We start from the raw sequence: 57671 nt of genomic DNA, 5'->3' as shown, positions 1-57671 counted from the left end.
AACATTCACAACTCACCTTGCAACTGATTTCATCTATACCCTTCATTTAGTTCGTTTTTTACCGAACCATTTAGTAATTTTGTGGGATAAGCCCGAGCTGATGCCTAAAACACTGAAGATAGACCAGCAGATTTTTCAGAATCTGGTCACCTTTTACAGCGAAACCTTTCATCTTCCGCCTCTTGCGGCCAAGATTTATGCCTACCTTCTTTTCGACTTCGAAAAGAAGGGAATCAGTTTTGATGAGTTCGTTGAAATTTTCTGTGCCAGCAAAAGTTCGGTGTCCTCCAATATCAGTATCCTCCTCACGATGCAGCTTATTCAGGATTTCAATAAAATCAACGAAAGAAAGCGCTATTTTGTGGTGAACGACAACTTCCTGAAAATGCGCTACACCCAGATTATTGAGCGCCTGAGTAAGGAGCTTGAAATCCTGGATAGTATTCAGGAGTTCCGCGGCGAGACCGACGAAAAATACAGGGTGTACAAGGAACTGATGACTACCAACATCAACAATATCAAGAATTCACTAAGCAAACTATAAGATGCAGAATAAGATTATACTTTTCAGTCTGGCCGCTCTGGCTGTGACTGCGTGCAAGAAAACCGACGACAAACCGCCACAGGGACCCAAGGCCGTTAACACCGTGCAGGTAGAGACGCGTAATGTAACCGCCTATTCGGAATATCCGGCCTCCATACAGGGTAGGGTGAACAACGAGGTAAGGGCCAAGATCCAGGGATACATCACCCAGGTTCTTGTAGATGAAGGGCAATATGTGACCAAGGGTCAGCCCCTCTTCCGCCTCGAGACCAATTCCTTAAGTCAGACTGCCGCGGCTGCTAATGCCGGAATCGGCGCGGCGCGTTCCAATGTTGCCGCCGCTGAGGCGAGTGTGACAGCTGCACAGGCAGGTGTAAACGCCGCAAAAGTAGAGGTGGACAAGCTTCGTCCGCTGGTGGAGAAGAATATTATCAGTTCCGTACAGCTGCAGACCGCGCAGGCCAATCTGGCCAGGGCACAAGCCCAGCTTCAGCAGGCTGTTGCTGCCAAACAGCAGGCAGGCGCGGGTGTTTCGCAGGCGCAGGCTACCTATCAGGGTGTTAGGGAAAATATTAACTATTCCGTGATCCGTTCACCCATCTCGGGTGTACTGGGGAAAATCAATATGAGGAACGGAAGCCTGGTGGGGCCTTCCGATCCCATGCCCATCTCCACCGTGTCGGATACAAGCGGCCTCTATGCTTATTTCTCCATGAACGAAAGGGAATATCTTGATTTCCTGAAAAATTCCTACGGATCCACGCTGGCGGAAAAACTCAAAAACATGCCCATGGTGGAGCTGGTACTTGCCAACGGTGAGGTTTATAAAGAAAAAGGCCGGATTGAAGCCGTAACCGGTGCCATTGATCCTGCTACTGGAAGCATACAGTTCCGTGTATCGCTGCCTAACCCGGATAAACTGCTGAGCAATGGCAACAGCGGTACCATACGTGTTCCGCGTATGTATGACGGTGTATTGGTGGTTCCTGAAAGCGCCACTTACGAGCAGCAGGGTCTGGTGTATGTTTATAAGGTGGAAAAGGATACAGCGAAATCCGCTGTCATCGATGTGACCGACCGTGCCGGAAATATGGTGATCATTAAAAGCGGTGCCAAAAAAGGCGAGACCGTGGTGGCAGAAGGAACTGGCGGTCTTAAATCGGGAACACCTGTAAAGCCTACGCCGGTGAAGTTTGATGATATTGTAAATGCGATAAAGCCCATATTCTAAGCAACTGGTATGATTAAAAAATTTATAAACAGACCGGTACTTTCAACGGTTATATCGATTCTGATCGTCATCCTGGGTATCCTGGGTCTGGTGGCCCTGCCGGTGACTCAGTATCCGGATATCGCGCCGCCTACGGTCCGGATTTCGGCCAATTACACGGGTGCCAATGCGCAAACAGTGATGAACAGTGTGATCATTCCGATAGAAGAGCAGGTGAACGGGGTGGAAGGCATGGATTATATTTCGTCCTCGGCCGGTAATAACGGTTCAGCCTCTATCCAGGTGTTTTTTAAGCAGGGTATCAATCCCGATATCGCCGCGGTGAACGTGCAGAACCAGGTTCAGCGTGCGCTTCCCCTGCTGCCCTCCGAAGTGACGCGGTCCGGCGTTCAGGTAAATAAGCAGCAGACGAGTGCCCTGATGTTCCTTTCCTTTTATACGTCGAATCCGGATCTTGATGAAGTTTGGCTTCAGAACTATATGAACATCAACATTATTCCGGCCATTAAAAGGGTGAATGGTGTGGGTGATGCTTCCGCTTTTGGCGGAAAAACCTATTCCATGAGAATCTGGCTGGACCCCGCGAAAATGGCGGCCTATGGCCTGGAACCTTCTGAAGTTTCGCAAGTCATCAGCGAACAGTCGCGCGAGGCGGCGGCGGGACAGTTGGGTGAGAACAGCGGAAGTTCCTTTCAGTATGTAATTACGTACAAGGGAAAGCATGACGAGGTGGAAGAATATGAAAATATTGTGGTACGCGCGCTTGGCAACGGTGAATATCTGCGGCTGAAAGATGTGGCCGATATTAAACTCGATGCTTTGTCCTACGGGGGTATCGGTGAAAATAACGGGCGCCGTTCGGTAAGTATGGGTATTTTCCAGACACCGGGTTCCAACGCGCAGAATATCATCAAAGATATTAAAGCTTTACTGGAAGAAACCGAAAAGACCCTTCCTGAGGGAATAGGCTACAGCATTAACTTTGATACCAATGACTTCCTGGAAGCCTCCATCAGTAAAGTGATTGTAACTTTAATCGAAGCGTTCGTCCTGGTGTTCCTTGTGGTGTTCCTGTTCCTTCAGGATTTCCGTTCCACGCTGATTCCCGCCATTGCGGTACCAGTATCCATTATCGGTACATTATTTTTTCTGAATTTGCTTGGTTATTCCCTGAACCTGCTTACTCTTTTCGCGCTTGTTCTGGCAATTGGTATTGTGGTAGATGATGCCATTGTGGTGGTAGAAGCTGTACATGCCAAGCTGGAACAGGGCTTTACGGATGCCAAGAAAGCGACGGTCTCTGCCATGGACGAAATCACAGGGGCCATTATCTCTATTACCCTTGTTATGGCGGCGGTATTTATTCCGGTGACCTTCCTGCAGGGACCCACGGGGGTTTTCTATCAGCAGTTCGGTATTACGCTGATCATTGCGATCCTGATCTCTGCGGTGAATGCCCTTACCTTAAGTCCAGTCCTTTGTTCTCTTTTCCTGAAACCGTCTGCTCATCATCATAAAGCGTATTCAGAGATGAATTTCGGCCAGAAATTCTTCGCCAAATTCAATATCGGTTTCCGTGCGGTCACTAATAAATACGGTCGTTCGTTTGTTTACCTGCTACGGCACAAGTGGATTACCCTGCTGATTTTTGCGGCGGGTGCCTTAACCTTCTGGTGGGCCAATTCCACCATGCCTACAGGATTTATTCCGAAGGAAGACCGTGGGATTATCTTTACCGATGTTCAGCTGCCGCCGGGCTCATCCATGGAACGAACCTATAATGTGCTGAAAGACCTTCAGGAAGAAGCCCGTAAGATTCCGGGGGTACAGAATGTCACCTTTACTGCCAGCCGTGGATTTATGTCGGGTCAGGGTTCCAATGTAGGTCAGGCTTTCGTAAGGCTGAAACCATTTGACGAAAGAGGAAAGGAAGACGGTCAGGATGTGGAAACCATCACCAAAAAACTGTTTGGTCTCACGGGAAAGTATCCCGACGCGAAAATTGTATTCTTTTCGCCGCCAAGTGTTCCAGGTTTCGGGCAGAGTGACGGTTTCTCGGCAGTTCTGCTGGATAAATCAGGCGGTGAACTTACCGAGCTCAACAGTGTAACCCAGGAATTTATAGGTTCGCTGATGCAGCGACCTGAAATTCAGTTTGCATCCACGAGTTTCAATACGAATTATCCTCAGTACGAAATGGTCATCAACGTACCGCGTGCCAAGGAAAGTGGAGTTTCGGTAAACAATATCCTGAGTACGATGCAGGGTTATATTGGCGGGATCTATTCCTCCGACTTTACCAAATACGGAAAACAGTTCCGGGTAATGATACAGGCCCTGCCGGACAACAGGAAATCTCCGGAAAGCCTGAATGGACTCTATGTGAAGACCAATTCAGGAGCCATGGCGCCTATTTCCCAGTTCCTGACGCTGGAACGTTCCTTCGGGCCGCAGTCCATTGAACGCTATAACCTTTTTACCTCCGTGAGTATCAGCGGATCGACTAACCCCGGATTTTCGACAGGTGATGCCATTAAGGCTGTACAGGAAACAGCTGCCAACCTTCCGGGCGATTATGATGTGGAATTCACCGGTCTTACCAAAGAGGAAATGAGCGCCGGATCCCAAACCTATATTATCTTCCTGCTGAGTTTTATCTTCGTGTACTTCATCCTTGCGGCGCAGTACGAGAGTTATATACTTCCGTTTGCGGTGATTCTCTCGCTGCCGCTGGGTGTAATCGGTGCCTATTTCGGACAAAGGGTCTTTGGCCTGGAGAACAATATCTATTTCCAGATTGCCATCATCATGCTGATCGGGCTTTTGGCCAAAAATGCAATTCTTATTGTTGAATTTGCACTGCAGCGCCGGCATCACGGAGAAACCCTTGCCATGTCGGCAATCAATGCCGCGAAAGCCCGACTGAGGCCTATACTGATGACGTCCTTCGCCTTTATATTCGGTATGTTGCCGCTGGTATTTGCAAGCGGAATTGGCTCTGTGGGTAATAAATCCATTGGTACAGGGGCAGCTATGGGACTTCTGATCGGTACTTTCTTCGGACTGCTGGCCATTCCTGTGCTGTACGTTATTTTTCAGGCACTGCACGAAAAGATAGTTCCGATAAAAAAGGAGAAGGTCAATTTGAGCGAATAGCAACCCATTTCTTCTTAACAGCAATAAATTATTACTGATGACATTTATTTTTAATTTTAAATATACCGTACTCACCCTATCAACTGCTCTGATGCTTACCTCATGTGTGGCCAGGCAGCCCTATGACCGCGAAGTTTTGGGTGTGAACGAAAATGTTTTCCGCACCGACCGGATTCCCCGCGACAGTGCCAGCATCGCCACAGTTTCCTGGCGTGAAATATTTACCGATCCGGTACTGCAGAACCACATCCAGAAAGGCTTGGATAATAACCTGGACATCAGGATTGCCCTGCAAAATATATCCATTGCCGAATCCTATCTGAAACAGCGCAAGGCTGCTTACCAGCCCACTTTGGCAGTGGGACCCAGCTATACCTTCCAAACCCAGTCCCTGAATACACAACTGGGCCGGATCGTGGGCGGCAGCCGGCGGTATATCAATATTCTGGGTCTGGAGGGCGATATTTCCTGGGAGGCAGATATCTGGGGGAAACTGAAAGCAGAGCAGAAAGCACAGTGGGCGGCCTACCTCGGAACCGTTGCTGCACACCGTGAAGTGAAAACCGACCTGGTGGCGGCTATTGCCTCTGCCTATTACCAGCTGCTGACTTTTGATGAGCAGAAAAGGGTCATTAACGAGACCATAACCCTGCGCAATAAAAATCTGGAAACTACCCGGGCGCTTAAAGAATCCGGTATCCTTACCGAAGTTGCGGTGCAGCAAAGTGAAGCACTGGTTTACAATGCCCAGGCCCTTTTGCTGGATATTGATGTCCAGATTTCCATGCTGGAAAATACCATCAGCTTACTGAAGGGTGAGACTCCCCAAAGTATTGCACGCTCCACTATCAGTCAGCAGGAAATGCCTGCCAGTTTCCCGCTCGGGTATTCGGCTAACCTGCTCTCGAATCGGGGCGATGTTATGGAGGCAGAGGCAAGACTGATTCAGGCCTACGAACTGACAGACGCTGCCCGAGCGCAGTTTTATCCGAGTTTAAGAATCAGCGGAAGTACTGGGCTGCAGAGTATAGAGCTCGATAAGTTTTTCAGCGTTAATTCCATTTTCGCTACCGTTATGGGAAGTTTGGTGCAGCCCATCCTGAACAAGAGGCAGATCCGCACCAATTACGAGGTAAGTCTTTATAACAGACAGATCGCCTATCTGAACTTTCGGAAAACGCTGCTGAATGCCGGTAAGGAAGTTTCAGACGCCCTGAAGATGTATGAAACACAGGATCAGTTTATTGCCCTCAAAGAAAAGGAAGTGGCCGCTTACCGGAATTCCGTGGACTACTCCCAGGAATTGGTGAACTACGGTATGGCCAATTATCTGGAAGTACTGAACTCCAGCGTAAACGCGCTCAGTGCAGAACTGAACATTGCCAATGCCCAATACACAAAGCTGAGGTCGGCGGTTGAACTTTATCAGGCGCTGGGCGGCGGATGGCGTTAATTCCTTATATTTGGTTAAAATTACATCATGGACAATATAGAACATTATCTTTCGGAAGTACTGGAGATTCCTGTAGCTGATGTTTCCATGTGTGGCTCACATTATACCGTTAAAAATTTCCAGAAGGGGGAATTGCTGTTAAGTGCGGGTGAAGTCTGCAAATCAACTTATTTTGTGGAAGAAGGACTGCTGCGCATGTTCTCCACCGATCGGAACGGAAAGGAACACATCATTCAGTTTGCACCCGAAAAATGGCTGATTTCCGACAGGAGTTCACTTTACTTCAATGAAAAGTCCAATTATTATATTGAAGCGGTTGAGAATTCAAAGGTACTGCTGCTGACACCCGATTTTTTCCGCAACCTGAACCTTCAGTTTCCCGGCACCATTGCGAATAATGACCTACTGCTCCAAAAACATATACGTAACCTTCAGAACCGTGTGAATTCCCTGCTTTCTGATACCGCGCAGGAGCGTTATCTCGATTTCATCAAGATGTATCCGGATCTTATGCAGCGCGTACCTCAATGGATGGTGGCCTCCTATCTTGGGATTACACCTGAAAGTCTGAGCAGGGTGCGAAAGGATCTGGTGAAGAAGAATGTTTGACACAAAAAAAAGGAACCTTTTGAGGTTCCTTTGAAGCTATAATCGGTTATGTTATTTGCCCAGATAAGATTTCAGGATCTTACTTCTGGTATTGTGCTTAAGTCTCTTGATGGCTTTTTCCTTGATCTGACGCACTCTCTCTCTGGTAAGGTCGAAGGTTTCGCCAATTTCTTCCAGAGTCATCGGGTGTTTGCCGTTCAGGCCAAAATAAAGACGTACAAGGTCTGCTTCCCTTGGGGTAAGTGTTTGCAGGGCTCTTTCGATCTCAATCTGCAGGGATTCCAGCATCAGGTCTTTGTCGGGACTTGGGGATTCACCGGAGCGAAGTACATCGTAAAGGTTGGAATCTTCACCTTCTACAAGCGGTGCATCCATAGAGAGGTGTCTTCCGCTGTTTTTCATGGATTCCTTGATGTCTTCCTCGCTCATATCCAGTACTTCAGCCAGTTCTTCCGGGGATGGAGGTCTTTCGTTTTCCTGCTCCAGGTGGGCGTAAGCCTTGTTGATTTTGTTGATGGAGCCAATCTTGTTCAGTGGTAGCCTCACAATCCTGGACTGCTCAGCCAGCGCCTGCAGGATGGACTGTCTGATCCACCATACCGCGTACGAAATAAATTTAAAACCTCTGGTTTCATCGTACCTTTTGGCGGCCTTCATCAGTCCCAAATTACCTTCATTGATAAGGTCGGGAAGGGACAGTCCCTGATTTTGGTACTGCTTGGATACAGAAACCACGAAACGAAGGTTGGCTTTAATGAGTTTTTCCAGTGCGGCGCGGTCGCCGGCGCGGATCTTTTGTGCTAAATCAACCTCTTCGTCGGCGGTAATCAGTTCCACTTTTCCGATTTCCTGAAGATACTTGTCCAGTGACGCGGTTTCCCTGTTGGTAACCTGCTTGGTAATTTTTAACTGTCTCATGTACAATAAACGCCCGTTTAACGTCGGGCTCTAAGTATATGTACGCTATGCAACCCGTAAAGGTTACAGGAATTTAAATTATTGTTTAATTATTTTGGTCAGCGCTGTCCCTCCGCTGGAGAAGGATTGCTTCATTGATAATTGATAACTGTAAATTGCTGAGATATCTTAATGTTTAATTTAAATCACTGTGTAAAATATGGTGCTTTGGGACAAAACTATGAATCCGCTTTTTTGCTGTTTCACCAAATCTTAGTACCTTTAAGCGCATATGAAAACAGAAAACATGGTAAAAGCAGAAAAGGATTACGGCATTGCGCAGTCCTTGAAGAATTTAGGAATTTCAAATGAAAATACAGGCGTTTCCACAGGATTGGAAAGCTTTTCCAACGGAGACGTTATTGAAAGTTATTCGCCTACCGACGGCCAGCTAATCGCCAAAATAAAAACAGGTTCTGCAGAAGATTACGAAACGGTAATGTCTGCCGCTAAAGCCGCCTTTCCGGAATTCCGGTTAATGCCCGCACCGAAAAGGGGAGAACTTGTAAGACAGTTCGGTAACAAATTAAGAGAGAAAAAAGACGACCTGGGTAAACTTGTGTCCTATGAAATGGGTAAATCCCTTCAGGAAGGCTTGGGAGAAGTTCAGGAGATGATCGATATCTGCGATTTCGCGGTAGGTCTTTCCCGTCAGCTTCACGGATTTACCATGCATTCCGAGAGACCGCTGCACCGTATGTACGAACAGTACCATCCGCTGGGAATTGTGGGGGTGATTTCGGCCTTCAACTTTCCCGTAGCTGTGTGGAGCTGGAATACTGCCCTGAGCTGGATCTGCGGTAATGTAACCGTTTGGAAACCGTCTGAAAAAGTTGGACTGTGCGCCATAGCCTGCCAAAACATCATTGCTGAGGTTTTGAGGGAAAATGACATGCCTGAAGGCATCTCCGGAATGATCGTTGGAGATCATACCATCGGGGAGAAATTGGTGGCAGACAAAAGAACTGCGCTGGTTTCCTTCACAGGTTCTACACGTGTGGGCAGAATGGTAGGAACAAAGGTAGCTGAGCGTTTCGGAAAATCAATCCTGGAACTGGGCGGAAACAATGCCATCATTATTTCAGAACATGCAGACCTGGATATGTCCATCATTGGAGGGGTATTCGGCGCTGTAGGAACGGCCGGACAGAGGTGTACCTCTACCAGAAGGCTTATTATTCACTCGTCTGTTTATGATGAAGTTAAAAACCGGTTGGTTAAAGCCTACGGACAGCTAAAGATCGGAAATCCGCTGGATGAGAATAACCATGTAGGTCCGCTGATCGATACCGATGCAGTTTCGCAGTACCTTGATTCTATTGAAAAGTGTAAAAAAGAAGGCGGAAAGTTCATCGTGGAAGGCGGTGTGCTGGAAGGCGCTGACTACAGCTCCGGCTGTTATGTGAAACCCTGCATCGCTGAAGTTGAAAACAGCTTTGAAATCGTGCAGCACGAAACCTTTGCCCCCATCCTTTATATCATGAAATACGAAAACCTGGACGAGGCGATTGAAATGCAGAACGACGTACCACAGGGTCTGAGTTCGGCGATCATGACCCAAAACCTTCGCGAGGCTGAGCTGTTCCTGTCTCATGCAGGATCGGACTGCGGTATTGCCAATGTAAACATCGGTACTTCCGGTGCGGAAATCGGAGGAGCCTTCGGGGGCGAAAAAGAGACCGGTGGCGGCCGCGAATCAGGTTCGGATGTCTGGAAGTATTATATGAGAAGACAGACCAATACCATTAATTACAGTACAACATTGCCGCTGGCTCAGGGTATTAAGTTCGATATCTAAGAACGGCAGTTCACCAAATCACAGAATATTATTTCACCAAGGCTATTGCAGCTTTTAAAACAATCATAAAAAATATGAATAACACCATCGCTCAACAACCAGAGACTACCAATAAAGTAAAAAACACCCTGGCCCGACATATCCTTGCCGACGGTTTCGACTTCGTTATGGATATCGAGAAATCCCACGGTTCCTATATCGCCGACAAATTAAGCGGCACTGAATTTCTGGATATGTTCTCCATGTTTGCGTCTGCCTCCATCGGCTATAATCATCCTTATGTAGTACAGCATTCCGACTGGCTGGGCCGCATGGCCGTTAACAAACCCACACTGGCTGATGTTTATTCCGAGGAGTATGCGGAATTTATGGAAGTTTTCGAACGTGTTGCTATTCCGCAGGAACTGCAGTACTGCTTCTTTATTGAAGGCGGAACTTTGGCGGTAGAGAATGCCATGAAGGCCTGCTTTGACTGGAAAACGCGTAAGAACTTTGAAAAGGACCTCACGGTTGAAGGTGATATCTGCATACATTTCCGTCAGTCCTTCCATGGCCGCAGCGGTTATACTCTGAGTTTAACCAACACCTCAGACCCGCGGAAGCACCAGTATTTCCCGAAATTCGACTGGCCACGGATCATTAACCCCTACTTGACTTTTCCGGTAACGGAGGAAAATCTGGAGACGACGATCAAGAATGAGCAGTTGGCACTTCTGAATATTGAAGAAGCGATATTGGCAAATCCAAACAGGGTAGCCTGCATCATTATCGAACCTATTCAGGCAGAAGGCGGCGACAACCATTTCCGCGATGAGTTCTTTACCGGCTTAAGAAAGCTGTGTGATGAAAACGAAGTCTTACTGATTTTCGATGAAGTGCAGACCGGCATCGGGATTACAGGGAAAATGTGGGCGTTCCAGCATTTTACATCGAAGCCGGATATCATTTCCTTTGGAAAGAAAACCCAGGTTTGCGGGGTTCTGGCCAATAAAGAAAAGTTTGATGAAATACCGAACAATGTTTTCCGCGAGAGTTCCAGGATTAACTCCACATTTGGTGGTAACTTCATCGATATGATGCGTTTCAAACTGGTTCTTGAAGTGATTGAAAAAGAAAACCTCTGCGAAAATGCCAAAGTGGTAGGAGAGTACCTGCTTTCAGGATTGCAGAATCTGGCTGCAAAATATCCTCAGCATCTTTCAAATGCACGAGGAAGAGGCCTGATGTGTGCCATAGACCTTACCGATGGTGCACAGCGTGACGCCGTACGTGACGAGCTGTACCGCCGTAACCTGATTATCCTGGGTTGTGGTGACCAGTCACTGCGTTTCCGCCCGCACCTGAACGTAACTAAAGAGGAAATTCAGCTGGCGCTGGATAAAATTGAAGATGTCATCAGTCAAATAGCGTAATACACGAAGCCGGAATTTTTTTCCGGCTTTTTTTATAGAAGGTTGCGCAGAAGTTCTGCGGCCTTATCCATGGTCTCTTCTTTTTTGGTAAAGCAAAACCTGACTTTCCCGGTATTCTGCCCTTTATGATAAAACGCCGAAACGGGTACGGTGCAGACCTTTTTCTCCCTGGTAAGCCAGACAGCGAAGTCCTTATCATTCAGATCTGAAAAGTTACGGTAGTCCATGGTTTGGAAATAGCCGCCCTGGGCTTTTGAACTAATTTCAAAAGGTAAACCGGCGAAAGCATCAATCAGGTAATCTCTTTTTTCCTGCATCATTTGCGCATTGGCTTTGGCATCAAAGACTTCCAGATATCCGGCCAGGGCATACTGCGCCGGAACATTCACGCAAAAACTTAAGTATTGGTGCACGCGCCGGAAAGCGTGATTAAGTTCTTCACTTGCCAGCACATATCCTACCTTCCAGCCGGTAGCGTGGAACATTTTGCCGAAAGAAAACACCGCATAGCTCCGCTTCCGAAGCTGAGTGTGGTGCATCACACTTGTAAAGGTTTGATTGTCGTAGCAAAGTACATCGTAAACTTCATCAGAAATAATAACGATGTCTGTATCCTTTACAATCTGCCACAACTGTTCCCAGTCATTTTCTGTCCAGATATTTCCCGAGGGATTGTGTGGCGAATTTATAATGATTGCCCGGGTTTGCATCGTAACCGCATTTCTTATCTTTTCAAAATCAGGTCTGAAATCTGTATCCAGACCAACGAATACCGGTTTGCCACCGTTTATCTCGATGGCCGGCACATAACTGTCGTAGCTGGGTTCCAAAACAATTACCTCGCCGCCGGGATTCAGGATAGTGGCCAGCGCGCAGTAGATTCCGTACGTGGCACCGGGCGTAATTATTATTTCAGACGGGTGAGTGCGAAGAGGTTTAGGACGGGCAGCATTGAAGGTTGCCAGATTTTCAGTAAGCAGCGGAACGCCTGTGAGCGGCGCATATTGGTTGTGATTATCTGCCGTTGCTTTGGCCAGAAGTTCTTTAAGTTTTGGGTCTGTTTCAAAGTCGGGAAAGCCCTGTGACAGGTTTACGGCGCCGTTTTGCTGTGCCAGTAAAGTCATTTCCGAAAATATGCTGATGTCTTTGCCGCTGTGCTTCCGCTCAATTCTCATATTGGGATCTTTTAACCAAATGTACATTTTTTTTTAGCTAATCTTTCCTGTTTTTTATTAGAGAATCAATACTTTGATTTTAGGTGGAGAGGGTTGTGATTGGCCGCATTTCTTTATTTTGTGAGCCCGCGAAATGATTTCATTATCAATACATTAACGGTGGATAAATCTTTTAAATATATTGTTTCTACTCTCAAATAAAAAAACTACTTTTGCACCGTCAAAAAATATTTATGCAAAACATTAGAAATATCGCAATCATTGCGCACGTTGACCACGGTAAGACCACTTTGGTTGACAAAATTATTCACGCAACCAGCATTTTCAGAGAAAATCAGGAATCCGGCGATTTAATCATGGATAATAACGATCTTGAAAGAGAGCGTGGTATTACCATTTTATCCAAAAACATATCGGTATCTTATAAAGATACCAAGATTAACGTAATTGATACTCCCGGTCACGCCGACTTTGGTGGTGAAGTGGAGCGGGTTCTGAAAATGGCCGACGGTGTTTTGCTTTTAGTAGATGCCTTTGAAGGACCCATGCCACAGACGCGTTTCGTATTGCAGAAAGCACTGGAACTGGGTCTTAGACCCGTAGTGGTAATTAACAAAGTAGATAAACCGAACTGCCGCCCGGATGAAGTTCATGACCAGGTGTTCGACCTGTTCTTTAACCTGGACGCAACAGAGGAGCAGCTTGACTTCCCAACTTTTTACGGATCGTCCAAGCAGGGCTGGTTCAATACTTCCCTGGAGCCAACCGACAATATTTTCCCGCTTCTGGACGGTATCCTTCAATATGTTCCTGCACCGGAAGCCAAAGAAGGTCCGCTCAGAATGCAGATCACTTCCCTTGACTTCTCTTCATTTCTTGGCAGAATTGCCATCGGTAAGATTACTCAGGGTTCTGTAAAGGAATCCGAGTGGATCGGTCTTGCACAGGAAGACGGTAATATCATTAAAGGAAAAGTAAAGGAATTATACGTTTTTGAAGGTCTGGGCAAGAAGAAAGTTCAGGAAGTAAAAGCGGGTGATATCTGTGCCATTGTTGGTTTTGACAAATTCCAGATCGGTGATTCCTTCGTGGACCTGGAAAATCCGGATCCGATGCCGCGTACGGCGATTGATGAGCCTACACTTAATATGACCTTCTCCATCAACAACTCGCCTTTTTTCGGAAAAGACGGGAAGTATGTAACCTCCAATCACCTTAAAGAAAGGCTGATGAAGGAGCTGGAGAAAAACCTGGCCCTGCGTGTGGAGTTAACTGAAGATGCCAACACCTTCCTTGTGTTCGGCCGCGGTATCCTGCACCTTTCAGTCCTTATCGAGACGATGAGAAGGGAAGGTTATGAAATGACCATCGGTCAGCCCCAGGTGATCCTGAAGGAGATTGACGGTGTAAAATGTGAGCCTTATGAATCTTTAGTAGTTGACGTACCTGAGGAGTACGCATCACGTGTCATTGACCTTGCCACGCAAAGAAAAGGTGACCTTCATATTATGGAAACCAAAGGTGAGATGCAGCACCTGGAGATCGAGATTCCTTCCAGAGGACTGATCGGTCTGAGATCTCAGATGCTTACGGCTACAGCCGGTGAAGCCATTATGGCGCACCGTTTCACGGAGTACAAGCCTTACAAAGGTACTATACCGGGCAGATTGGTAGGCGTATTGGTAAGCAAATCTCAGGGGCCGGCTACCGAATATTCCATCGCAAAACTTCAGGACAGAGGTAAATTCTTTGTTGATCCGGGTGAGGAAATCTACGCAGGTATGATCGTGGGTGAGCAGAACAAGCCGGGTGACCTGGTGGTAAACATTGTGGAAGCCAAGCAGCTGAACAATATGCGTGCATCAGGAAAGGACAAGGACGGAAACATCGCTCCAAAAACCCTTTTCTCACTGGAAGAGTGTATGGAATACATCCAGGCTGATGAGGCCATTGAGGTAACTCCAAACTTCATCCGTATGCGTAAGAAAGTCCTTTCCGAAGAAGAAAGAAAGAGAATTGAAAGAAACGCGAAAGCATAATTCCTCCTTATAAGTAATATTTGCCCCGGTTTACCGGGGCATTTTTGTTGCTGCCGGCTAAATCCGGCGCAGAGGGATCGATGTTGATCTCCAGGATACACATGATGAGCCAATAAGTTTAATTAAGTGGCTCAGGGGTTTTCCTGATGCGAAGTAGCATAGTTGTAAGTCATTATTTGTAGTCAGCACGAAGTGAGGACACTTCGCACAGCTGAATGTAGTGATTCATAATTCTAATAAGATCTGAATCAACGACCTCTTCTGTCTTTATCAAAAAATACTTTTGTTTAATTGAATTTAAGAATAAGACCTTATGCCACAAATTGTTTCGATGGGAATCAGACTCATCAGAATTTCAAAGATGAATCCTTCTCTGATCATCATATCCGATAATGCCGGAATTTCCTGGCAAATAAGGTTTCCCGGTTCAGATGAAGTTGGTGAGTTTCTGGATATTTTCAGGAGGGGTGAAACTATTTTCGCGACCACGACTAAAGGCAGATTCAGATCTGTGGATTCGGGTGCTTACTGGATGCAGATTTAATAAGGCCATGTTCCTTCGCCCCAAATCAGTTCATGGCATTTTTTGTGAAAGGAATGAATTGTTTCTTCCCCTTCTACGGTCGGCACGAAAGGAATTTTTTTTCCTTCTGAATCTGCGACAAAGCAAAGTTCTTCTGAATCGCTATTTTCATGTTCCCAATAATTGAGGGAAATTTTAGCACACCCAGTAGCCGGATTAAATTCGCGTATGACCGAATCGGAGACAAATGGATAGATCACCTTTTGATTAATGTCGATAACTCCGAATACGATCTTCTGAAATTCTTCAGTAAAATGTTTATAATACTCCGAATAATAAACATCGGTTTCCGCTAATTTGTTCTTGTCGAAAAAGACATCGACTGTTTTCCCCGCTGCAAAATTTTCCTCGATAATTTCCAAATGTGCCCAGGTAAAATCAATGACGGTTTCCTGCTGATAATTAATTGCGCCATACTTTCCATTGAGGCGAACTGTTATATATTGACCGTTGAAACCTGTAATCGCCTCATACTGAAAAGGAATCAAAAGGTTTTGGTTCAAATCCATTATTCCGCATTTTCCATTCAGAGAGGCCGCAAAAGTAGGGTTCTCCTCAAGAAGATTTCCACAGAGGCCATCATTAATAATTGGGATCACAGCGTTATTGTTCCTGTCGATGAGTCCATATTTGCCGTTTTTTCGCACTCTGCATACTCCATTCTGAAAATGCGGGTAATAGATACAGTCATATTCGTCGGGGATAACCAAAAAGCCGTCCCGGTTCACAAAACCCATACCATCCGCTGTTACCACCCATCCGTAACCTTCTTCATCGAAATCAGTCACTTCTTCCCAGTTGGTGGGGTGGAAACCTCTTTCTTCGTAATCGTCGGCAAGGTCGTTTGCCTGCCAGGGGTTGAGTTTTTTCATTATTAAATTTTTAGAGGAACTTCTGAAAGGACAAATATATCTGCCGGCCTTTGAATTTTTTTAGATACACGTGCAAATATTCGGCGCATATATGCATAGTCACCGTAGTTTGCGTTATAACGGCAAATTTAATCTGATACACAGCCAAAATAAGTCGTGCACAGAAGATTTAAGAAATTAGTTGTAGTGCATCATTTGGAAGTTGTTCGGCGGCAAGTAAGGTATAGATGGAAGGAGGGCATGGTATTTACCCCGGGGAGGATACGGGTTATCCGTGAAGTAGCCGGCGGGTATGTATACTGCAACTACGGTGCAAGGTGTGGGAAGTCTTTAGGGAAAGGGGCTGGAGAGGTATTAATGGGTAAAAACAGGCAAATTTCCTAAGGAGAGAATATATCGGTCCATTAAAATCTGCAGCAGGAATAAATGTAGTACATATTTGGCATTCAAGTCAATACTTTCTGTAAATTTATGCTGTTTGTATTAATACGTCTTAGCTATGGGAAAGTTTCATACCCTGTTTACTATTAGCGGAAAGGTGGGCGGTTATGTATATTATTTGCTAAACGGCAAGCAGGTAGTAAGGAAAGCCGCGGGAAAAAGGAAAGGTCCGAAGACCCAAGGGGAAGAAGAAAGGGTTCTTTACAATACTGAGTTCGGCAGGGCTTCAGCCGCAGGAAAGGTCCTGAGGCAGGCTCTGGCGGAAGAGCTTCTGAAACTCAATGACCGGTATCTGTACCAGCGGGTAAACAGGCTGATACTGCAGCTGCGCAGTTTTGACCCATGGGCGCCGGGTGAAAGGACGGCAGCCGGCGGACTGGATACTGAAGATGGACAGGCGCTGTTGGCCGGTTTTCATTTCCATAAAAAATACGCTGCATTCCCAAAAATCCTTAGGGCAACGCGAAAAGGTACGCAACTGAGGGTTGAGGTTTCGGAGGTAAGTCCCAGGCCCACCGAAATGCTGGAAGTTCAGATCAATTTTAACAAAGGTATTTTCAGAAAGCATTCTCATTCGTATCCGGACGGGATTGCAGTGCGCGAAGTAATTGTTAAAAGACAGTTCAGAAGCAGAAAAGGATTTACGGATCTTGTTATGATTTCCGGCGATGCTTTTTTGCAGGGGGTTGTAATCTCAGAATCATATTAATTAAGAGCAGTTATTTATAAAGAAAATAACAGCTTACAGATAAAGAAATAAAAACATAATTCCGGCAAACCTATGTCCCTCCCGTTTAGGCTGCACCGGCAATTTCTTTAAAATGTAAAAGTCGACAGGCAGATCGTCCGGAAAGGCACGTGCGGTCAATGAAACGCTTTCAGTGAAATTTGCTTTTGGATCCTATTCTTACATATACAAAATATTAGTCCGAACCAATCCCAAATTATGACCAAAGTGGATTTTGTATATATTTGCTTTTGATTAAGGCAGACGATTGCTGCTGTGGGGAGCAAATAACAATCCTCTTTTACAAAAACAGAATTTTAATAAACAGCATCTGTGACCCTGATAAAAACAGTTCAATTGTATCCATGGGACGAAACAAATAAAAATACAGAAAAACTTATGAAGGAAATTGAAACTGCGGGCCAAAAACGAACTTAAGCGTAGGACATATCTTATATTTACAAAGACTTATAATAATACCCCCTGCAGACTGAAATCATAAGCAGGGACTCAATAAAAAAAAATTATGAAGCATTTATTTGCGTTACTATTCATCTGTACAGTTCAGGTTTTCCCTGCACAAAGCAATAATAAAGAGTTTCAGTTTTATGCTTTTTATGAGGATTATTTAACCGGTAATGCAATGCAGCCAGGCATTGCCGGGGAAATAAAAGAAATCAGTGATCAATACATACATTTTTCAGATTACAGATACATTGAGAATAATAAGAAAGCAAAAGCTGCAGCATCTGCCTGGGCATTATCAGACGGCAAAAATCTATATTTTAATATGATGAACGCAGGTGTTATTTACAGGAACAATGTTTTTGCTAAATTCGACTTCATCAATGACAGATATATGGTCGTATTGCTGGATGAAACGAAAGAGAGCAAAGCAATCGGATATAATAATCCGTATGGCGGAGGTTTACTTGGCGCGGCATTAAATATAAAACCCAAAAGTACATGGAAGGATACTAAAGGTAATTCTTATAAAATACTTTTAGTTGATAAAAAGAATCCGTACCCACTAAAAGGTAATATGGCTCACAGAATGATTGTTCCAATTGTAGATACCGGGAAGATACTTGAATTATCTAATAATGAACCTGCCATTATTGAAAAACTTAAAAAGAACTCCTTTTTAACAGAGGACTTCATTGAGTTAATCAGCCGTTAGTCCGGCTTAAGGTTCTCACTTTCAGCTTCAAAACAGAAGACAACAGCCGCAGCAGTTTCAGTCTTATTCAAGGTTTTTTTACTTTAATGATGCTGTCCAGCTTATCCGAAAGGCAGGTCAGAATCTCATCCATCACCGTAAGTTCATCCGGTCTTAGCCTGCCCACCAGGTCATTGTACCGCAAATGGGAGTCAATATGTTTGTGGAAGGCCCGGCCAATCCTGCCGTAAAGATACTCCAGCTCCTTCAGAGAGGGGACTGCAAAAAGACAGAGTTGCCACGTATCCCAGGCGGAGGTCCATTTGGGCAGGTAGGCACATAATGAACTGTAGATAATGAGCCGAAGCAACCGCAGATAGCCCTGTGAAAAGAGGGTAAACAGGCCTTCACTGTTATCACCCCGCATATGCGACCGCAGGTTAAAGTACTGTTCCAGGTGTTCTTTAACTCCCCTGTGATACAGGCTCAGATCACCATATGTAGGTTCATAAGAAACTTCCCAGTGCAGTGCAGGATGCATGTCCGATGAGGAAAAAATTCTGTTGGCAGGCGACATGATCTGCTGTATAAACTGCTGATGGAAACAAAGGTTTTCCTGAACGGTGATGCGGCGGTGCGCCAGAATAATCACAGAAACTTTATTCTGAGTACGTGCCGCCACGGCCTGCTGTATACTCTGAATGTTTGTATTTCCGACGCTCTGCCCTATGACAAAAAGATAATAAACGGTGGTGGGAACGTGCGCGTTTATCTGAAAGGTTTCCGCTTTGTGAAAAAGAAAGACTTCTTCGGGTGCCGCCATTTTTATCAGGATATCTCTCACAGTGATAAGCTGCGGATCGTCCGGCTGTTCTTCAGGGGCTGCGCAAATCACGTCTGTCGGTCCGGGTTGTTTGCCAATGGCAGATTTGAGTTCTTTAAACCGGGCAGCTACCAGGTGAGACAGTTGGCGCTCTACCTTTTTAATGGACTCATATAGGGCAGTGTTGATGTAGCTTTCGTCATTATGCGCTGCTTCTATGGCGTCCTCCAGCTTGTTGATCAGATAGTAGTTGGTTCCGTTCTGGCGAACAAAGAGTTTCTGCAGCTCCGGTATATAAGGAATCAGGTTGGTGATCCTCCTGTGCAGGCTTTCATCCGGAAAGAAATCACCCGCATAAAGCTGTTCCAGATACCGCAGGTCATGCTCAAAGATGGTAATATAGGTCAGATAGGTACTGATGGGGGAATTGAGGCTATAAAACCGCCCAGCTTCCGAGAGAAGGATATCGTGGTCGTGATAATAGCATTCCTTAAAGGAAGTGAACTTCTTTTTGAAAGGTTTGCCGCCGGCGTAATTGCGGAAGAGCCCCGCGAACCCCTCCTTACACCAAACAAGGAACGACGGTCGGTAATAACAGTATACAAAAGGATTTCCAACTTCAAAAAACCGTTCAGCACGGTGGAGGCTGCTGATGCTAACAGGCATCTGGTCGCCCGTCTTCAGCACCCATTTGGCAGCGCGCAGTGCGTCGGTGGCGGCTTCTGTCTCTGTAATTAAAAGCAGGCGTTCGCTGCCCGGTATACCATGAGGAACCCGGTAAACTGCTAATAAAGAACCGTCGCGTGCCGCCTGCTTTAACCGGTTAATCAGAACTTCATCATGGAGTCCTGCAAAATTTGAGTGAGCTGATTTTTCCATCATCATTTGTTTTAAGATGAGTAAACAAATTTGTGACGGAGCGTGCAGGTATTCAAGTTAGTGGCGGAATAAAATATCCCCTGGCGCGCAAAGATTCGTAATTCGATGGTGAGATTAATCGGAACGGAGCAACGACTATCCTGTAAATTTCGATAAAAGCGGGGATGGGATCTGCAAAAGGAGTGGTCGAAAGCGGCTGGCAGACCGGCGGGTCCCTAAAAGTTAGAGTCCAGGCTTATTTTTTTTCTTTTTCATAACTCAGTTTTTAATGAAGTACGAAGCAAAAGAAGTTCAGCAGGATAATCTAGCCGAAAACTGGATAAAATATGCTCAGAGGAGTATAATTCCCGGATCATTTTTAAATTTGTATTTAGACTTTAAAGGTAATAACCTTATCTTTATAGCTGCTTATAAACAACTACCATGGAACAGAAAATACATCAGGGACGCAACGTAAAACGCTTCAGAGAAATGCTGGGCATCAAGCAGGAGGCACTGGCCTTTGACCTGGGTGAGGATTGGAACCAAAAGAAAATCTCTTTGCTGGAACAAAAGGATGTCATCGAAGATCCGTTACTGAAGAAAATATCAGAAGTACTGAAAATTCCCGTGGAGGCTTTTCAGAATTTTGATGAGGAGCAGGCGGTCAATATTATTTCGAATACGTTTGACAACGGTGCTTTCTTAAATACAGGTAATTCCGCCACATTTAATGTCAATCCAATAGAGAAACTTATCCAACTTCATGAAGAAAAGATCGCGCTGTACGAAAGGATGTTGAAGGAGAAAGATGAGATGATGGCAAGGCTGGAAAGGATTGTAGGAAGTCGCTAATAATTATAGTCACTACTGATCATAATTATCCAAAAAAGAATGTACGTCTAAGGTAGACCAATTGCCCAGTAGATTATCGTAAACTTTTCTGTTTTCACACAACCGATAAAAGTTTAATTGATCTCGCATATTGTATATAAAATCTGGATTCCATTCTATCGATTCGTTTGATGATAGCCACAGGAAATCAATTTTTTCAATATTCTCCCGAACAATTTCCAAAGTGATGTTCAATTTATAAAAATGAGATTGCTTCAGGTCAAATTTTTCAATGTTTTTATGAATAAATTCCGGACTAAAATATTTCCCGTTTTTATTTAAGAATCCGTAACCGAAAGTTTTAAATTTTGAAAGGTTATCCAAGACAAAACCTTCAGGCATCTCTGCATTAGTTTCTGAAATAAAATGCCAAATGTAATTTTCTTTGAATCTATCGCTATAAAGGTAATCAGTGCCTGTCCGTCTGAATTTAATCAAATTAGAAATTACATTGCTTCTTGCAACCCGTTTAGTAATTTCCATAGGTTTATTTATTAATAACGGTATCGATTGAATTTCTTTCGCATGGTATCTTATAAGGATATCTAAATTTTCATCATTGATTTCTATACCTTCATTTTTTAGTACAGAATACCAATGCCATCGCGAGGATTTAGGATATTTAAGAATTATTTGAGCAGCAGCAGGATTCGAAGAGAGGTTTCTAAAATTAAATTTTCCCTGATATTTTTCAAGAAGTTCCATATCCAATTTTAGATTGGAGTTGTGAGACAACTTTTCCCAATTAATATAATCAGCAAATTCATCCAAAAAAGCTTTATCTATGGAATATTTTAATGAACCTGATAACTTATCCCAATTAAGGTAATCTTTATTTTTTCGAATATTTTCAATGGTGTTAAAGCCATCGCGATTAATTAAAAAAGTTGTCCAATCAAGTTTTGAATGGAAATCCTTTATAATATCTTCGGAGTAAATTAGATTCTTAAAATAAGGCAGGGCAGAAAAATAAAAATAATTTTCGAATCTTTTTAAAAATTTATAGTCAATGACTAAATCCTTAGCACGATATAAAGTGGAAAAATCAATGCTGTCTTTTACACTATCAATTAAATCTGCATTCCAAGGAATTTGTGAGTTTTTGATTAAGCGACTTTCCCGAAAATCCAAAACAGTTTGATACTTGACTAATTCCTCATTAGTAAAAGGATAAAATGATTCCAACAGACCTAGTGTCAGGTCTGTAAAATACTCCGAATATTTTAAATTGGATGGATGCATTTTAGAATTATTATAATCTAGAGGAAATTTATCTCAATCTTGATTCGGGAATTCCTAAAAAATCATTCCTGTACTTGCAAACTGTTCTGCGAGCGATATTATATCCTTTGTCCAAAAGGAGTGATCTTATCAACTCATCAGCATAAGGTTTTCTTTTATTTTCATTCTCAATAATTTCAGAAATAGCGTCAAAAAATTCAGCCTGCGCAATTTCTCTTCCATTTTTGTCTTTCAGTACCCCTTCTTTGAACAAATGTTTATAATAGTGAGTGCTTCCATTCATCCTATACGTCCGATCTTCAACTGCTCTTGCAATTGTAGAGATATCTTTACTTAGTAATCCGGCGATATCTCTGTAAACCATTGGAATAAGGTTTTTAGATTCTCCGGTAACAAAATAATGCGACTGGAATAATACAATGCAATCCAACGTCTCATTTCCAGTTCTAAGATGTTTTCTACAATCATACTGAAAGCCATCCGGATAACCTTTCGAAATTTGCATTTCAATAATTTTTGATCTTAATGTTTCATCTATTCTCATTGTTTTACTGAAGAAAAATATTACTTAAGATTCTTATACTTCCACTGAAGCTGTTACCACATCAAAATTTACATTTAATGCTTCGAAATGTTTTCTACCGCATCTTATTTTCTCGGCTTCGGAATTTCGTAGTTTTTCGTAATTCTTAGTGCTTTTAGTCTCTCTCATCAAGTATAGGGTCTCGTCATCATGCTTTACAATAGCCCAATCCGGATTATAAGTGCCGATTGGAGTTTCGATTTTGAAAAAGCCAGGGAGCTTGACAAATAGTTTAATATCTTCCCTTTTATCTAAAGCTTCCGCAAATTTTCTTTCCGTGTCGCTATCATAAATAATTTGGTCATAAACTGAGTGTTGAACTGGCAAAGAATCCTCAAAAAACTGCTTTAGTTCTTCCTCTTTGAAAAGTTCCATCACCCATTCCGTTTCGCCGACTGTTAATTTTTCGTATTTAATCCCATCAATCATTAGTTTATGAAGTTCTACTTTTATTAAAGCAGTAACCTGGTCCATAAATTTTTGAGGATTAACGGTAAACTCTTCCAAACGATCTATTGAAGTCAGGATTCTCACAATTGATGCCCTTGTAAGTTCAGTTTCCTTCTGAATATAAGCTACAATATCTGGCAACAAACCATTATATTCAAGTTTAATTTCATTGTTCCTAGTGTTTGTCGTAGTAATCCCTTTTCTCTCTATTCCTATCACATCTTCACGATATGAAACTTTCACTGGTTGAATTTTATCCATCCCATTAATAGCTTTCACAGAATTTATAATCAACTCTTCACTTGAATAATCTACCTTATAAGTGGTTTTAAATTTTATCTTATCCCATAATTTTTCAAAATCAGGATGCAGATAAATCTGTTTATTAAGTTTTAGCTTTTTAGGTTCTTTGTCTTTCTTGATATGTCTTTCAATTTGATACGACTGTAACACTGTAATAATATTACTTTCTTGGTCTTTCAGATCATCAGGTAGAGCTAATGTGAAATTTTCATTTTCAGGTTGAAAGGTGTTTTGGATTCTGCCATCTTTATCAATAAAACCACTATTATAAAGCGAGTCCCATATTTTTTGACTTTTGTTTTTGCCAAATAACACTTCTTCATTATTTTCCACTGTAATCATTTTGGAGAATGCCAATTTTGGAATCCTGCCAAAAACAATTCCACATTCCTTCTCGTATTCACTTTGTAATCCCGAAGCGAATTCAGCGTAAGTTTCTCTTGCTATAACTGTCAGCTTATTTATGTTCTCATCGTGAATTCTTTCTCCCTGCTGGTTTACGGGAAGTCGCAGACCACGGCCAAGAGTTTGCCTTCGCTCTTTAATGCCACCAACTTCACGAAGAACGCATATTTGAAAAACATTTGGATTGTCCCAGCCTTCCCGCAATGCTGAGTGTGAGAAAATGTATTTTAACGGTTCATCCAATGATAAAAGCTGTTCTTTATTTCGCATAATTTTAGCATAAGTATCATCATCTGCCTGCGTGGAACCATTGGTATCTTTAAAAACACCTTTCTTGTCAGTCGAAAAATAACCGTCATGTATATCACCTACGGAAAATGTATTCAATTTCTGATATTGGGGGAGTTGTATCAACTCATTGTAATGCTTTTCAAACCACAATGCAAATGGGCCCTTAACCTGTTTACCTTCTGCATCATATTGCCGATAATTTGCTACTTTGTCTACAAAGAAAAGGCTTAAGACTTTTATACCCTTAGATTGAAGCTGGAGTTCTTTATCCAGGTGTTTTTTAATGGTATTTCTGATTTGAATTTCAACTAATTCATCTTTTATACCCCCACGTTCATCGCCGAGATACAATCTACCGGAAGTAAAATCTATAAACTCGTTCCCAGGTTCACAATTGATATCCAATACTTCAAAACCATTTCGATATACTTCGCGTTCGTCTGAAACCGTAAATAAATCTGCGGACTGTTTAATCCAAATATCCTTTGCCTTTATACCATCGGCTGTTTTCATGTGGATTTTCAGTTTCGCTTTGATCCCTTTCGAATTATCAACCGCTAACAATTTGACATAAGCATCATTATTATCATTGTCGCCTACAACAGATGCTACCACAATCTGCTTTACCAATTTCTTTTCGAAAGCTTTAATAGGGTCTAATTTGTACACTAAATTGTAAGGGTTGTTGTGTGTTGCGGAAAATCTGAACACACACATAGGGTTCAGCGATTTTATCGCTTCTTTGGCCTTTTCGGTGTTGTCTACACTTTGCGGTTCATCAATGATAAGAATTGGATTTACCGAACTGATGAATTCGCGAGGACTATAACCACTCAGCTGGTTTCTTTCCGTATTGAAAATATTGGTTTCTTTGTTGAACGCATCAATGTTGATAATCATTATCTGCAATTGATTGCTGGAAGCAAACTGCCGGATTCTGTTTGTCTTTTTGCTGTCATACACAAAGTACTCGAACTCCAGATTATTATAAAGTGCCTTGAAGTGCTCTGACGTTATTTCAAGATTCTTTAAAGCCCCTTCGCGAATAGCGACACTTGGAACTACAATAATAAATTTCTTGAAGCCATATTTCTCAGAAAGTTCGAAAACAGTACGTAGGTAGACATAGGTTTTGCCTGTACCAGTTTCCATTTCCGTAGAAAAATTACGACCATTGCTGATGAATTCATTTTTTGAAGTTTCGTCTATATCATTACGTTCCTGGATTGCATGAAGATTTTTCAAAATTGTTTCATCATCTATTAGCAAATTATTTCCAAGACCTAATTCGGATTGGAATAAGCTTGTCTGGCCTGCATGTATTTCTTTATTTAATTCAATGGAAAAATCGCCTTTTTCTAAAGGTTGACCATCGAAGAGCTCTACAAAACTTTGAATGGCTTCTAGCTGATAATCCTGGTTACTGTCAAATTTTATCTTCATTATTTACTAATCACTATCAAGGTTTAAAAAAATAACTATCATGTTTATGATTGGAACTATCATGGTTTGAAACCTAAGTATCAAGGTTTTACCAGAAAGTATCATGGTTTTGTAATGGTTATTCTACTATTAATTCTATTTATACCGTTCTAAAATTGAGCACGCCTTTAGACTTCATGATCTGTACGGCGTTTGTTTTCAATGCATCTGCATTTTCGCCTTCAAAAGCTTCATCGAGACAAATGACGCGGGTTGGCTGCATTTCTGCCATAGCTTTCAGACACTCTAAGGTCATGTTTTTTTCGAGACAAATGAGCAAAAGGCCATCAGCAATGCTAAAGACTTTTTTGCCTGCAATATCCGTGGTTTCGATGGGTGTGGTGAGTTCAAAACCAGATTTAAGCAAGAGTTCGTAGAGAATGGCTTCCTGATTTTCTTCGTTGGGAATGTGGTCGATATGGTCGAAGAGTTTTGCCTGTATTGCTTCGGGTTTTTTCTCAAGTGTAGAATCCCATATTTTGAAATTGGAGGGTTGAAGTTTAAATACTTTGAATCCCAGGTCAAGAGCGGAAATATTTTTTACGAAAAGTTCATTTGACTTTTCACTGTCATCAATAATTTTCGCGAGTGATCGCCTAATCCTTTCTTTGCTGATTTCCGCAATATTCGCGAAGCCCTCTTTAAATGCATCATCCTTTTCTTCAGTCTTTTCAGGTAATTGTACGCTTATGAATTTTACCTTACTATCAGTTTCTTTGTTAAATTCTAATACGGCGTGGGCAGTTGAACCGGAACCCGCAAAGAAGTCTAAGATAATTGCATCATTTTCTTCCTGTTTAACTGTAAATTCTAATATCTTCTTAATAAGGCCAATTGGTTTTGGTTTTGGAAAAACCTCTTTCTTGAAGCCAAGCTCAATAAACTGTTCTGAACCTCTTTCACTGTTGAAAACCTTATCTGTCCATGCGCTTGTAGGCTTCACTTTTTTATCATCTGTTAAGAAATCTTTTACAAAAACAGACCAAATTTTTCTTGTTGGCATAAGTTTAGGTAAAAGCAGTTTTATATCCCTTTCCGCAGTAGATAGACTCCATCTCCAATTTCCTTCTTCTCCATTCTCTTTAAGTGGTAGAATTTGAACATATCCTTCGGGAATTTCCTTATCATATGTCGGATAAAAATGCCCAGTTATATCATTATACAAAAAATAGTAAAATAGATTTGGACGATCCACACGACGGTCGTTATCACCCGTCTTTCTTAAGTCTATTTCTCTATAAATTTCACCTTTATCATCCTTTTTATTATATCTCCGTAAAACTTTTTCATCTGGTTTCCAACCAGCAAAAGAGATTTCAATTTTCTTGTATACTAATAAATACTCGTGAGCAGTTGCAATATGTTTGTCGTCTGAACGGCCTTTGGGGTTATTAACATTTGTAATACAATTAATAAAATTTTCCGGACCAAAAATTTCATCACAAATCTTTTTAAGATTGTCAAATTCGTGATTATCAATGCTAATAAAAATCACACCGTCATTTTTTAGAAGGTTTCTTGCTAAAAAAAGCCGTGGATACATCATGTTCATCCACTTACTATGGTAGCGGCCGTCTGTCTCTGAATTAGCTTGGTATTTTTCCCATCGTCGCTTATTTGGCCCGTATAATCTAAGTATGTTTCTAAATTTTCAGAATAATTATCAGGATATACAAAATCACTACCTGTATTATAAGGGGGATCAATATAGATAATTTTGATTTTGCCCAAATAAGATTTCTGCAATAGTTTTAAGACTTCCAGATTATCACCTTCAATAAAAAGATTTTCGGTAGTATCGAAATCAATGCTTTCTTCACGGGCGGGAACCAATGTTGCCCGGCTTGGCTGCTGTATGGTTTTGAAGCAGTCGGCTTTTCCGGGCCAGTTCATTCCGTAGCGTTCTTTACCGACTTCTACATTTTCGCCAAGAGTGAGCTTGAGTTTTTCCCAATCCACATTAAGACCTTCAGTAAAAACTTCAGGAAAGATCTGCTTTAAGTTTTCGAGCTGCTGCTCTTTTATGTTTAAGGAAGTAAGTTCCTGTTTTTGGATTTCTGACATTTTAAATTTTTGAAAAATTAAGGTGTTGCGTATGGATACAGTTTTATTGTTCCTTTTTTTGTTTTCCAGTAAGAACCGGAACCGCCATCAGTTGGAAGATTGCCATTTTCGGGACAAATAAGAAGCTCTGCAAATTCTATAGTTTTTCTACCAAATTCAAGAACATCATCATCGCTTACCAAAGCGCCGTCAAAATTGTAATGAGCTCCCACTTGATTTCTAACCGCATTCAACTGCTTCAGTTCAGTAATTTTATCTCTTAAAAGAACTGTTTTGTTTAGAACCGAAAAGGTATTGTTCTCAGCTTGCGAAAAATGTTCTACTTTTAGCAAAGGCAATATTGTTGTAGAAAAACCATTAAGCAAATCGGCAAGCGTATATTCATTTTTTGGATTTCTCGGCATTTTACAACGAAATTTTAAGGAAAGGAAATCCAGAATATTCTCCAACATTCTTCCGGAAGCCGAAGCAATGTTTTCCCGGTTGAAATCTTCTTCATTATCCACATAAGCTTTCAATTCCTGCAAAGCCAGTTTGCCGTTATAAACGCGAATTCCATTTTCTAAAGACCAGTTGCGAAGTTCAAGAAAATGAACATTTCCGTTAGGTGCGCGGTTATTTCTGTAGCGGTCTCGCCAAGGACGGTAATGTGTCGTCATAATGATTTGGCCGAAAGAATCAGCTTCGGAATGCAGTAATTCAATAAAACGGTCCAAATGCTTTTCATCAACGGACATTACTACATCGTCTAAAACTAAAATGGTATCCCTGTTTCCATATTTCTTCGCCAATGCTAAAAAAATACAAATACCTAAAGTGTCCAAATGAGATTCGCTATAAACGGACTGTGGCGGAATGCCTTCTTCTGTATGAAATTTACCTTCTAAAACCAATGAGCTTAATGCGTTGTCCTTCAAGGAAAGCGTAACAGCTCCAATTTCTTCGTTCGGGTGAATCAGATTATACATTCGATCTACTTCGCCAGAAATTTCATTCAATTCGTTTTCAATAAATTCTTTTCTGCTTGATTCGACAATTTCTAAAGCTTCTGCTGCTGCAGTAAGCAAACTTTGAAGTTTTTCAGCTTTCGCTTCATTTTCTTTGATTGCATTAAACTGCGACTTAATTAGGTTGTGCTGTTTTAACGCAGTTGTTTTACTATCGTAATTACGAATAATTAACGACGCCAGATTATCCAAATGCAGTTTTTCATTTTCGAACAGCAGCAAATTACTTGTGGAGTCTTCTGAAATGTTTTCCACGAACGTTGTTATGGCGGGTTCTTCATCGGTGAAATTTACAATTGCATCCTTGTATGCTAGTAATAACCGATTCAGGGCAGTACTTTCACTATTTAAGGCAGTGTTTTTCGCATCTAATGTTCGTTTAGCCGTTGTCACTGCTTCGTTAGCCACCTTGAGCGCATTCATTGCTGTAATTCGCGAAGACAAAGAAGATACGACGTCTTCTCTCTGCATATCATTTGAGCAAACCGGACACTGATCAACTTCTGGTTTTGATTCGATATAGGATTTTGCCTTTTCCAGTAAGTCCAATAAAGAGACTTCACTGTCAGGATTTTGGTTTTCAACGTCTTCTAATTCTGACACCTTTGTATCATAAATCTGCTGCGATTCCTGCCAATTATTTTTAGCCAATGTATAAGAAGAGTTTCTTGCAGAAATTCCATCCCACTGTGCTTGTAAAGTTTGATATTTTTGCGCTTCCCGTTCAAGATTTGAAACATCTTTCGCTGATTGCTGTTCAGCCCAGGTCATAAAATCAGATTCAGGTTGTCCTTCATCATCCCAAGCTTTTTGCAGTGTTTCACTTGCGCTGGAAATTACTCTTACTGTGGTTGCGAGTTCTCTCTCCGCTGAAAGTTTTGTTTTCCTAAGTTCTGATTCGCATTTGAAAACTTCATCCACGTCAATAAAGTTTTTCAATTCTTTATATCTTTCAGCAGCCTTGGCTTCAATAAGATTTATAATTTGTTTGCGTCTTAAAGTTTTAAGAAGCGGTAAACCAGTTGAAGGGTTTTTTGAAATGTTTCGACCATTTCCAGAAATAGTTGCTGAAAATGCACCAGAACTTGTATTGAGTGTTATTTTTGCAGGATCCTTACCAACTGATTTTAAGTATTTAAAGTCAGTTTCAGATTTATCACCAATAGAACCCACTTCATCTGTTAGTAAACAAGATAAAGCATCGGAAATAGTAGATTTACCATTTCCATTTTCAGCGAAAATCATAGTGATTTTCTTTTCTGGATTGAAATGAATCGTTACAGGAACTGTAGCTCCTCTGAAAGCATCTAATGCTAAATTATTCAGTCGCATTTTCTTCAGTTGTTTCGTTAGCTTCTTCTCCATTCGAATTAAGGACTTCTTCTAATGCGATTTTCCACGCTGTTTCTTTCAGTTTACCCTTTGCCAATTCCGATTCTACTGAAGTATCATCAGATTTTATGAGTCCTTTTTCTTTTAATTTTTCTGCAATAATAGCAGCGAGTCTTTCATTGTTATTATTCATATCAGTTTTATTTTAAGTGCCATCTTATTAAAAACAAATCGTTTTGAATTACTTCCTGCTCAAGTTTTTTCTCGATGTCTTCAATTAGGTTATCTTTACTTTTTTCGATTTCTTTAGCCGCTTGATCGAAGTCCCGCCAAGCGGAATCCCTCTCAGAATCTAATTTTCTTCGTTCTCGCTCTAATTTTAATTTCTCTGGAAGATTTGGCGCAGACTTCGCAGCTTTCTTTATTTCTTTTATTTGCATATCCAAGTCTTTCAAGGTGAATTTGAGAGAACTCCGTTTGTCTTCACCCCAATTATCAAGTTTGTCCAATTCTACCTGAAAATATTCCATATTTCTGGTACTAATCAACTCTAACAAAGTGCTTTTATTCTGGGCAAGAATATTTTGCATGGAAGAAATAATTTCGGTTTGAGATGCCGTACTTTCTCCCCGTACTTCTGCGCTAAGCGAGAACAATCTTTCTGCAACGTCATTTTCCATAACTTCACCATCGTCTGTAACCGCACACATTTGTAAATACTCTTCAGTTTCAAAAGAAGTGACCGAAAAACTTCTGCATAATAAATAACCTGAAAGGTTTTTGTAATCATTCAGTGCCGAAATCATGGTTGGATTATTAGTAAGATCAAAGTATACCTCGGAAAAAGCCATTTCAAGATTCTTACAGGATTCGATGATCTGCTGCGCTAAAGGATGGCCTATTCGATAAATATTAGCATCCTTTGTGTTTTTGCCTATTTTATAAGGCCCAGGATAAATTACTAAATCACCAAAAGGATTGTGTAAAAGTTTAAAAGAATGTTCGTCAGTGGCATATTCTGCATTATCTTTCAAATAGAATTTTGTGATATTCCATAGTAACGCTTCATATTTAGAAAGATATTCTTTACTTTCTTTGAGATTGATCCGTAACTTTTCGTGAACCTCTTCATCGAAGTTTTCTAATAAATTATGACGCGTCCTTTTGAATTCATCTGCAATGTCATCTTTATATTCATCTTTCAGTTTGTCGAAAGCATTATTTATCTCATCATTTGTTCTACAATTCTGATAAATCTCTGCAATTCTTTTCTCAAAATCGACACCGTTTTCTATACTCCCAAGCACTTCATCACTAGCGCCGAATACGCCGTCAAAAAGTTTGAATTTTTCTTCGAGCAAATCATAAACGCGAACATCAGCAGCATTTGCTTTATTCAAAAAGTTTACAACCACCACGTCATACTTCTGACCGTATCTGTGGCATCTGCCGATTCTTTGTTCTATTCTTTGGGGATTCCAAGGCATATCGAAATTGATAAGCATTGAGCAAAACTGCAAGTTTATACCTTCCGCAGCTGCTTCTGTTGCAATCATTATGGTAGATTCATTTTTAAAATTATCTACTAATGCCGCCCTCATGTCTGCAGACCGTGAACCAGTTAAAATATCTGTGTTCTTATGCTTTTCGATCCAATCCTTGTAAATTTCTTTGGATTTCTCATCTGTATTATTCCCATTAAATAATACTACCTTATTGGCGTAACCACGAGCTTCCAGAATATTACGAAGGTATTCCTGGGTACGCGTACTCTCAGTAAAAATTATTGCTTTTTGCGGAGCATCCAGCCTTTTCATTTCTGAGAAACCGCGTTCCAAAGCGGTAAAAAGTTTCTCCCCTTTAGAATTTATTCTAATTGATTTCGCTAAGCGTTCAAATTCTTTTAGTGATGCTATTTCTCTCTTAATATTTGCAATGTCGTCAGCTGACAAATCATTATTTGACTTGCTATCTATATCATCATTGTCATCCCATTCATCCTTAAGTTCATCAAAAGTTTCAAAATTTTCAGCAATTTCATTATCGGAATTCTGCGTGCCAGAGTGAGATAAAGTATTTTCCAGTTTTTTTGCAAGTCCTTCTAATGTTGAGGAAATAGCATAGGTAGAAGATGCCAAAAGCCTTCTAAGAATCAAGGTCATTAATTTTCGTTGTCCGGAAGGCAATGCATAAAGATTTTCTTCCTGCAAATAATCAGTTACCAAATCATAAAGGCGCTGCTCATCGTCAGAAGGATAAAACTCTTCAACAAGCGCAATTCGATTTGTGTATTTAATGTAGTTTGTAACCTGACGCCGAAGTGTTCTTTTACATATTGGTTTCAATCTTTCTTTAAGTTCATCAAAGACAGTATCATCAGCTGTAGATCCGGCTCTACTGTATTGGTTTCTAAAGCTTTTTAGATCACCGAAAGAATAGTCGTCAATTATACTCACCAATCCGTAAAGTTCTTGCAGGGAATTTTGTAAAGGCGTTGCAGTCAGCAGAATTTTAGGACTGTGCTCTAAAGCGTTTTTTATTGCCTTTGCAATTTTATTACTAGGTTTATAAACGTTGCGCAAGCGATGAGCTTCGTCAATTACAGCCAAATCCCAGTTAACAGCCCTGATATATGCATCTTTAGATCTGGCAAACTGATATGAACAAATCATCACATTAGGCTGAATAAAAGGATTTAGATTACCTTTTTTGATCTGTTCATTAAAAGACTTTGCTTCAAGGATTACAGATGGAATAAAAAATTTATCCTGAAGCTCCTGCGACCATTGTTTCCGCAAATTCGAAGGTGCAATTATCAAAATCTTTCTTTTTCTCTCTGCCCATTTTTGAGATATTACAAGACCTGCCTCTATGGTTTTTCCTAAACCCACTTCATCAGCAAGTATTGCCCCTTTGGAAAGTGGGGATTTAAATGCAAACAACGCAGCTTCAACCTGATGGGGATTAAGGTCTACTTGAGCATCCACTAATGTTGATGCCAATTTCTCCATGCTGTCAGCAGAATTTTTCTTGGTTAGTTCAAAAGCGAAATATTTGGCGTGGTAGGGTGTTAATTTCATAAATTTTTTTCGAAATATTGTGTTTTTTGAAAGTGAAATTTAAGGAAAATTAACGAAGTAAAAAAGGTAGTAAGTAAGGGAATTTGGGCAAAAGATTTTTTTTATTTTTTAGTTTTGAAAAAATGTATTTAAACAAGTTCCTCAACGCAAAATAGTAGACACTAGGTTGTGTTCAGGCAAGGTCACTTAAATAATATGTTTTTTTTGAAAGTTAATCTTGTACTTCGAAAATTTATTTGCTATGCCATCAAAAACTTCATTTATCCATTTAAGAAAGATTTCCTAATTTTCTGTGGCTTAATAATATTTTGTAAACCTTCGCAAAAGTTATCTGCCCAACCTAACAGTCCTTTAGGAATGTTGATAATTTCACCATTGCTGTGAGCTTTTGTGGTAATCATCCCAGGACAACTGACCGCTCCGTACTTCACCTTTACTCAGCCCTTCGGCTAAATTTTTGCTTTAAAGCCGGCATGTACAGACTGAAACCCGCAATTTTTCTGCTGATTATTCTGATGACCGTCACCTCCTGTGAAGGACTGAAGGAGTCGGTGAGCAGGCTTTTTGAGAGCTCGGCGCGTGCAAAGTATGAAAGGCAGTTTGCCGGCCCGGACAGTTTAATGACGCAGTGGAAAGGAGAATACACCCTGGCAGGTGCAAACAGCCTTGAAGTCGCAGACGGTTTTACCTTTACAGCATTTCCAGCTGCTAATCACCTGTACGCCTATGGATATTCACTGCCGCTCACTCAGGGCGATGATTTAAGGATAACTGTGAGCAGTCACAATCCCACAACTAAATTTTTTATTGATGTGTACAGTCTGGATAATTCCGACAAAACTTCGGAAAGTGAGCTCCTGAAAAACGGGCTGTTTGCTAAGGTTATAGAACGAACAGGGGTTTACAGGGTAATTATTCAGCCTGAAATTATGCATCAGGGTGATTTCACGGTGAGTATTTACACACAGCCTTCACTGGGTTTTCCGGTGGCCGGGAAGGGTAATAAAGATGCGCAAAGCTTTTGGGGTGCCGCACGCGACAGCGGCGCACGGAGACATGAGGGAATCGATATCTTTGCTGCGCGCGGTACACCTGTTGTGGCGGTGACCGACGGTTATATTACCCGCACCGGAAATTCAGGCCTGGGCGGTAAGCAGGTCTGGCAGCGCGACGGTATATTTGGTTATTCTTACTATTATGCTCATCTGGACAGCATTATCGCAACTGACGGAAGGCAGGTGAAAGCCGGTGACACTCTCGGCCTCGTGGGCAGTACCGGCAATGCAGAAGGCGGGGCGCCGCATCTGCATTTCGGTATTTACGGCAGTGGTGGAGCGGTAGATCCGTATCCCTTCATCCGGAAAAGAGCTGTGCCGCCCAAAAGTGAAGCCGCCATGCCTCCGGGAAATTCTTTGGAAGGCGGGACCAATATCCGGCTTGGACCGGGAACAGAATACGGTATTGCTAAAACTACTTCGGAAACCTCAGCCGTGCAGGTATTGGCCGGAAACGGAAAATGGTACCATATCAGGTTAAAGGACCGCAGCGAAGGTTTCGTTACTGTTTCCGGATTCAGATGATTCCGCTGAATATTTGCAGGATAGAACGGTTTTTGATGCACAGGAAGGGATTACAGGCATCCTGTTTAATAAATTTATTACTTTAGCATAAAACATTTGAGTATGGTTAATGATTTCAGCTGGGATTTATTCCTCATTCAGTCCTTCACAATCATCATCGGACTCTTTTTGCTTTACTTTATTGGCAAATTTTCGTTGCGCCTGTATTCGTATTTTAAAAGAAGATGACTATTGGAGTTAAACAGGGAGAAATACGATTTATACGCTGTAAATCAGATTACGCGCGGGTTTTAGCGCGGGAATCTTTTCTTTTAATACTATTACTTTTGTAAGATGAACATCCGACATATTAAACTTTCTCTTATCTGCGCTTTCGCCGCGGTATCTTCGTGTGCAACGCAGCAAACTGAAATAAGTGCACATTCACCTGCAGCTGCCACCACGGGAACTGTGAGAAATATTCCGGTGAGGACGGTACCTCAGACAGCTCCGGCGCCCGTAGTTCTGCCGGAAGTCAAACGCGAGTTCCGCGGTGCCTGGATTGCCACGGTGGCCAACATCAACTGGCCCACACGGAACAACCTGAGTGACGAACAGCAGAAAGCGGAAGCCATCCGCCTGCTTGATTTGCTGCACGACCTGAACTTCAACGCGGTTATCTTTCAGGCGAGGCCTTCGGCAGATGCGCTGTACAAAAGTTCTTATGAACCGTGGTCCTACTTCCTTACCGGGCAAACCGGAAAAGCTCCCGGCTATGATCCCCTGGAATTCTGGATCTCCGAATCGCATAAAAGAGGTATGGAACTGCATGTCTGGCTGAATCCCTACCGGGCCTTCCACACTACGGGCGGTGCCGTGACCTCCGAGTCGATGGTGAAGAAAATGCCGTCCGAGATTGTAAAACTCAGAAACGGAACCTACTGGTTTGATCCTTCCAACCCGAAAACGCAGGACCATGTTTCCAATGTGGTAAAAGACATTGTAAGGAGATACGATATAGACGGACTGCATTTCGACGATTATTTTTATCCTTACCGCGAGTATAACGGTGGCAAAGATTTTCCCGATGACAAGTCCTGGAATGGTTATCTTGCTTCAGGCGGTACACTTTCACGTGCCGACTGGCGGCGCGGAAATGTCAATAAGTTTATCAAGCGGATCTATGATGAGATTAAGGCCGAAAAAAACCATGTGAAATTCGGGATTTCGCCCTTCGGCATCTGGAAACCTGGTTACCCGGCAGGTATCACAGGCTCCTCACAGTATGATGAGCTTTATGCTGATGCAAAACTGTGGCTTAACGAGGGTTGGATAGACTATTTTTCGCCGCAGCTGTACTGGAAAGAAGAGGGGCCACAGCGTTTCAGTTCACTGTTGAAATGGTGGGATTCCGAAAACTTACGGAAGCGCCATCTTTGGCCGGGCCTTAATACGGTCGGAATTAAGGGTGTAACCGATAAGTCGGCTGAAATTGTGAGCCAGATAAAAACCTCGCGGACCATCCTGAAGGAAAGCGACGGAGAGATACATTACAGTGTAGCCGGTTTGCTGCAGAATCCGCAGATGGTCAGTGCGCTGAAAAACGGTCCTTACCGTGACAAAGCGCTGGTTCCGCGCACGCCGTGGCTGAAAACAAACCTCCTGGAGAAGCCCAGGCTTACCTACTCAAACGGAGGTAATACCGCCAGGGTGGAGTGGTCTGCCAGTGACCTGCAAAAAGTTAAACGTTGGGTACTGTATGCACGGTACGGTGATCAGTGGGAGACAGAGATCCTGGATGTCGCAGACCGTTCAAAAACTTTGGCAGTAAGCAAGTCCGGAAAGAAGCTGCGGGCGGTCACTGTCCGGGCTGTAGACCGCCTGGGTAATGAAAGTGCTTACGAAATAAAAACAGTAAATTAATAAGCAGCTGCTGTGAAATTGCGCAGGCGAAAGGGCAGTACCCAACTGCCTTTTACAAACTCAGTATGAAATTAAGTGAACTTAAGGATTTTCTGGACCGGAAAGCCGACCGGTATAACCATCCGGACTTTATAGAGAATGATCCCATACAGATTCCTCACCGGTTTTCGCTGAAACAGGATATTGAAATTGCGGGATTTCTGACGGCCACCATTTCATGGGGCAACCGTAAATCCATTCTTAATTCTGCTGAAAAAATCCTATCCTACATGGATGGTTCTCCCTATGATTTTGTGATCAATCATACCGAGGAAGACCTTCGGCATTTTATGTCAAAAAGTGTTCACCGTACTTTCAACGGCGATGATCTTGCGCAGTTTATCCGCAACCTTGCGCGGCTTTACCGCAAATCGGACACTCTGGAAAATCATTTTCTGCTGCACACCGGCGAATCCGACTTTTATCACAGTCTGGAACGCTTTCGTAATGAATTCCTGGGAAACGGGGTGCACCGTGCTTCCAAGCACGTAAGTTCCACCTATAAAAATTCGTCAGCAAAGCGCCTTATGATGTACCTTCGCTGGATGGTAAGGCAGGATAACCGGAAGGTGGATTTTGGTCTGTGGACGCGCCTTAATCCCGCGCATCTGTCTGTTCCCCTGGATGTGCATACCGGGAATACAGGCAGGCAGCTTCAACTGATTTCGCGGAAGCAGAATGACTGGAAAGCGGTGGCAGAAATGGATATCACGCTGCGAAAGCTGGACAGTGAAGATCCGGCGCGTTATGATTTCGCCCTTTTCGGCATGGGCGTAAACGGTGAATTTTAATTAAAGGAATTACAAATGAAAGTTAAGGAAAGAGCTGCTGAGAAAATCACGGTATTGGAAGGTATTGCAAACGGAGTGATGTGGTGGATCGGGTCCATACCCTCGCTCATTGTTCATACTTTACTTTTTATCACGGCCTTCCTTTTGCCAATCTTTGGAGTGGTGGAGTTTGACAAAATGCTGCTTGTTCTCACCACTGTACTTTCACTGGAGGCCATCTATCTGGCTATCTTTATCCAGATGTCTGTAAATAAGAGTTCAGAACATATTGAGGTGCTCCGTGACGACGTAATGGAAATCCAGGAGGATATTGAGGATATCCAGGAAGATATTGAAGAAATTTCGGAAGATATTGAGGAGATAAGCGACGATATTGAGGACATTCAGGAGGACATTGAAGATATAGCCGAGGATGAAGATGAGGAGGACCCACTGGAACGTGCAAAAAATGTAATGCTGAAAAGCCATGTTACCACCAACAAGACGGCTATAAAAACGCTGCGCGATAAGATCAGGGAGTTGGAAGAGCAGATTGAAAGCTTAAAGAACGAGCCATAGAGCCTTATTTAGTGCATAATATATTTGTGTTTCCTATAATAAGGATTAAATACATGTTTATTTGGGAAAATTTATAACTTAGGGCAGGTGAAAATCAAAATATATGTTATATTTGTTTAAAACTTGTCAAAATGCTAAATTATCGATTAAAAAACTACTTTAGTATTTCCTTCATTGCGCTAAGCCTCCTGTCCACTACCTCAGTGTTTGGTCAGAAAACCCGGCCGCCGGCCATGAAAGAAATAAATACCTTAGCCAAAGCAGGGGATTACATTGATGTGAACGTGGCCCCATATCCGGAGTCGAACTTTACTCCTGCACAACTCGTCACCGATGTTTTGGTGGGCGCATCTCCCACCTGCGGTACCCCGAATATCTCGAACGTAACCATTTCGCCTAACCAACCGGTAACGGATAACAACCGGTTCTGGGGGTATTTTAACAAGGGGACTTCACAGTTTCCCTTTGATGAAGGTATAGTACTGACTACAGGATATGCTCGTAAAGCCGGTAATCTTGCCGAAAATTTCACACTTGGCGACGTTACAGGAACAAACAGTGATCCGGACCTGGTAGCGGCAACAAACCCGTCCGCGGCTTTACACAATGCCGTAGTTCTGGAATTTGATTTTGTGCCGGCCAGCACACAAATGAAATTTAACTACATTTTTGCATCGGAAGAATATGATGGCGGGTTCCCATGTCTGGGTTATGATGATGCGTTTGCCTTATTGCTGAAACCAAATACACCAGGGGCAACTTATACTAATATTGCAGTACTTCCGGGAGGAGCGGGCCCTGTAACAGCTACCAATATCGTTCCTGCAAGTTTCAGTTGCGGACCGATTAATGCGCAGTATTTCGGCTCTGTGCCGCCAAACCAGACCAACTATTACGGCCGTACCATTCCACTGGAAGCCACGGCAACCGTTATTCCGGGACAGTCCTACCATATCAAGATGGTAATTGCTGATGCCAGGGATTCCGGTTATGATTCCGCTGTATTCCTGGAGGCCGGCTCATTCGATATCGGTGTTCAGATTCTTAACCCAAATGGCGTTGCCCTGCCGGCAGAAGTGGAAATGTGTGACAATACACCACAGTCATTAACAGCTTCTGTGCAGGTAGCAGGTTCAACTTACCAATGGTCTCTGAACGGCAATCCTATCTCAGGCGCTACCAACCCTACCTATGTAGCTACTGCGCCGGGAGTGTATTCCGTTGAGGTTTTTGTGCCTGGCAACCAGTGTCCGGGCGAAGCTTCCGTAACCATCCTCGGCGGCACTTCTCCGGTGGTTAATGACATTACTTTTACACAGTGTTATGGACCCGGCAACGTTAATTTTAACCTGAATCTTACAACGACCGCCATAAGCAATACGCCCGGCGTTACGTATGCCTTCTATGAGAATCTGGCAGATGCCCAGGCTCAGAATGCGAACGTGATTGCCAATCCCGGGGCATTTTCAAGTCCGGGTAACGTAACGGTGTATGCTTTGGTGAAATCCGGTTTCTGTCCTAAGATAGCCGAAATAGAGTTGGTGAAAGCACCACAGATCACCGTGGATATTGCACCGCCACCGGCCATCAACTGTACGAATCCGCAGGTTACCCTGATAGCGAGCGGCTCTACCTATCCCGCAGGCTCCGTATTCAGCTGGGTAGCTACAAACGGCGGTTACATCTTCTCCGGTGCCAATACACTTACTCCTGTGGTGGCCGCCGGTGGAAATTACACATTGACCATCACCAAGGCTTACCAACCCGGAGATATAGTTTGTTCTGCATCAGGAACCGTAACCGTTCAGGAAAATTTCACGCCACCTGCAGTAACCGTATCCGCAAGCGATATGAAGGTATGTGCAGGCTATCCTGTGGTGCTGACTGCCACTGGGGGCGCCACTTATGTTTGGAACACCAACGCCTCGCCTCTCAATACAATCACTGTGGCTCCCACGCAAACTACCACCTATACGGTGTATTCTGTAGGAGCTAACGGATGTCAGTCCACCAACCCCGCTACCGTCACTATTGAGGTGATCCCTGCGATTTCCACAACGCTGCAGCCTGTTGCCGGACAGATATGTGTGGGCGACAGCATCACGCTGGATGCCGGTGCAGGACCCGGGTATACTTACCAGTGGAAGGATGTAGATGATAATGTAATCGGAAACTCGCAGACAGTAACTGTAGACCAAACAGGTATTTATACGGTGACCATCGGAAACGGAGAATGTACAGCCACTTTCACCACACAGGTGGTTGAGGCACAGATACCGCAGATTATTAATGCCGATTTCCAGACCAATACTTTAACCCTGACGGCAAACAATCCAAGTAACGGACCGTTAGAGTACTCCATAGACAATGGATTTACATGGCAGGATTCCAATGTGTTCAATAATGTGGCTGCAAACATAACGCTTAACCTGCAGGTTCGTGTGAAGTATACCAGCTGTGTAGGCTCCCTGCCGTTCTTCACATTACATATTCAGAATGTAATCACGCCAAACGGTGACGGTGTAAATGATGTGCTGGATCTGAGCGGAATAAGTCGCTACAAGGATTTTGGAGCTTCTGTGTTCGACCGCTACGGCAAAGAAATCTGGAGGGCTACAAAAGATGCAGCCATCTGGACAGGACGTTTCCAAAGCAAAACCTTACCGACATCTACCTACTGGTATCAGGTGAAGTATGAAGATCCTGCGAACAAGAACCCTGTGAATAAAACAGGTTGGATCATGTTGAAAAACAGAGAATAGAAAAAATCAGTTAATAAAGAAGGCTGTCTTGCATTGGTAAGACAGCCTTTTTTATTAAGAGTAAAGAATCAATTCAGAACTGAACGAACAGCCGGCACTTCTTATTTATGACTTTTCCATATTTGGGCAAAAGCAATGAAATCGGCTACCGAAAGTTCTTCGGCACGTTGATCCATGAACCCGTGATCCTGCAGGGCTTCCGGAATATCAAGTGTTTTCAGGGCATTGGAAAGTTTTTTCCGTCTTTGGTTGAAACCAGCCTTCACAATCTGTTTAAAAATCTCCTCATTTCCCTCCAGGCCGTCCTTAAGGTTTCTGGTGAGCCGGATAACACCCGATTTTACCTTCGGTGGCGGGTTAAAGACATTCTCATGAACCGTGAACAGATATTCCACATCATAATACGCCTGTACAAGCACGGACAGGATTCCGTAGCTTTTGGTGCGTGGCACAGCGGCGGTCCGTTCTGCAACCTCCTTCTGGAACATCCCTACCATTTCCGGAATAATCCTGTGGTGGTCTATTATTTTGAATAAGATCTGTGATGATATATTGTAGGGGAAATTGCCAATGATGGCAGTCTGGCTGTCATCAGCAAAACTAAAATCAGTTTTGAGGAAGTCGCCGATAAAGGAAGACTCACCCAGCTGGGAATAATTTTTCCTGAGGTAAGTTATGGATTCTTCGTCAATCTCTGCCAGAAAAAGTTTGCTGTCTGTCTGAAGCAGGTATTTGGTAAGGACACCCATACCGGGACCCACTTCAACTATGGTTTTGTAACCGGTGCGGGTAAGCCCGTCAACAATATCTTTCGCTATGTTTTCGTCAGTCAGGAAGTGCTGTCCGAGGTGTTTTTTCGCCCTTACGCTCATGTGGTTTTATTTATGTGGAAAATGCACGGCGCTGCGGCTGTGCTACAGTGTCTCAGGAAGTCTTACTGATCTGATTTTGTGTTTTCTTAACACTCATTTTTCTCCTTCGCCGGGCAAATTTCGGAAGATTTTTTCTATTTTAGCCAAAAATTTTTGTGAATGGCTAGAACAGTGGAGGATTTTAACAGGAGAAGGCTCAGGTCAAGTAACATCACAGTGGTCGTAAGTATTGCTTTGGTACTTTTTCTGGTCGGACTTTCCGGTCTCATTCTTATCAATGCCCAAAAATACTCCGATTACCTGAAGGAGCAACTTGTGGTAAACGCCTATTTTGATCAGGATTACGACGCCAAGGATTCCCTGAAACTTGCTAAGCAGGAACTGGATGCAGTGGAAAAGATCAAGTCTTTGGCTCCTGTAAAAAAAGCCTCCTACATCAGCCGCGAGCAGGCGAGTAAAGAGGCGAGGGTCAGTCTTGGTATTGATTCGGAAAAACTGTTTGACGCGCACATCTTCCCCTCCTCGGTGGAGATTGCCCTGAAACCGGAGTATGTGGATCCCGCAAAAGTGAACGATGCCATCAAACAAATCTCGACTGTGCCGGGCATTGTAGATGTGAAGAACAACTCCGAGTCGCAGCAGATTTACGAAAACCTGAATAAGATACTGAAATGGATTCTGGCGTTCTCCGTACTTTTTCTGATTCTTGCCATAGTTCTGATTAATAATTCCATCAGACTGAAGATATTTTCAAAGAGATTCATCATCAAGACCATGCAGCTGGTGGGAGCCAAAAGAAGGTTTATCCTTATGCCGTTTGTAAAGGAGGCAATCATATTGGGAGTTTTAGGCGCTGTACTGGGTATTTTGGCTTTATTTGGGGTGTGGTACTATTTTACATCAACCATTCAGACGCCATTTGTTCAGGACACCAGTCAGTTTATCCTCCTTGTGGGATTAATTGCACTGATCGGTATTTTCATCACCGTAATCAGTACTGTATTTGCAACGTGGAGGTTCCTGAGGTCTAATATTGACGATTTATACTACACTTAAGATGGCTAAAAAAACAGCAAAATTCTCTGCCGATTCTTTCGGGACTGCGGACAACAGAACACAGGCTCCGTTCTATTTTGGTAAGGAAAACTACCGATGGATGTTCATAGGTTTGGGACTTACCATCCTTGGGTTTCTGCTGATGATGGGTGCCGATGCCAATACGGTGGACGGAAAATTTGATCCCAACAGCTGGAACGAAGATATTTTCTCCTTTCGCAGGATTAGGCTAGCTCCATTTCTTGTGGTAGCGGGATTTGCCGTTCAGGTGTACGCGATCCTGAAGCGAAGCAGGTAGCCCCGAAATTTACTAAAATCAATACCCTTATATGGATCTAATCAAAGCAATTTTTATTGCTGTTGTGGAAGGACTTACCGAGTATCTGCCGGTTTCATCCACCGCTCACATGATTTTTACAAGTTCAATCTTCGGCATTCAGGAGGATGAATTTGTAAAGATGTATCAGGTTTCAATACAGTTTGGAGCCATCCTGGCGGTTGTATTCCTCTACTGGAAAAAATTTCTTGATTTTTCAAATATCAAGTTCTATCTCAAGCTTGCGGTCGCTGTAATTCCTGCTTTGGTGTTGGGTTATCTTTTTGATGATATGATCGAATCCGTTCTGGGAAATCCCGTGCCTATTGCCGTAGTTCTGATCTTGGGTGGGATTGTCCTTCTCTTTATTGACAGATTTTTCACACAGCATACTGTTCACGACGAGAAGGAAATTACTTACAAAAAGGCCTTCACTATTGGACTTTGGCAGTGTTTGGCTATGATGCCGGGCGTGAGCCGCAGTGCCGCCTCCATCATTGGGGGGATGCAGCAAAAACTGACCAGAGTGGCCGCTGCTGAATTTTCATTCTTCCTGGCGGTTCCCACTATGCTTGCTGTAACTACCTATTCTATTTTCCTGAAGAACTGGAACCACCACGGCGTGGAGCAGAAGGGTTACGAAATGATCTTCGCGAATTCTGAGAATACCACGAGCTTCTTTGTGGGAAATTTGGTGGCATTCGTTGTGGCTGTAATTGCAATCAAATTCTTTATCGGAGTCCTCACCAAATATGGTTTCAAACCATGGGGTTGGTACCGGATTATAGTAGGGATCGTGCTTCTGATTTATTTTACGCAGTTTCAGTGATCGATAAAAAACTTTTCCAAAGTAAGCTAGTCTATTGGATTACTGCAATTTTCTTTACAGTATACGCCCTTTTTTCCATTGTAAAATTTATATTTCAATTGGGATTTGGCGATAGTTATTCCCTCATACCTCTTGCAATCCTAGCTATTTTATCCATTGTAACTGCTGTGCTGGTTTTTGAAAAGCATAATAAATCGATTATTTTAATAAATATATTTTTTTGCCTTTTTATACCTTTTTCTTTGTGGGACAGTATAACAATTTACGAGACTCATTACATTTATGAGCCTGAAGTTTTATGGACCATATTGGGAGTTATTGTCTACCTTTTTTTCGCAAACAGATTAAAATATGATTATAGCATTAGGGAGGAAATTAATGAGATAGGATCAAACAAATGAATACAGAAGACTTACTTGCTGGCCAGGTTATTTTACTCGACAAACCCTTAGACTGGACAAGTTTTCAGGCGGTTAACAAACTTAAATACAAACTTAAGAACGAATTTAAACTGCCGAAGAAGTTTAAGATCGGGCATGCCGGCACGTTGGATCCGCGCGCGACAGGTCTTCTGATCGTTTGCACCGGCAAATTCACAAAAAAAATCCAGGAAATTCAGGATGCGCCTAAGGAATACCTGACCGAAATCAAGATCGGGGTACAGACGGAATCTTACGATACCGAAAAGCCGGAAATCCTTCAGCAGGATTATTCCCATATTTCCATAGATTTCATACATGAAACTTTAGCTAAATTTGTGGGTGAGATTCAGCAGAAGCCGCCGGTATTTTCTGCCATCAAGATTGACGGACAGCGTGCCTACGATATGGCCAGAAAAGGCCAGGAGGTGGAGATGAAGCTGCGGCCAACTACGATTCACTATCTGAACGGAATTGAAATAGACCTTCCCTTCGTCCGCTTTGCAGTAGGCTGTTCAAAAGGCACCTATATCAGAAGTCTGGCGCACGACATTGGTCAGGAGCTGGGAGTTGGCGCCTATCTCACGAATCTGCGGCGTACCAAAATCGGAGACTATTCTGTTAACGACGCTTCAGCTGAACTGCTGGAAAATGATTTCCGTTTTTCAGACCACCAGCAACATTAATAACCGCTCATACCGCAAGACATGGAAAAGACCCGGATCAATAAATATCTTTCTGAAGTTGGTTTCTGCTCCCGCCGTGAGGCCGACCGGATGCTGGAGCACGGCCGGATTACCGTAAACGGTGTGGTTCCGGAAATGGGCACAAAAGTTTCGGATGAAGATGAAATAATGGTAGACGGCATTTCCATCCGCAAGACGGAGGAAGAACATGTCTATATCGCACTTAACAAGCCCGTAGGCATCGTTTGTACTACAGATACAAAGCGGGAGAAGGACAATATCATCGACTTCCTGAATCATCCCAAAAGGATATTCCCGATCGGCCGCCTGGACAAACCCAGTGAAGGACTTATCCTGCTGACTTCAGACGGTGATATCGTGAATAAGATCCTCCGTGCGCGTAACAACCATGGTAAAGAATATATTGTAAGGGTTGACAAGCCTATCACGCCGCAATTCCTGCATAAAATGCGTAACGGGATTCCGATCCTGGGCACGGTAACCAACAAGTGCGAAGTGGAGCAGATTGATACGCTCTCTTTCCGAATTGTGCTCACACAGGGCTTAAACAGGCAGATACGGCGTATGTGCGAATACCTTGGTTACGAAGTGAAGAAACTGAAAAGGATCCGCATCATGAACATCAAACTTGACCTGCCTGTAGGACAATGGCGGGATCTGACTGCCGAAGAACTTTCCGAACTGAATACGTTGCTGGCCGATTCTCCAAAAACCATTGATTAAGACCTCTGCCAGCTTTTCTTATTTCAGATAAAGTTTCATTTTCGCCTGATATTCCGGTTTCGCGTTCACCAGTTTCCAGATTTTCTTTTCATCAGAGTTGCTCAGCCGGTAATAGATGATCTTATCTGCCGAATATCTGAAATAGGGATGTGTTTTCAGCCAGCTTTCAGGCGCTTCAATCAATGTATAACGCTCCACTTTTGACAGGTTCAGTGGTGAGATATCAATCAGCTTTTGCGCAAGTTCACGGTCGATGTCATAACTTTCGAACACCTGGTTCTTTACCGCAAATCCTCCCAGCTTTTTGCGGAAGGACACGTAGTTACGAGCGACCCTTTCATCAAAACCAAATTCAACAAGCTGTTCAGCTGTAATTTCATTGATATCCACCTTGCTGAAATCTGTGGCAGGTCCTGAAATCTGACTGGGACTACCTGCAGATCCATTCCGTTTACCTATATTTTCGGGGTTCAGGTTGATGAACGGCTCCAGTTCAGCAAATTTCTGTTCCGATATAACAAAACAGTTTTTGATGTCACCCTTGCTTCTGAAACTTCCTTTCAGGATGCGGTTACGGTAATTCATTATCACATTGGCCTGTTTCTCCGAAAATCCCAAACCTATCCAGCCCTGCACATCCAGAAGATTGGGATCAAACACAGAAATTTTTGCCTGAGATCCTTTGTTATCTGAACGTGCGAAACTTTTCCCGGACTCGTTTGCCACCGGTGCGGCCACAGCGGTGGAAGGCAGAATCAGGTAGGGTTCAAGTTTTCTGTAGTTATCATCGCTTATGATAAAACAATCCCTGAACTTCTCCTTACTGATGAAACTGCCACCCAGATAGGAACGGTATTTCAGGATGGCGGCGGCCTGCCTTTCGCTGAATCCCAGTTTTTCCCAGTCACGCTGGCTGTAGGTATCGGGATTGAATTTCCCGGGAATTGAAAGTGTTTTTTTGGCAGGTGAAAAGGTTGACACATGTCTGTAAGAGTAAGCTGAAGTCCTGTAGGTTGATTTCTCCTTTTCGGGTAGCAGAAGATAAGGTTCCAGTTCTTCAAACCGGCTGTCGGATACAGCGTAGCATTTTTTAAACTGTTCTTTGGAAGTAAATGCACCACCCACGACCTGCTTATACTTCAGGATGGTGGCTGTCTGTTTGTCCGAAAATCCCAGGGCCATCCATTGGGAAGCGTCAAGTTCGTTAGGGTCAAATTCGGAAAGTGGGATGCTTTTGACAGCTTCAACTTCAGTAAATGTAAGGTTCCCGGGCTCCCGGGATTCCGCCGGTTCACGACCGCTGTAAACGGTTAAGCCCACCGTTACCGCCAGAATCAGCAGGAGAATAAGAATCAGATGCTTTCGGGAAACTGTAAATTGTAGGGTAGAGTTCATCTGTCTAATTTTGTGTAAAATTAGCAGTGCATCAAATTGGATTTCAAGGGGAAATCACCTTTTTGTTTACAGGAAAAACACCCTTAATTTTCCGGTTTGTCGGTCAGGGACTCCTTCAGCTTCTGAAGTTCAGCTTTCACAAACTGCAGGCGGTCTATAAGGGAGATGGTTTCCGAAATCTTGCTGTTGGTGGCCAGTGCCACACGGGCGCCGTCCAGCGTGTAACCTTTCTCTTTCACCAAATGATAGATGATTTTCAGATTGGTAAGGTCTTCCGGAGTGAAATAACGGTTTCCTTTCTTATTTTTCTTGGGCCGCAAAATCGGAAATTCCTGTTCCCAATATCTGATCAGCGAAGTATTTACATCAAATGCCCTGGCCACTTCGCCTATGGAATAATAGAGTTTGTCCGGCAGATTAATCTTCATAACAGGTTAAGGTCTAATTCAAAGATAAATAAATTCAGGATTAAATCAATAAGCTACTTCCATCTTGACCTTTTTGCCTTTCAGTTTTTCATTCTGAAGTTTCTTCAGAACCGCACTGACTTTCTTTCTGTCCACCGCAACATAGGAAGTGGTATCCTTAACCTCAATGATTCCGATATCTGACATTTCCAGTCCGCCTTTCTTAATAAGGTACCCCACAACATCCACCTTATTTACCTTATCCTTCTTTCCGGCACTGATATAAATGGTTTGGAACGGAGTAGGTGAAGGTAGCTTACTGCTCTCCGATACATTTTCCTCAGGCGTATTGCTTTTGATAAAAGGGAAATTTTCATCCTCAGTCATAATCAGATAGGAAAAACCTTTGGCATTCATACGGGCTGTACGTCCGTTTCTATGAATGAAAGCATCTTCCTTGGGCGGAAGCTGATAATGAACAATGGATTCCACCTCCGGAATATCCAGGCCGCGTGCTGCCAGGTCAGTCGTGATAAGAATCCTGGCCGAATCATTACGGAATTTCAGCAGGGCACGTTCGCGTTCATCCTGTTCCATACCACCATGAAAAGTCTCGCGCGAGATTCCCTTTTCACGCAGGAGCTCCGAAATCCGGTCTACGGCATCGCGGTGGTTACAGAAAATCAGGGTTCTCTTATTTCCGATTTTACAGATCAGGTGGAATAAAGTGTCCAGTTTTTCTTCAGAAGTGGTCATCACTTTCCTCAGCTGAACATTGGGTTTGGAGTCGTGAACTTTCAGGAAATTGATTTGCTTAGGCGTGCTGAGACCTGTAAATGCCGGTATCTGCTCCATGGCTGTGGCCGAAGTGAGTATGCGCTGCGACAGATTGGGCATAGACTGAACGATGAATTCCATATCTTCCTGAAACCCGAGTTCAAGGGATTTGTCGAACTCATCCAGTACCAGAGTTTTTATTGTAGAAGGGTCAAAATTATTGTTTCGGATATGATAGGTGATCCTGCCCGGCGTGCCGATAAGGACAGCGGGTGCCTGGGTAAGGCTGTTCACCTCAATCTTCTTGTCGTGTCCGCCATAGCACACAGTAACCTTATAATCGGAGCCTATGGATTTGAATACCTGTTCGATCTGCAGTGCCAGCTCCCGTGCCGGAACGAGTATCAGGGTCTGGATGCCGGATTTAGACGTCTCCAGGTCTCTTAATACCGGAAGCAGAAAAGCCAGGGTTTTGCCGGAACCGGTGGGCGACAGAAGGATAACGTCGTTGCCGTTTTCAGTGGCTGTATATGTTGATTTCTGCATCTGGTTCATATCCGAAATGCCGAGTTTGGTGTAAATAGCTTCTAAATCCATGCTGCAAAGATAATTTAAACTTGCCGTGATAAAAGGCCTCTTTCATTTTGTTGGAAACTGCATTAATTTTTTAGGTGATATTAATAAATATACAGTTGTAGGTCCTGGTTATTTTCGTACTTTTGCAAAACTTTTTGTGCGGACTTTTGGCAAAGTTAAAACAGTAACAACTAACATCTTCCGTATTTTTCATCATGCACATTGAGCCAAAGGTTGAAAGAGAAGGGATACAAATTTTTTATTATGTCTGAAAATAAAGACGCGGTTCTTATGAACCAAAACGTAGCACCTGAGCAATTTGACTGGGATTCTTTTGAATCCGGACTGGATGCTGATGCAAGAAAAGAGAAGAGTGATCTTGAAGAAATCTACAACGGATCTCTTACCAGCCTTGCAGACAATGATGTACTGACAGGTAAAGTAGTCAGACTGACTGACAAAGAGGCGATCGTTGACATCAACTTTAAGTCAGAAGGTGTTATTTCTCTGAATGAATTCCGTTACAACAGCGGCCTGAAAGTAGGTGACGAGGTTGAAGTAATGGTAGACAGAAGAGAGGACAAAACTGGACAGCTTCAGTTATCTCACAAAAAAGCCAGAACACTTAAGGCTTGGGACAGAGTGAACGAGCTGCACGAAACCGGCGAAATCGTAAACGGTTACGTAAAATCAAGAACTAAAGGAGGTATGATCGTGGATATTCACGGTATCGAAGCCTTCTTACCGGGATCTCAGATTGATGTGAAGCCTATTAAGGATTACGATCAGTTCGTAGGTAAAACAATGGAATTCAAGGTGGTTAAAATTAACCCGGAGTTCAAGAACGTTGTTGTATCTCACAAAGCGCTTATTGAGGCGGATCTTGAAGGTCAGAAAAAAGAAATTATTGCTCAGCTTGAAAAAGGTCAGGTTCTGGAAGGAACTGTTAAAAACATCACTTCTTACGGTGTGTTTGTGGACCTTGGCGGTGTTGATGGACTTATCCACATCACTGACCTTTCCTGGAGCCGTGTTAACCATCCGTCAGAGATTCTTGAAGACGGTGCAACGGTTAAAGTGGTTATCCTTGATTTCGATGATGAGAAAACAAGAATTCAGCTTGGTATGAAGCAGCTTGAAGCTCACCCATGGGATGCGCTTTCTGCAGATTTGAAAGTTGGAGATAAAGTAAAAGGTAAAGTTGTTGTCCTTGCAGACTACGGTGCATTTGTAGAAATCGCTCCTGGTGTTGAAGGTCTGATCCACGTTTCCGAAATGTCATGGTCTACTCACCTGAGAAGTGCCGGTGATTTCGTAAAAGTTGGCGACGAGGTTGAAGCTGAAGTTCTTACACTGGACAGAAGCGACAGAAAGATCTCGCTTGGTATCAAGCAACTTAACAAAGATCCTTGGGAAAATATCGAATCTAAATACCCTGTTGGTTCCCAGCACGTAGGTACAGTTAGAAACTTTACAAACTTTGGTGTTTTTGTTGAACTTGAAGAAGGAATTGACGGTCTGATCTATATCTCTGACCTTTCCTGGACCAAGAAAATCAAGCACCCATCAGAGTTCTGCGCAGTTGGAGACAAGCTGGATGTTGTGGTTCTTGAATTGGATACTGCTTCCAGAAGACTTTCTTTAGGACACAAGCAACTTCAGGAAAATCCTTGGGATAAGTTTGAAACCAAGTATGCTGAAGGAACTGTACATTCAGGAAAAACTACAGATGTATTCGACAAAGGAGCTCAGGTTCAGTTTGAAGATGCAGAAGTTGAAGCTTTCTGTCCGTCCAGACTTCTTGAGAAAGAAGACGGTTCTAAAATCAAGAAAGGTGAAGAGGCTCAGTTCAAAGTAATTGAATTCAACAAAGAATTCAAGAGAGTTGTAGTTTCCCACACCGGAATTTTCAGAGACGAAGAGAAGAGAAATACACGTGAGTCTAACTCCAGACCACAGGTAACTTCTACAGGTAACGAAGAGAGAGCAACTCTTGGAGATATCGACGCTCTGGCTGAACTTAAAAAGAGAATGGAAGGCGGCGAATAAGCTTTTCAGACCTGATATATTGAACCACCTCTTTCGGGGTGGTTTTTTTGTGGGTTGTGATCACCTTATTTCTAAATATTGTAAATTCGGTGTTATTTCATACCTATGAGAAAACTGATACTTTCGGCTTCACTTCTGCTTACTTTTGGCTTTCTGCAGGCTCAGGATCACCGGAGAATTATAGAAGATTTTCTTAGGAAAGATCCTGCGGCCCGCCACATGGGAAAAATTCCGGACTTTGTTATTCAGCAGGAAGATTATTCCGGGTCCATGAAGGCTACCGTACTTAAACTGCAGCAAACGGTCAATGATATCCCGGTTTTCAACGGTTTGGCAACGGCTTTGGTAAAAGAGGGTAAAGTTCATTATTTTTCAGATCAAATGATAAAGTCCGCCGGTTTACCGGTGCGTAGCGCAAAAACCATACTGCCTGAGGCAGCGCTGCAGGCCGCATTTAAGCAACTGAATATTCAGGATCCCGAAAAATATACATTGGCCGGCTTCAGTGACCCAACCTCCGGTAAAGTGGCGAAGCAGCGTACGGTCTATTTCAATAAGGACGGAAATCTTGTTTTAGGCTATGAATTTCACTTTCATGAGGCCGGCAGCAGCAGATACTGGGATATTATTGTCGATGCAGAGACTGCAGAATTTCTACATAAGCAAAACCTGACCTTATCCTGCACATTTAACCACGCTGTTAAGCCGACCGAGCACCCGGGTGGCCAATCCGGTAGTGATGGCGACAATTCAAAGTTCTCTGTCGCAGCCCCGGACAATGCTTCCTATAATGTCTTTGCCTTACCGGTGGAAAGTCCCAATTTCGGTTCGCGTTCGGTGGTTTCAAATCCCTGGTTCACCGATGCTTCTCCCGAAGGCTGGCATTCCGACGGTGCTGCGCACTATACTACAACGCGGGGCAATAATATCTATGCTTATGATGATGTTGCGGGTAATAACAATCCCGGTTTCTCGCCTGATGGAGGACCCGCACGCCTGTTCGATTTCCCGCTGCAGACAGGCCTGCCAACGCAAAACAGTCTGGCAGCGGCCATTACCAATCTTTTTTATACCGGAAATAAAACCCATGACATCTTCTACCGGTTGGGTTTCAATGAAAATGCGCGGAATTTCCAGACCAATAATTTTGGAAAAGGTGGTTTAGGCAATGATGCGGTACTGGCAGAAGCTCAGGACAGTTCAGATCTTAATAACTCAAACTTCTCTACGCCGCCCGAAGGCACCAATCCGCGAATGCAGATGTTCCTCTGGACCCCCTCGTTTGTGCAGCGCCTTTTCTACAACAGTCCTGCGAGTGCGGTTCCGCGGCAGCCCAACAGCAGGACAGCAGAGTTCGGTCCGCAGCTAACAGCTTCCGGAATTACCGCAGATGTTATAATTTCTCCTGTAGCCGATGCCTGCACCCCTGTTGCACCGGCTTCTATGGCTGGCAAAATAGGCCTCGCCGAACGCGGTGGCTGTAATTTTACGGTTAAGGTGAAGAATATGCAGGAAGCGGGAGCTGTAGGTGCCATTATTTACAACAATCCGGGAGCCACCAACTTTGGCAATATGGGTGGAACAGACGCTTCCATCAGCATTCCGTCGGTTCTGATTGAAAATTCTGAGGGTGAATTCATCAAAACAACACTTACTGCCGGTACCGCGGTTAATGTAACTTTAAAGCATGACCCCTCTCAGGACCAGTATGCCGATGCCGCTTTTGACAACGGAATCATTATCCATGAATATGCTCACGGAATCACCAACCGTCTCACGGGAAACGGATACTCCTGCCTGAACAAGGAAGTGTCCGGCGAGCAGATGGGCGAGGGGTGGTCTGATTTCTTTGCCTTAATGCTGACCAACCAGCCAAATGCCACCGCGTCAGTACCCAGGTCGGTTGCAACCTATGCGGCGGGACAAACCAGCACCGGAGTGGGTATCCGTCCACGGTTTTACTCACCGGATTTTGGAATCAATGATTATACTTATGCCAGAACAAACGGAATGGAATTCCTGGAAGACGGTGTAATGACACCTGACGTACATTCCGTTGGATTCGTTTGGGCTACCATTTTATGGGATCTTCACTGGAAATATGCGGAAAAATACGGATATGCCTCCGATGTGATGATCAATTCCGACAACGGTAGTACCAGAGTGCTGCAAACTGTGATGGACGGAATAAAACTCCAGGAATGTAATCCAACTTTTCCGTCGGGAAGGGATGCAGTTATCGCAGCCGATATCGCAGCCACGGGCGGCGCTAACCGCTGCATGATCTGGGAAACCTTCGCTAAGCGCGGAGTGGGACTTTACGCCTCTGCGGGCAGCAGAAAAAGTATCAATGACCAGACTGAAGATTTTACAGTACCCGATGAATGTAAGGCGGGTAACACAGCTGCCACAGAATTTAACCTCTATCCAAATCCGGCTGATGACCGGTACTATATCGACTTTCCGCTAACAATGTTGGGGAAGGTCAGTATCGAAATTTATGATTCCTCCGGCAGGCTTGTAAGAGCAGAGCAAAAGCTGGTGGTGAATGTAAAACAGGAATTTTCGTCGCGGCACTTGCTCAACGGAGTGTACTTTGTAAAAATAAAAGGAAGTGGCGGCGAAAAAGTTTTAAAACTGATTGTCTCAAAGAAATAGCTGGCCATACGGGTGCATAAAAAGTTGGGCGGGACCATTTTAGTCCCGCCCAACTTATGAAGTTGTAACTTTATGAGGCCTGCATATTCACCAGCTCTGTTTCATAGCTGGACAGCTGTGCAAGGATAAGCGACCTGTCCTTGCTGAAAAATTTTGATTCTGCAAATAGACTTTTATAGTAAGAAATTCCCAGCAGCAGGTTGGATTTAAATGTCTCCCACTTCTTGATTTGCTGTGCGGTAATTTCCACTGCATTTTGCAGCTGTCCGGCCAGATTATCAATATACAGACTCAGTTCTTTAAGCAGAACGTTAGGACGCTGCAAGTGGTTTTCAGCGGATTTTTCACCGTAGATGTGCTGTACCATCTCTTTCAGAGTATACGTTTTACTGAAATAAGCCATATTTGGACCGGGGCAGATCACGACTCCCTGTGCCTGACCTTTCACGGGTAGTCCCAGTTCAATATAGGATGAATTGGCCAGACCAACACACAGACAAGCCTTTTCCGTAATCGTGCTGTAGGCACTGTGGTACTGTTCTGCGGGAAGTCCGCTTTTACGCTCATTCAGTTCCTCGATTTTTCTGTCCTGATATTTTCGGGAAGCAGTACAAATTCCTTCAGCCTCATATTCCTTACTCAATGCCAGATATTTCTTGGGACAGGAGCTTCCGGCCTTGCCGCTGTGTGCGCGTTTGCTTTTTAGAATCTCATTACTGGTGCCCCGCAGCGTGTTGAAGGGTACGCCCAATGGTGAAATATTACTCAGATAGAGGTCCTCTTCGCGCGCTTTTGCGAGGAGCATCCTGGTTTCGGTATCTACAGACGTGGCTTCCGGCACCAGCAGGAACGGTGATCCCCAACCTACAGAATCCATTCGGTAGTGTTCCAGCAGGAACTGATGCTCTTCTGCGGTTCCTACACCTCCCTGAACAGTATATTTTACGGTTGGAATTGCGGTCGGTACAGCAAGATTCTTTGATTGAAGTGCACTGCAATACAGTTGGTAAGCAGTCTCTTCAAGTTCCTGTCTGCGCGTCCGGAATTCCTCCAGGATCGGCCCCATCAGAAGTCCCTCGGTCGCAAAAGCGTGGCCGCCACAGTTCAGACCGGATTCCACCCGGAATTCGGATACCCAAAGGCCTTTCTTAGCCAAAAAGTTGGCCTGAACCATTGCCGAGCGGAAATCACTTACCTTGATGATTATTTTTTTACTGAATTTCCCTTCAGCATCGGGATAAAACTCTGGGAAGGTCTCCATATAGCTGTACAACCGGGGATTCATCCCAGCTGAAAATACGACGGAAGAGCGGGTAGTACTGTTTACAAAACCACGCAGTGCGGCATGCGCATCGTTGTAAATGGTGGGCAGCTGCTCCTTTCCGCTGAAGTTGTCCTTGTCTACCTTGGTCATAATGTTTACATCAATACTTCCGGGGCGGAAATAGTTATCCAGTACGGACTTTACTTCGCTTATGTTCTGCCTGCCCGTTGATACTGCCTGAAGAAGTTTTTCTTTTAAAGCTGAAGTAGAAGGTAAGATGGACATGAATTCCATCAGTTTACCGTGTGTTTCAGAAAGTTCCTTTTTGTAGTTTTCAAACTTTTCAGTGATTACATCATCCATCAGGTTTAGGTAATTGGTAATCCTTTTTGCACGGTAATCCTCCATCTTCTGCGTGACTTCCCGGTAGGGCCGTTTAAATTTGTCTGAATAAAAGGCATTCATCTTTTCAATAAGATCATCATCCATAATGGAGATCACAGAATCGATTCCGTACTGGGCTACACGCAGCGGACTGTCGATGGAGAATGCCAGACCCATTACAGGAATGTGAAAGGTGTGGGCATGTTTAATGTCTGTCATAAAAATTTCATGGTTTTTAGTTTCATTGAGGCAGTCGCTAGTACCGGTGACCGTTCTCTTTGAAAAATATTATGTTGTACACAAATATACCTAATGCCCGAGGTGTGAATCTCCGGAATGGAAATGATATTTATCTGCTTCCCGAAATTTATAATGGTTACAATTAAATTCTTAATGTATGGTAAAACGAAAAAACCATCGGGAATTCCGATGGTTTTAATATTGTAAAGTCTGAATTACTTCTTGTAGGAAGCGTCTTTAATTCTGGCTTTCTTACCTCTAAGATCGCGGAAGTAGTAGATTCTTGCTCTTCTAACTTTACCTCTTCTGTCTACCTCAATTTTCTGAAGTGCAGGCAGGTTGATTGGGAATACTCTCTCTACACCAACATCACCACTCATTTTTCTGATGGTGAAAGTCTTGGTAGCTCCAGTTCCTCTCAGTTGGATTACAGTACCTTTAAAGAACTGTGTTCTTGTTTTGGCACCTTCCTTAATTTCGTAGTAAACGGTGATGGTGTCACCCGCTTTGAATTCCGGGAATTCTTTTTTAGCAATGTACTTCTCCTGTACGTACTTTAATAAATCCATTTTTTTAATAAAAAAATTTTTGTCAAGCTAAGCAACATTCACGTCCTTCGTCAGAGGTTGGTTAACAGGCTGCAAAAATAAGATAAATTCCGCTTATCCGCAAAAGTTATATCACTATATTCTGAAAAAAGATTACGTCATATAAATTATTGAAACAATCATTATCTGACTTAAAAATCAATGGCGCTGTCTGAGGGATTTTATTCGGCTAAGGCTGATATGTGCGGGGCTGAGATTCCAAAAAAAACCTTAATTTTATTGGCAGAAAATTCACACCTCATTATGATCGATAAAAGAGTAAAGAACGCGCAGGAAGCTATTGAAGGTATAAAAGACGGAATGACGCTGATGCTGGGCGGCTTCGGCCTTTGCGGAATTCCGGAAAACACCATCGGTGCATTGGTAGACAGCAATATCACCGGTCTGACCTGCATATCCAATAACGCCGGAGTTGATGATTTTGGTTTGGGCCTGTTGCTTCAGAAAAGGCAGATAAAAAAAATGATTTCTTCCTATGTAGGTGAGAATGCGGAGTTTGAGCGGCAAATGCTTTCCGGCGAGCTGGAAGTGGAACTGGTACCCCAGGGAACGCTTGCCGAAAGGAGCCGTGCAGCCCAGGCTGGCATCCCAGCATTTTACACGCCTGCCGGTTATGGTACCGAAGTAGCCGAAGGCAAAGAAACCAAAGAATTCCATGGAAAAATGCATATTCTGGAGCACGCATTCGAGGCTGATTTTTCAATCGTAAAGGCCTGGAAGGGAGATCATGCTGGTAACCTGATCTTCAAAGGATCGGCACGTAACTTCAACGCACCTATGGCAGGTGCCGGTAAGATAACGATTGCGGAAGTGGAGGAGTTGGTAGAGCCGGGAGAACTGGATCCGAATGAAATCCACATTCCGGGAATTATGGTTCAGCGAATCTTCCAGGGCGAAAAATTTGAGAAAAGAATTGAACAGAGAACGGTTAGAAAACGCGAAGCGTAAACTGATTTATAACAAATATAGGAACGGGCTATGGCCCGTTTTTTTCGTTAATAATAATCCCAAGTCGAACGGAATCAGCAATAATAACCTATCTCACGATTTACATAATGAATTGAAGGCTTTTCGAAAAACTGGTGTTTAAAATGTGAGAACGTGTAAATTCCGGTAAGAAGTTTACAGAAACATTTACTGGAATAGATTCATGCGGCTTAAGGAACTGCCTTATTGATGGTCTGTTATCTTTCAATAGGACTTGCCTGTTGTTTTAAGATAAGTTCCCGGAGGCATGACCGGTCATGTACTGGTTTAATAAACCTTATTGTTCCCTTCTAATTTGATTCGGATGGTTCTTGATTCATTCTGGTGTTCAGAGTGCTGTTTGACTTCAACCTAAGCTGGTATATTTTTGTTGAATAAGAAATGAATGTCAACAGAATTATGGGGTATTCCGGTAAAATTGGCAGTCAAGCCCTTTTGGCTAAAACTTTATTCCTTAGGATTATCCGGGGTGCTGTCTGTATTTACGCAATGCAAACACAGCGATGGAAATATAGAGGGTGGCACACAGAATTATAATGATGTGGTATGTATTATCTCTCGACGAATCCCAATTTAACAGGTATCTTAACAACACAATTAATCCTCCAATGATCATCCAGATCGGAACAGCTCTCCTGGATTTTGTATTCATATCCTTCTTATTTTTGATAAAGATATAGAATAACCTGTTAATTACAATTTGATTATTGATCTGCAGTAGTTCAAAGTCTTTTAATGTTAACCTGTGTCCTACTTTCTTTCACCAATCTGCTGTCTCCACATCGCATAATAGAGTCCTTTC

45 protein-coding genes (1 of these 45 only partly in view) are annotated in these 57671 nt (G+C 43.1%); 26 read left to right on the top strand and 19 right to left on the bottom strand.

Features of this window, described 5'->3' with window-relative positions:
• The first annotated feature begins 100 nt into the window (after positions 1–100).
• The 5 genes from P0M11_RS12580 to P0M11_RS12560 are packed head-to-tail and all read left to right on the top strand — an operon-like array spanning position 101 to position 6993.
• Positions 101–544 (top strand): transcriptional regulator, encoded by a 444-nt coding sequence (locus tag P0M11_RS12580; RefSeq protein ID WP_275625994.1) that lies wholly within the window; start codon positions 101–103, stop codon positions 542–544.
• 1 nt (position 545) lies between these two features.
• A complete protein-coding gene (locus tag P0M11_RS12575; RefSeq protein WP_275625993.1) occupies positions 546–1775 on the top strand; it encodes an efflux RND transporter periplasmic adaptor subunit in 1230 nt (409 codons plus the stop codon).
• Between the two features lie 9 nt (positions 1776–1784).
• Positions 1785–4931, top strand: coding sequence for an efflux RND transporter permease subunit (locus tag P0M11_RS12570; protein ID WP_275625992.1), 3147 nt, complete (start codon positions 1785–1787; stop codon positions 4929–4931).
• Positions 4932–4968: 37 nt separating this feature from the next.
• Positions 4969–6384: an efflux transporter outer membrane subunit gene (locus P0M11_RS12565; RefSeq protein WP_275625991.1), complete on the top strand. Its 1416-nt coding sequence runs from the start codon at positions 4969–4971 to the stop codon at positions 6382–6384.
• Positions 6385–6411: 27 nt separating this feature from the next.
• Positions 6412–6993 carry a Crp/Fnr family transcriptional regulator gene (locus tag P0M11_RS12560; RefSeq protein WP_275625990.1) on the top strand — a complete coding sequence of 194 codons (582 nt, stop codon included), beginning with the start codon at positions 6412–6414 and terminating at the stop codon, positions 6991–6993.
• A 51-nt stretch (positions 6994–7044) separates the two neighbouring features.
• Here the strand turns inward: P0M11_RS12560 and P0M11_RS12555 are convergent, their stop codons facing one another.
• Positions 7045–7911, bottom strand: coding sequence for an RNA polymerase sigma factor RpoD/SigA (locus tag P0M11_RS12555; RefSeq protein WP_158064467.1), 867 nt, complete (start codon positions 7909–7911; stop codon positions 7045–7047).
• A 286-nt stretch (positions 7912–8197) separates the two neighbouring features.
• Between P0M11_RS12555 and P0M11_RS12550 the strand changes: the two genes are divergently transcribed.
• On the top strand, positions 8198–9748 hold the full coding sequence (locus tag P0M11_RS12550) for an aldehyde dehydrogenase family protein (protein WP_275625989.1): 1551 nt from the start codon (positions 8198–8200) through the stop codon (positions 9746–9748).
• Between the two features lie 74 nt (positions 9749–9822).
• Positions 9823–11160, top strand: a complete 1338-nt coding sequence (gene lat / locus P0M11_RS12545) for an L-lysine 6-transaminase (RefSeq protein WP_275625988.1) — start codon at positions 9823–9825, stop codon at positions 11158–11160.
• Between the two features lie 32 nt (positions 11161–11192).
• Here the strand turns inward: lat and P0M11_RS12540 are convergent, their stop codons facing one another.
• On the bottom strand, positions 11193–12362 hold the full coding sequence (locus P0M11_RS12540; protein ID WP_275625987.1) for a methionine aminotransferase: 1170 nt from the start codon (positions 12360–12362) through the stop codon (positions 11193–11195).
• A gap of 206 nt (positions 12363–12568) precedes the next feature.
• Between P0M11_RS12540 and typA the strand changes: the two genes are divergently transcribed.
• Positions 12569–14374: a translational GTPase TypA gene (gene typA, locus P0M11_RS12535; protein ID WP_158064463.1), complete on the top strand. Its 1806-nt coding sequence runs from the start codon at positions 12569–12571 to the stop codon at positions 14372–14374.
• A gap of 313 nt (positions 14375–14687) precedes the next feature.
• Entirely contained in the window at positions 14688–14918 is a 231-nt protein-coding gene (locus P0M11_RS12530; protein ID WP_275625986.1) for a hypothetical protein, read from the top strand.
• On the opposite strand, the gene P0M11_RS12525 is transcribed toward P0M11_RS12530, so the two are convergent.
• The gene (locus P0M11_RS12525) at positions 14915–15829 is read right to left on the bottom strand and encodes a WG repeat-containing protein (RefSeq protein WP_275625985.1); all 915 of its coding nucleotides are present in this window, start codon (positions 15827–15829) and stop codon (positions 14915–14917) included. The genes P0M11_RS12530 and P0M11_RS12525 overlap by 4 nt on opposite strands.
• A 499-nt stretch (positions 15830–16328) precedes the next feature.
• Here P0M11_RS12525 and P0M11_RS12520 point away from each other — a divergent pair, with 499 nt between their 5' ends.
• Both P0M11_RS12520 and P0M11_RS12515 read left to right on the top strand, forming a co-directional pair.
• Positions 16329–16979 (top strand): hypothetical protein, encoded by a 651-nt coding sequence (locus P0M11_RS12520; protein WP_275625984.1) that lies wholly within the window; start codon positions 16329–16331, stop codon positions 16977–16979.
• Positions 16980–17523: 544 nt separating this feature from the next.
• On the top strand, positions 17524–18177 hold the full coding sequence (locus P0M11_RS12515; protein WP_275625983.1) for a hypothetical protein: 654 nt from the start codon (positions 17524–17526) through the stop codon (positions 18175–18177).
• Positions 18178–18244: 67 nt separating this feature from the next.
• Here the strand turns inward: P0M11_RS12515 and P0M11_RS12510 are convergent, their stop codons facing one another.
• Positions 18245–19864: a hypothetical protein gene (locus tag P0M11_RS12510; RefSeq protein WP_275625982.1), complete on the bottom strand. Its 1620-nt coding sequence runs from the start codon at positions 19862–19864 to the stop codon at positions 18245–18247.
• Positions 19865–20126: 262 nt separating this feature from the next.
• On the opposite strand from P0M11_RS12510, the gene P0M11_RS12505 reads away from it, so the two are divergent.
• Both P0M11_RS12505 and P0M11_RS12500 read left to right on the top strand, forming a co-directional pair.
• On the top strand, positions 20127–20315 hold the full coding sequence (locus tag P0M11_RS12505; protein WP_275625981.1) for a hypothetical protein: 189 nt from the start codon (positions 20127–20129) through the stop codon (positions 20313–20315).
• A complete protein-coding gene (locus tag P0M11_RS12500) occupies positions 20282–20692 on the top strand; it encodes a helix-turn-helix transcriptional regulator (protein ID WP_275625980.1) in 411 nt (136 codons plus the stop codon). Before P0M11_RS12505 ends, P0M11_RS12500 begins: the two co-directional genes overlap by 34 nt.
• A gap of 12 nt (positions 20693–20704) precedes the next feature.
• On the opposite strand, the gene P0M11_RS12495 is transcribed toward P0M11_RS12500, so the two are convergent.
• From P0M11_RS12495 to P0M11_RS12460, 8 genes are all read right to left on the bottom strand, one after another.
• Positions 20705–21973 (bottom strand): hypothetical protein, encoded by a 1269-nt coding sequence (locus P0M11_RS12495; protein WP_275625979.1) that lies wholly within the window; start codon positions 21971–21973, stop codon positions 20705–20707.
• Positions 21974–22001: 28 nt separating this feature from the next.
• Positions 22002–22517: a hypothetical protein gene (locus tag P0M11_RS12490; protein ID WP_275625978.1), complete on the bottom strand. Its 516-nt coding sequence runs from the start codon at positions 22515–22517 to the stop codon at positions 22002–22004.
• Between the two features lie 33 nt (positions 22518–22550).
• A complete protein-coding gene (locus tag P0M11_RS12485; RefSeq protein WP_275625977.1) occupies positions 22551–25448 on the bottom strand; it encodes a DEAD/DEAH box helicase family protein in 2898 nt (965 codons plus the stop codon).
• Positions 25449–25587: 139 nt separating this feature from the next.
• The gene (locus P0M11_RS12480; protein ID WP_275625976.1) at positions 25588–27039 is read right to left on the bottom strand and encodes a site-specific DNA-methyltransferase; all 1452 of its coding nucleotides are present in this window, start codon (positions 27037–27039) and stop codon (positions 25588–25590) included.
• Complete coding sequence (locus P0M11_RS12475) at positions 27036–27551, bottom strand: hypothetical protein (protein ID WP_275625975.1); 516 nt, start codon at positions 27549–27551, stop codon at positions 27036–27038. Before P0M11_RS12475 ends, P0M11_RS12480 begins: the two co-directional genes overlap by 4 nt.
• 17 nt (positions 27552–27568) lie before the next feature.
• Positions 27569–29923, bottom strand: coding sequence for a hypothetical protein (locus P0M11_RS12470; protein WP_275625974.1), 2355 nt, complete (start codon positions 29921–29923; stop codon positions 27569–27571).
• Entirely contained in the window at positions 29877–30083 is a 207-nt protein-coding gene (locus P0M11_RS12465) for a hypothetical protein (RefSeq protein ID WP_275625973.1), read from the bottom strand. Before P0M11_RS12465 ends, P0M11_RS12470 begins: the two co-directional genes overlap by 47 nt.
• Before the next feature lie 7 nt (positions 30084–30090).
• Positions 30091–32970 (bottom strand): SNF2-related protein, encoded by a 2880-nt coding sequence (locus tag P0M11_RS12460; protein ID WP_275625972.1) that lies wholly within the window; start codon positions 32968–32970, stop codon positions 30091–30093.
• A 473-nt stretch (positions 32971–33443) separates the two neighbouring features.
• Between P0M11_RS12460 and P0M11_RS12455 the strand changes: the two genes are divergently transcribed.
• The 5 genes from P0M11_RS12455 (at position 33444) to P0M11_RS12435 (ending at position 40602) form a co-directional block, all read left to right on the top strand.
• Positions 33444–34550, top strand: a complete 1107-nt coding sequence (locus P0M11_RS12455; protein WP_275625971.1) for a M23 family metallopeptidase — start codon at positions 33444–33446, stop codon at positions 34548–34550.
• Between the two features lie 333 nt (positions 34551–34883).
• Positions 34884–36452: a family 10 glycosylhydrolase gene (locus P0M11_RS12450; RefSeq protein ID WP_275625970.1), complete on the top strand. Its 1569-nt coding sequence runs from the start codon at positions 34884–34886 to the stop codon at positions 36450–36452.
• Positions 36453–36517: 65 nt separating this feature from the next.
• Positions 36518–37282, top strand: a complete 765-nt coding sequence (locus tag P0M11_RS12445; RefSeq protein ID WP_275625969.1) for a TIGR02757 family protein — start codon at positions 36518–36520, stop codon at positions 37280–37282.
• Positions 37283–37297: 15 nt separating this feature from the next.
• On the top strand, positions 37298–37840 hold the full coding sequence (locus P0M11_RS12440) for a DUF1003 domain-containing protein (protein ID WP_158064450.1): 543 nt from the start codon (positions 37298–37300) through the stop codon (positions 37838–37840).
• A 131-nt stretch (positions 37841–37971) separates the two neighbouring features.
• Entirely contained in the window at positions 37972–40602 is a 2631-nt protein-coding gene (locus tag P0M11_RS12435; RefSeq protein ID WP_275625968.1) for a choice-of-anchor L domain-containing protein, read from the top strand.
• Positions 40603–40703: 101 nt separating this feature from the next.
• Here the strand turns inward: P0M11_RS12435 and rsmA are convergent, their stop codons facing one another.
• Positions 40704–41474 carry a 16S rRNA (adenine(1518)-N(6)/adenine(1519)-N(6))-dimethyltransferase RsmA gene (gene rsmA, locus P0M11_RS12430; protein WP_275625967.1) on the bottom strand — a complete coding sequence of 257 codons (771 nt, stop codon included), beginning with the start codon at positions 41472–41474 and terminating at the stop codon, positions 40704–40706.
• Between the two features lie 159 nt (positions 41475–41633).
• Here rsmA and P0M11_RS12425 point away from each other — a divergent pair, with 159 nt between their 5' ends.
• From P0M11_RS12425 to rluF, 5 genes are all read left to right on the top strand, one after another.
• Positions 41634–42530, top strand: a complete 897-nt coding sequence (locus P0M11_RS12425; protein WP_275625966.1) for a permease-like cell division protein FtsX — start codon at positions 41634–41636, stop codon at positions 42528–42530.
• 1 nt (position 42531) lies between these two features.
• Positions 42532–42828 carry a DUF3098 domain-containing protein gene (locus P0M11_RS12420; protein WP_275625965.1) on the top strand — a complete coding sequence of 99 codons (297 nt, stop codon included), beginning with the start codon at positions 42532–42534 and terminating at the stop codon, positions 42826–42828.
• Positions 42829–42859: 31 nt separating this feature from the next.
• Positions 42860–43675, top strand: a complete 816-nt coding sequence (locus P0M11_RS12415; RefSeq protein WP_275625964.1) for an undecaprenyl-diphosphate phosphatase — start codon at positions 42860–42862, stop codon at positions 43673–43675.
• Between the two features lie 397 nt (positions 43676–44072).
• The gene (gene truB, locus P0M11_RS12410) at positions 44073–44780 is read left to right on the top strand and encodes a tRNA pseudouridine(55) synthase TruB (RefSeq protein WP_275625963.1); all 708 of its coding nucleotides are present in this window, start codon (positions 44073–44075) and stop codon (positions 44778–44780) included.
• Between the two features lie 21 nt (positions 44781–44801).
• The gene (gene rluF, locus P0M11_RS12405; protein WP_275625962.1) at positions 44802–45524 is read left to right on the top strand and encodes a 23S rRNA pseudouridine(2604) synthase RluF; all 723 of its coding nucleotides are present in this window, start codon (positions 44802–44804) and stop codon (positions 45522–45524) included.
• 18 nt (positions 45525–45542) lie between these two features.
• On the opposite strand, the gene P0M11_RS12400 is transcribed toward rluF, so the two are convergent.
• The 3 genes from P0M11_RS12400 to P0M11_RS12390 form a co-directional block, all read right to left on the bottom strand.
• Positions 45543–46919 (bottom strand): hypothetical protein, encoded by a 1377-nt coding sequence (locus P0M11_RS12400; protein ID WP_275625961.1) that lies wholly within the window; start codon positions 46917–46919, stop codon positions 45543–45545.
• An 83-nt stretch (positions 46920–47002) separates the two neighbouring features.
• Complete coding sequence (locus P0M11_RS12395) at positions 47003–47347, bottom strand: MerR family transcriptional regulator (RefSeq protein WP_275625960.1); 345 nt, start codon at positions 47345–47347, stop codon at positions 47003–47005.
• Positions 47348–47392: 45 nt separating this feature from the next.
• Entirely contained in the window at positions 47393–48700 is a 1308-nt protein-coding gene (locus tag P0M11_RS12390) for a DEAD/DEAH box helicase (RefSeq protein WP_275625959.1), read from the bottom strand.
• Positions 48701–48943: 243 nt separating this feature from the next.
• Here P0M11_RS12390 and rpsA point away from each other — a divergent pair, with 243 nt between their 5' ends.
• Positions 48944–50728, top strand: a complete 1785-nt coding sequence (gene rpsA, locus P0M11_RS12385; protein ID WP_158064439.1) for a 30S ribosomal protein S1 — start codon at positions 48944–48946, stop codon at positions 50726–50728.
• 105 nt (positions 50729–50833) lie between these two features.
• Positions 50834–53386 carry a T9SS-dependent M36 family metallopeptidase gene (locus P0M11_RS12380; protein ID WP_275625958.1) on the top strand — a complete coding sequence of 851 codons (2553 nt, stop codon included), beginning with the start codon at positions 50834–50836 and terminating at the stop codon, positions 53384–53386.
• A gap of 70 nt (positions 53387–53456) precedes the next feature.
• Here the strand turns inward: P0M11_RS12380 and P0M11_RS12375 are convergent, their stop codons facing one another.
• Both P0M11_RS12375 and rplS read right to left on the bottom strand, forming a co-directional pair.
• Entirely contained in the window at positions 53457–55253 is a 1797-nt protein-coding gene (locus tag P0M11_RS12375; RefSeq protein WP_275625957.1) for a hypothetical protein, read from the bottom strand.
• Between the two features lie 236 nt (positions 55254–55489).
• A complete protein-coding gene (gene rplS / locus P0M11_RS12370; protein ID WP_158064436.1) occupies positions 55490–55843 on the bottom strand; it encodes a 50S ribosomal protein L19 in 354 nt (117 codons plus the stop codon).
• A gap of 282 nt (positions 55844–56125) precedes the next feature.
• On the opposite strand from rplS, the gene P0M11_RS12365 reads away from it, so the two are divergent.
• Positions 56126–56830, top strand: a complete 705-nt coding sequence (locus tag P0M11_RS12365) for a CoA transferase subunit A (protein WP_275625956.1) — start codon at positions 56126–56128, stop codon at positions 56828–56830.
• A gap of 789 nt (positions 56831–57619) precedes the next feature.
• Here P0M11_RS12365 and P0M11_RS12360 read toward each other — a convergent pair.
• A protein-coding gene (locus P0M11_RS12360; protein ID WP_275625955.1) for an ABC transporter ATP-binding protein crosses the window boundary here: on the bottom strand, positions 57620–57671 show its 3' end. 1733 nt of this gene lie beyond the right edge of the window; the window shows 52 of its 1785 coding nt (coding positions 1734–1785); the start codon falls outside the window, past its right edge — the gene reads right to left on this strand; it ends in the stop codon at positions 57620–57622.

Origin of the sequence: Kaistella sp. PBT33-4 (genome assembly GCF_029194425.1) — a bacterium.
In the GTDB taxonomy this organism is placed as follows: Bacteria; Bacteroidota; Bacteroidia; order Flavobacteriales; family Weeksellaceae; genus Marnyiella.
This window is presented reverse-complemented; position numbering and strand designations above follow the sequence as displayed.

What these genes read in the sequence shown, in the direction of transcription:
- P0M11_RS12580 (WP_275625994.1), top strand. Translation starts at nt 101, where the DNA reads ATGCCTAAAACACTGAAGATAGACCAGCAGATTTTTCAGAATCTGGTC.
- P0M11_RS12575 (WP_275625993.1), top strand. Translation starts at nt 546, where the DNA reads ATGCAGAATAAGATTATACTTTTCAGTCTGGCCGCTCTGGCTGTGACT.
- P0M11_RS12570 (WP_275625992.1), top strand. Translation starts at nt 1,785, where the DNA reads ATGATTAAAAAATTTATAAACAGACCGGTACTTTCAACGGTTATATCG.
- P0M11_RS12565 (WP_275625991.1), top strand. Translation starts at nt 4,969, where the DNA reads ATGACATTTATTTTTAATTTTAAATATACCGTACTCACCCTATCAACT.
- P0M11_RS12560 (WP_275625990.1), top strand. Translation starts at nt 6,412, where the DNA reads ATGGACAATATAGAACATTATCTTTCGGAAGTACTGGAGATTCCTGTA.
- P0M11_RS12555 (WP_158064467.1), bottom strand. Translation starts at nt 7,911, where the DNA reads ATGAGACAGTTAAAAATTACCAAGCAGGTTACCAACAGGGAAACCGCG.
- P0M11_RS12550 (WP_275625989.1), top strand. Translation starts at nt 8,198, where the DNA reads ATGGTAAAAGCAGAAAAGGATTACGGCATTGCGCAGTCCTTGAAGAAT.
- lat (WP_275625988.1), top strand. Translation starts at nt 9,823, where the DNA reads ATGAATAACACCATCGCTCAACAACCAGAGACTACCAATAAAGTAAAA.
- P0M11_RS12540 (WP_275625987.1), bottom strand. Translation starts at nt 12,362, where the DNA reads ATGTACATTTGGTTAAAAGATCCCAATATGAGAATTGAGCGGAAGCAC.
- typA (WP_158064463.1), top strand. Translation starts at nt 12,569, where the DNA reads ATGCAAAACATTAGAAATATCGCAATCATTGCGCACGTTGACCACGGT.
- P0M11_RS12530 (WP_275625986.1), top strand. Translation starts at nt 14,688, where the DNA reads ATGCCACAAATTGTTTCGATGGGAATCAGACTCATCAGAATTTCAAAG.
- P0M11_RS12525 (WP_275625985.1), bottom strand. Translation starts at nt 15,829, where the DNA reads ATGAAAAAACTCAACCCCTGGCAGGCAAACGACCTTGCCGACGATTAC.
- P0M11_RS12520 (WP_275625984.1), top strand. Translation starts at nt 16,329, where the DNA reads ATGGGAAAGTTTCATACCCTGTTTACTATTAGCGGAAAGGTGGGCGGT.
- P0M11_RS12515 (WP_275625983.1), top strand. Translation starts at nt 17,524, where the DNA reads ATGAAGCATTTATTTGCGTTACTATTCATCTGTACAGTTCAGGTTTTC.
- P0M11_RS12510 (WP_275625982.1), bottom strand. Translation starts at nt 19,864, where the DNA reads ATGATGATGGAAAAATCAGCTCACTCAAATTTTGCAGGACTCCATGAT.
- P0M11_RS12505 (WP_275625981.1), top strand. Translation starts at nt 20,127, where the DNA reads ATGAAGTACGAAGCAAAAGAAGTTCAGCAGGATAATCTAGCCGAAAAC.
- P0M11_RS12500 (WP_275625980.1), top strand. Translation starts at nt 20,282, where the DNA reads ATGGAACAGAAAATACATCAGGGACGCAACGTAAAACGCTTCAGAGAA.
- P0M11_RS12495 (WP_275625979.1), bottom strand. Translation starts at nt 21,973, where the DNA reads ATGCATCCATCCAATTTAAAATATTCGGAGTATTTTACAGACCTGACA.
- P0M11_RS12490 (WP_275625978.1), bottom strand. Translation starts at nt 22,517, where the DNA reads ATGAGAATAGATGAAACATTAAGATCAAAAATTATTGAAATGCAAATT.
- P0M11_RS12485 (WP_275625977.1), bottom strand. Translation starts at nt 25,448, where the DNA reads ATGAAGATAAAATTTGACAGTAACCAGGATTATCAGCTAGAAGCCATT.
- P0M11_RS12480 (WP_275625976.1), bottom strand. Translation starts at nt 27,039, where the DNA reads ATGAACATGATGTATCCACGGCTTTTTTTAGCAAGAAACCTTCTAAAA.
- P0M11_RS12475 (WP_275625975.1), bottom strand. Translation starts at nt 27,551, where the DNA reads ATGTCAGAAATCCAAAAACAGGAACTTACTTCCTTAAACATAAAAGAG.
- P0M11_RS12470 (WP_275625974.1), bottom strand. Translation starts at nt 29,923, where the DNA reads ATGGAGAAGAAGCTAACGAAACAACTGAAGAAAATGCGACTGAATAAT.
- P0M11_RS12465 (WP_275625973.1), bottom strand. Translation starts at nt 30,083, where the DNA reads ATGAATAATAACAATGAAAGACTCGCTGCTATTATTGCAGAAAAATTA.
- P0M11_RS12460 (WP_275625972.1), bottom strand. Translation starts at nt 32,970, where the DNA reads ATGAAATTAACACCCTACCACGCCAAATATTTCGCTTTTGAACTAACC.
- P0M11_RS12455 (WP_275625971.1), top strand. Translation starts at nt 33,444, where the DNA reads ATGTACAGACTGAAACCCGCAATTTTTCTGCTGATTATTCTGATGACC.
- P0M11_RS12450 (WP_275625970.1), top strand. Translation starts at nt 34,884, where the DNA reads ATGAACATCCGACATATTAAACTTTCTCTTATCTGCGCTTTCGCCGCG.
- P0M11_RS12445 (WP_275625969.1), top strand. Translation starts at nt 36,518, where the DNA reads ATGAAATTAAGTGAACTTAAGGATTTTCTGGACCGGAAAGCCGACCGG.
- P0M11_RS12440 (WP_158064450.1), top strand. Translation starts at nt 37,298, where the DNA reads ATGAAAGTTAAGGAAAGAGCTGCTGAGAAAATCACGGTATTGGAAGGT.
- P0M11_RS12435 (WP_275625968.1), top strand. Translation starts at nt 37,972, where the DNA reads ATGCTAAATTATCGATTAAAAAACTACTTTAGTATTTCCTTCATTGCG.
- rsmA (WP_275625967.1), bottom strand. Translation starts at nt 41,474, where the DNA reads ATGAGCGTAAGGGCGAAAAAACACCTCGGACAGCACTTCCTGACTGAC.
- P0M11_RS12425 (WP_275625966.1), top strand. Translation starts at nt 41,634, where the DNA reads ATGGCTAGAACAGTGGAGGATTTTAACAGGAGAAGGCTCAGGTCAAGT.
- P0M11_RS12420 (WP_275625965.1), top strand. Translation starts at nt 42,532, where the DNA reads ATGGCTAAAAAAACAGCAAAATTCTCTGCCGATTCTTTCGGGACTGCG.
- P0M11_RS12415 (WP_275625964.1), top strand. Translation starts at nt 42,860, where the DNA reads ATGGATCTAATCAAAGCAATTTTTATTGCTGTTGTGGAAGGACTTACC.
- truB (WP_275625963.1), top strand. Translation starts at nt 44,073, where the DNA reads ATGAATACAGAAGACTTACTTGCTGGCCAGGTTATTTTACTCGACAAA.
- rluF (WP_275625962.1), top strand. Translation starts at nt 44,802, where the DNA reads ATGGAAAAGACCCGGATCAATAAATATCTTTCTGAAGTTGGTTTCTGC.
- P0M11_RS12400 (WP_275625961.1), bottom strand. Translation starts at nt 46,919, where the DNA reads ATGAACTCTACCCTACAATTTACAGTTTCCCGAAAGCATCTGATTCTT.
- P0M11_RS12395 (WP_275625960.1), bottom strand. Translation starts at nt 47,347, where the DNA reads ATGAAGATTAATCTGCCGGACAAACTCTATTATTCCATAGGCGAAGTG.
- P0M11_RS12390 (WP_275625959.1), bottom strand. Translation starts at nt 48,700, where the DNA reads ATGGATTTAGAAGCTATTTACACCAAACTCGGCATTTCGGATATGAAC.
- rpsA (WP_158064439.1), top strand. Translation starts at nt 48,944, where the DNA reads ATGTCTGAAAATAAAGACGCGGTTCTTATGAACCAAAACGTAGCACCT.
- P0M11_RS12380 (WP_275625958.1), top strand. Translation starts at nt 50,834, where the DNA reads ATGAGAAAACTGATACTTTCGGCTTCACTTCTGCTTACTTTTGGCTTT.
- P0M11_RS12375 (WP_275625957.1), bottom strand. Translation starts at nt 55,253, where the DNA reads ATGACAGACATTAAACATGCCCACACCTTTCACATTCCTGTAATGGGT.
- rplS (WP_158064436.1), bottom strand. Translation starts at nt 55,843, where the DNA reads ATGGATTTATTAAAGTACGTACAGGAGAAGTACATTGCTAAAAAAGAA.
- P0M11_RS12365 (WP_275625956.1), top strand. Translation starts at nt 56,126, where the DNA reads ATGATCGATAAAAGAGTAAAGAACGCGCAGGAAGCTATTGAAGGTATA.